Below are 56,417 nucleotides of genomic sequence, written 5' to 3' on the forward strand. Positions count from 1 at the left end.
CAAGGCCGCCGAGCCGGCCGCTCCGGCCGCCGGCCCGGAGTACGTCACGCTGCGCGGCCTGGCCGCCGCCGTCGCGAAGAACATGAACGCCAGCCTCGAGCTGCCGACGGCCACCTCCGTGCGCGCCGTCCCGGTCAAGCTGCTGTTCGACAACCGCATCGTCATCAACAACCACCTCAAGCGCGCCCGCGGCGGCAAGGTGTCCTTCACGCACCTGATCGGCTACGCCATGGTGCAGGCGCTGAAGGCGATGCCCTCGATGAACTACTCGTTCACCGAGAAGGACGGCAAGCCGACCCTGGTCAAGCCCGAGCACGTCAACCTCGGCCTCGCCATCGACCTGGTCAAGCCCAACGGCGACCGCCAGCTCGTCGTCGCGGCGATCAAGAAGGCCGAGACGCTCAACTTCTTCGAGTTCTGGCAGGCGTACGAGGACATCGTCCGCCGCGCCCGCGCGAACAAGCTGACGATGGAGGACTTCACCGGCGTCACGGCCTCGCTGACCAACCCGGGCGGCATCGGCACCGTGCACTCCGTGCCGCGCCTGATGCCCGGGCAGGGCCTGATCATCGGCGTCGGCGCCATGGAGTACCCGGCCGAGTTCCAGGGCACGTCTCAGGACACCCTGAACAAGCTGGGCATCTCCAAGATCATGACGCTGACCAGCACCTATGACCACCGGGTGATCCAGGGCGCCGCCTCCGGCGAGTTCCTGCGGATCATGAGCCAGCTGCTGCTCGGCGAGAACGACTTCTACGACGAGATCTTCAAGGCGCTGCGGATCCCCTACGAGCCGGTCCGCTGGCTGCGCGACATCGACGTCTCGCACGACGACGACGTCACCAAGGCCGCGCGCGTCTTCGACCTGATCCACTCCTACCGGGTCCGCGGCCACGTCATGGCCGACACCGACCCGCTGGAGTACCGCCAGCGCAAGCACCCCGACCTGGACATCGTCGAGCACGGCCTCACCCTGTGGGACCTGGAGCGCGAGTTCGCGGTCGGCGGCTTCGCCGGCAAGACGATGATGAACCTGCGCGACATCCTGGGCGTGCTGCGCGACTCGTACTGCCGCACCACCGGCATCGAGTTCATGCACATCCAGGACCCGAAGCAGCGCAAGTGGATCCAGGACCGCGTGGAGCGTCCGCACTCCAAGCCGGAGCGCGACGAGCAGCTGCGGATCCTGCGCCGGCTCAACGCGGCCGAGGCGTTCGAGACCTTCCTGCAGACGAAGTACGTCGGCCAGAAGCGCTTCTCGCTGGAGGGCGGCGAGTCCGTCATCCCGCTGCTGGACGCGGTGCTGGACGCGGCCGCCGAGTCGCGCCTGGACGAGGTCGTCATCGGCATGGCCCACCGCGGCCGCCTCAACGTCCTGGCGAACATCGTCGGCAAGTCGTACGCGCAGATCTTCCGCGAGTTCGAGGGCAACCTCGACCCGAAGTCGATGCACGGCTCCGGCGACGTGAAGTACCACCTGGGCGCCGAGGGTACCTTCACCGGCCTGGACGGCGAGCAGATCAAGGTCTCGCTGACCGCCAACCCCTCCCACCTGGAGGCGGTGGACCCGGTCCTGGAGGGCGTCGTCCGCGCCAAGCAGGACATCATCGGCAAGGCCGGCACCGACTTCACCGTCCTGCCCGTCGCCCTGCACGGCGACGCCGCCTTCGCGGGCCAGGGCGTGGTCGCCGAGACCCTCAACATGTCGCAGCTGCGCGGCTACCGCACCGGCGGCACCGTGCACATCGTCATCAACAACCAGGTCGGCTTCACCGCCGCCCCGGCCGCGTCCCGCTCCTCCATGTACGCCACCGACGTGGCGCGCATGATCGAGGCGCCGATCTTCCACGTCAACGGCGACGACCCGGAGGCCGTGGTGCGCGTCGCGCGGCTCGCCTTCGAGTTCCGCCAGGCGTTCAACAAGGACGTGGTCATCGACCTCATCTGCTACCGCCGCCGCGGTCACAACGAGACCGACAACCCCGGCTTCACCCAGCCGCTGATGTACGACCTGATCGACAAGAAGCGCTCGGTGCGCAAGCTCTACACCGAGTCGCTCATCGGCCGCGGCGACATCACCCTGGAAGAGGCCGAGCAGGCGCTGCAGGACTTCCAGGGCCAGCTGGAGAAGGTCTTCACCGAGGTCCGCGACGCCACCTCGAACCCGGCCCCGACCGAGCTGGCCGAGCCCCAGCCGGAGTTCCCGGTGGCGGTCTCCACGGCCGTCAACCAGGAGGTCATCAAGCGGGTCGCCGAGTCCCAGGTCAACATCCCCGACCGGATCACCGTCCACCCGCGGCTGCTCCCGCAGCTCCAGCGGCGCGCGGCGATGATCGAGGACGACACGATCGACTGGGGCATGGGCGAGACCCTCGCCATCGGCTCGCTGCTGATGGAGGGCACCCCCGTCCGCCTGGCCGGCCAGGACTCCCGCCGTGGCACCTTCGGCCAGCGCCACGCGGTGCTGGTGGACCGGGAGACCGGCGAGGACTACACCCCGCTGCTCTACCTCTCCGACGAGCAGGCCCGCTACAACGTCTACGACTCGCTGCTCAGCGAGTACGCGGCGATGGGCTTCGAGTACGGCTACTCGCTGGCCCGGCCGGACGCGCTGGTCATGTGGGAGGCGCAGTTCGGTGACTTCGTCAACGGCGCGCAGACGATCGTCGACGAGTTCATCTCCTCGGCCGAGCAGAAGTGGGGCCAGACCTCCGGCGTCACCCTGCTGCTGCCGCACGGCTACGAGGGCCAGGGCCCGGACCACTCCTCGGCCCGCATCGAGCGCTTCCTCCAGCTGTGCGCGCAGAACAACATGACGGTCGCCATGCCGACGCTGCCGTCGAACTACTTCCACCTGCTGCGCTGGCAGGTCCACAACCCGCACCACAAGCCGCTGGTCGTCTTCACCCCGAAGTCGATGCTGCGTCTGAAGGCGGCGGCCTCCAAGACCGAGGAGTTCACCACCGGCTCGTTCCGCCCGGTCATCGGCGACGAGAAGGTCGACCCGGCCGCGGTCCGCAAGGTCGTCTTCTGCTCCGGCAAGGTCTACTACGACCTGGCCGCCGAGCGGGACAAGCGCGGCGTGACGGACACCGCCCTCATCCGGGTGGAGCGGCTCTACCCGCTGCCGGGCGCGGAGCTGCAGGCCGAGATCGCCAAGTACTCCGGCGTCCAGAAGTACGTCTGGGCGCAGGAGGAGCCGGCGAACCAGGGTGCGTGGCCGTTCATCGCGCTGAACCTGATCGACCACCTGGAGCTCTCGGTGGGCGCCGACCTGCCGGCCTCCGAGCGACTCGTCCGGGTCTCCCGGCCGCACTCCTCGTCCCCGGCGGTGGGGTCGAACAAGCGGCACCAGGTGGAGCAGCAGGCGCTGGTCAACGAGGTCTTCGAGATCTGACGCCGGTAGCTGTTCGGCTGTAGCCGTACGGAAGGCCCGGCTCCCGTGTGACGCGGACGCGGGGGCCGGGCCTTCCGGCGTACGGCGCGCTCCCGTGCGGTCGGACGTCGGTCAGACGGGCAGCGGCTCGAAGTTCCACAGCAGGCGTTTCTCCTGCCACGCCGCCGTCACCGTGGGGTGGTTCGGCCCCAACTGGGCTTCGAGCGCGTCGATGGCCGCCTCCCTGATCGTCCGCGCCTCGTCCCTCCCGCCCTTGATCTCCCGTAGATCCATGGCCAGCGCGAACCGCGCCGTCAAGGTCAGCGGATGCCGCCGGCCCAGCGCCTTTTCGGCCCGCAGGGCGGCCTCCCTGCTGAGCGCGCAGGCGTCCGTCCGATCACCCATGACCTGGCAGGCGGCGGAGGTGTTGACCGCGATCCCCAGCGTCCAGGGGTGCTTCTCCCCCACTGCCCTGGTCATGTCCGCCAGGGCCTTCTCCAGCATCGACCGCGCCGCATCGGCCTCGCCCCGCTTCAGCCGCAGGACCCCGTGATTGGCCGAGGCGCCGATCGTGTGCGGGTGGAGAGCGCCCAGGCTCCTCTCGTAGGCGTCCCGGACGCGCTCTCCGAGGTCGGCCGCCGCGTCGAGGTGTCCGGCCTCGCACAGCTCACAGGCGTAGCTGCAGGCGATCATCAGGGACAGCGAAGCGTCCTCGCCCAGCAGCCGCCGCGCGCGATCCAGGGTCCCGGCGAGCAGGGCCGTGCCGGCTTCCGTCTCACCGCAGTTGAGCCGGCACAGCGCCAGGACGTACTCGGCCGTCAGGGTGTGCGGGTAGTCCCTCCCCAGGCCCGCGTGGTGCGACTCGACGGTGCGGACCTGGTGGTCCAGTGCCTCGGCATAACGGCCCACCAGCAGCAGGTCCCATGCGTAGACCGTCTCGGAGGCCAGCGTGTCGAGATGGCCGCTACCCAAGGTCTCCCTCCGCTGCCGCAGGGCCCGCTCGTCCTGCTCCAGCGCCTCCCCGTAACGGCCGAGCGCCCGTAGCGAGGCCGCGAGATCGGCCTCGGCGCGCATGTAGTCCTCGTTGTCCTCGAACGGCAGGCAGGCGCCGAACTGCCGTATGCCGAGCGCGTACGCCTCCTCGTAGCGCCCCAGGCCCCGCAGATCGGCGGAGAGCGCGCTCAGCGCGCCGAGCGAGTCGGGGTCGTGCAGCCGCTCCAGAAGCGCCCGGTCCAGGCGCTCGGCCAGGGCGTAGTCCCCCGTCGCCCGCAGCAGGGCGGTACGGCGCAGGACCAGCTCCCAGTCGGGCGCGTCGGCACCGGCCTGCAGGTCCACCATCTGTCCGACCATGTGCGAGGCCGTCGCGTAATCGCCCTTCAGCGTGAGGTAGGTCAGACAGTTGCGGCGCAGGCGCCCCAGCCGGCCCGTATCGTCGCCGGCCTCCCGGGGCCCCAGCGCGCCCGACGGTTCCAGGTACGGCACGAGTTCGGCGTAGCGCGGCCACGCGGCGGGGTCTTCGGGGTGGCCCGGGTCCGCCGCGACCAGGGCGCGGCGGATGACCCGGGCGTCCTTGTCCCGGCGGTCCTCCGGCCTCGTTCTGCGCACCGCGTCACAGACGAAGCGGTGCAGCCTCAACGTCTCAGCCTCCCTGCGGACCGCGGAGTACTGCACCAGCTTCCCGACGGTGGTCTCCACGTGCGTGGGGTCCTCCAGCAGCGCGGCCAGCGCCGGGGAGACCTCCTCGACCGGGACGGCCCGCAGCAGCGCGAGCGGGACGGGGCCGGGCCCGAAGACCGCGCAGAGCTGGAGCAGATCGGCCGCGAGCTGCGAGTTGTTCCGCAACCGCCGGGTCAGCTCCTCGAAAGCGGAGGGGTAGGGCACCGGATACGCCACCCCGGACTTCACGGGCACCGGCTCGCCCTCGCGCAGCCTGCGGATGTACTCCTCGGCCGGCATCGTCGAGCCGTCCAGCCAGCCCGCCGTCTGGTCGAGCGGCAGCGGCAGGTCCTCCACGGCGGCGGCGAGCGCGTCGGCCTCCTCGCCGCTGAGCCGGGGGGCGCGGGCCCGTACGAACGCCACGCTCTCCCTCCGGCTGAAGGGCGGGACGTCCAGCAGCTCGGCGTAGTGGTCGGCCCAGTCGCGGCTCTGCGAGGTGATCAGCACATGGCCGCGCCCGCCCGGCAGCAGGGCGGCGATGTCCTCCGGGTCGTCGGCTCCGTCGAGGACGAGCAACCAGCGGTCGGACGGCACGCCCCGGCGCAGATTGTCCAGCGCGGCCCCGACCCGGGCCTGCGTGGAATACCCCTGCACATCGTTGCCGAGATGGGCCAGATGCCCGGAAAGCCTCTCCTTCAGCACTCCGCGGTTATCCGCCGCGGCCCACCACACCACGTCGTACTCGGCGGCGAAACGATAGGCGTACTCGGCGGCGAGCTGGGTCTTGCCGATGCCCGGCGGGCCCACCAGTGCGCAGACGGCGGCCTCGGCGGGGGCGTTCCGCAGGTAGTCGTTGATCCGCTCCAGGAGGACATCGCGGCCGGTGAAACGGGGGTTGCGGCGCGGCACCCCGTCCCACAGCTCGGGCGGGTTCCCGGGCAGCCCGGATCGCTGCCGGGGGCCGTCGGCGCCGGTGGGGGCCACGCCGAGCGCGCGCAGCAGCCGGCGCTCGCACTCCTCCTCGTCGGCCCCCAACAGCCCCACGGCCCCCAGCCGGGCGACGACGACTGGCATCGGGTGACCACTGACGACGAAGGCAGCCATCCGCTCCGCGCGTCTGCGTACGCCCGCGCTCCCCAGCGCCGCCTCCCACTCCTCCTCCGTACGAGCCGAGTCGAGGGCGAAGAAGTGCTCGCTCAACAACAGCACATGGAAGGCGTCGTCGCCGAGCAGATCGGCCATCGCTCGGTCGAGGTCCACGGACGGCTCGGCCGCGGGGTCCCAGCGCCGGAGGGTGATCTCCTCGCGCGCGACCCCCGCGGCCTCCAGGCGCCGGGCGACCCAGGCCGCCCAGGGGCGGTTGGGCCCGGCGTACGTCACGGTGACGGGCAGATGGGCGGGCAGCCCGCCGGGCGGGCTCGGGGGCGACGGCGGGTGCAGATACGCCCCGGCGATCAACCTGCCCCCTGGGGAGGGGGCAGGAGCGCCCCGCCCGCCCTCCTCGCCCCGCAACCGCGCCAGCTCCCGCTCCAGCCGCCGGGCCCGCTCCTCCGCGGCGACGGCCTGCTCCTCCGCGAGCCAGAGCCGGTGCGCCACCGGGTCCTCGGCCTCGGCCTGTTCGGCCGCCGCCTCCTCCCCGGCCTGGAGCTGGTGTTCCAGCTCCTCGCAGCGCCGCTCAGCCTCCAGCGCCTGCCGCCGCGCCTGGTCCAGCTCGCTCTGGAGGCGGGCGACTTCCTCCGTCAGCCGGTCGCGCTCACCGCGTAACCGCTCCCGCTCGTCCCGCAGCAGCTCCACCTCGGCGCCGTGTCCGTCGCGCTCGACCGACATCGCCACGGCGAGCTGCCGCTGCTCGACCTCCATCTCCGCGATCCGCTGTTTCCGCGCCTGCAACGCCTCGGTCAGCGCCTCCGCCCGCACCTCGGCCTGCTGGCGCCTGCGGTCGGCGTCGGCGAGCTGGTCACGCAGGTTCTGCAGCTCCCAGGCGGACCTGTTGGTGGCCTGCAACGCCCGCCGTTGCAGGCCGTGCACATGGGCGACGACCTCGGAGGAGGCCGGGCGCCCGGTGGCCTTGGCGGCGTGGGTCAGCAGCGTGTCCACGAACTCGGCGGGGGCGACCACGGTCCCGTTGAGATAGCGCGAGACGGCGCCCGGGTTGCGGTGCACCCGCAGCGCGAACACCCGCAGGGACACCCCGACCGCCCCGAACAGCCCCCGCAGCCCGGCCGCCAGCTCGGCGCACGCCGGGGCCACGTGGTCGGGTATCGGCTTGAGGTCTCCGACCCGCCCGCCGTCGCCGGTCCGCGGCACCAGCTCCCCGCTCAGTTCCTCGTCGTCGTCCACGCGCGCCCCTCCCCCGTTGCGGCGACCGGCAACGCGTGACACCTGCCGCAACACCCGGCGCCCCGCGCAGGGTGAACGTACCCGGCAAACCGACCGGCCGCACCGAAAGGACCCGCCACCGTGCCTCCCGCGAACCGCCCCACCCCCCGCCCGCTCCTCGCCCTCGCCGCCGCCGCGGTCTCCGGCGCCGTACGCGCTCTGGTGGGCTGGCTGCTGGACCGTACGGGGGGCTGAGCGGGCTGAGCGCGCGCGGTCACGTCAGGCGGCTCGCTGTCTCCTGCCCTTGCGGATCAGCAGCACGCCACCGGCCACCAGCAGGAGGCCGCCGCCGGCCGCGCCGAGGCCGGTCGCGAGCATCCCCGTCTCCATCGCCGGATGGGAGGTCCTGCTGGTCCCGGTCGGTGAGGCGAAGTGCTTGACGGCCCCCTTGTACGGTTTCGGCGCGGTGTCGACCTTCGGCGGGTGTGCCGCCGCGCGCACCGCGGCCGCCGCGTCGATCTGGCCGGCGCCGACGAACGCGTTGTGCCCGCCCGCCGGGTGGTCGGCCGTGCGCATCAGGATCGCGCGGGTCTGGGCGGGGGTGAGGTCCGGGTTCTTCGCCAGCATCAGCGCGGTGACACCGGCGGCCAGCGCGGTGGCCGGGGAGGTGCCGTCGACCGGGCGGTAGCCGCCGTCCTTGTCGGCACTGGTGATGTTCACACCGGGCGCGGCGATGGTGTTGTGGGTGCGCACCGTGGAGAAGTCGGCGCGCTGTCCGCCGGGCTTGGTCGCGGCGACGGAGATCACTTCCGCGTATCCGGCGGGGAAGTTGCCGTCGTTGAGCTCATCGCCGCTGTTGCCCGCGGCGGCGAGCACCGTGACGCCCTGTTGGACGGCGCGCGCTATGGCCGCCACTTCGGTGCCGTCCAGGTCGCCGAAGAGGCCTCCACCGAGGGACATCGAGATGACGTCGGCGTGGTTCTCCACTGCGAAGTCGATGCCCTTGGCGAGCGGACTGACGCCGTCCTTGGTGCGCTCGAACTTCTCTTCATGGCTGTCGTTGATCACCCGAGCGGTGATGATCTTGGCCTTGGGCGCGACCTTGAGGACGTCGGAGACCATGGCGGTGCCGTGCTCGCCGTAGCCGGCGTCGCCGGGCTTCAGGCCGTCGGAGTCGTAGAAGTCGGGGCCGACCTTGGCCACCCGGCCCTTGAGCGCCGGGTGGTCGGGGTTGATGCCGCTGTCCAGCACCGCCACGGTCACCCCCTCGCCCTGGGTGACCTCGTGGGCCGCGGGCAGGCCGAGCGCGGCCGACTCCCAGCCGGCCGGGGCGTTCTCGGCGGCCGCGGCGGGGGCCGCGCCCCAGGAGAGAGCCGCGCCCATCAGGACCGTCAGGGCGGCACCACCGACCGCGGTGTTGCGTATGGACCGGGTGATCACCGCGGGTCTCCCGTCTGCAGGCGGTCGATGTGGGCACGGAAGAGATCGACGAGGTCCTCGGCGTTGGCGTGCCAGGACTCCAGGTCGGTGTCGTTGCCGCCGTAGTCGCCCCACTCGCCGGGCAGCACCCCCGCGACGTGGCCGTCCACGGAACCGATACTGGCGCCCAGGACGTACGGCAGGTTCTCGCCGTACGCAGCGCTGACGTAGGCGCCGTTGCGGTCCTTCCACTGGGCGGCCAGGGTGCCGGGCACCGCGTACGGAGCGACCGCTCCCTCGGTGTCGCGCTTGTCCTCGTAGGCCGCGACCACCTTCTCCTTCGGCCCGCCCCCGTCCGGGCCCCCGGGCAGCACCACGAGCGCGACCGTCGCCACCATGTTGCCGGTGGTGTCGACGTACGTGGCGCGCAGCACCGCCTTGCAGCCGTTGTCCTCGGCGGCCTTCAGCGTGTGGCGGGTGAGGCCCTTGCCGCAGTCGGTCTGCGGGGAGATCCCCACGCGGTTCCACAGGACTTGCTTACGGTCGTAGAGACCGCCGTTGTAGCCGCCACGGCCGCCCAGCGTGGCCGGGAACACCTTGTCCACCGGCTCGTCGCGCCACATCACCTGGCCGTACTCGTAGTTCGGCACGACCTGTTGGGCATTGCTGTACGCGTGCGCGGTGAGCGCGCCACCGCCGATCGCCAGCAGCGCCCCGACGACGGCGAGCAGCGAGCCCAGCGCCTTCCGGCCGCCGCCACCTCCCCCGGAAGCCCCGGCCGGCGGGGCCTGGGGCGGCCAGGGCGCCGGTACGGGTGGCGGGACGGCCGCACCGGGCGGTGGGGTGGCCGGCATCGGCGGTTGCGGAGGGTACGGATTCGGGCTGCTCGGATTGCCGGGTGGCGGCGGGTAGGACATCTGGTCTCCCACTCCCCCCAAAAGGACTTTCTGGTGCCAACGGCCGCCCCCCTGGCTGCGGAAACGCCCAGCTCGCCGGCCCGGCCGCGTCGTTCCCGGCGAGGATACGGCAGGCGGTGGCGACCGGGTCCGCTGCCCCTGGCCCGCCCCCTCGCCCCGGTCCGCGCCGACGCTCCGTCACCATGAGCGGCGGACCGGACGAAGTCACCGGAAGGTAGCCTCACCAGGACATCCGGCAAGGGGGAACACCGCGTGAACACCATCCACTTCGAACTCGTCCACCAGGGCTCGACCCCCGGCCGTCTCCTGAAGAGGCCCCGCCACACCTGGGCCGGGACGGTGCCCGGCTTCGGGCCGGTCGAGCTGACGTGTCCGGCGGAGGAGGACCTCGCCCGGGACACTCTCGTCTCCTGGGTGTCGGGGCAGGGCATTCCCCCCATGTCCTTCTCCGGCATCGACTTCCGCGACCGCCCCCGCCTGGCCTGGATGACGCTGACCGCCGACGGCTGGACCGCGGATCTGAAGCGCCGCCACCTGGCGGTGACGGCGCACCGCCGTGCGCTGCGGATCGCCGTCGCCGGACGCTCCTACCGCTACCGGGTGCTCGGCGACAAACTCCGCCACGAACTGTGGCGCGAGGGGGCCGTCGTCACGATGTCCCGCTCGACGTGGCGGCACCCGCGCACCGTCACGGGTGCCGCGCAGGGCGGCTTCGACGGGCTGGACATCGGGCTGGCGATCCTGATGGAGGGGGTCTACACCCGCAACCTCTCGTTCGGCGGCGCGCTGTACTCCTGGCCGGGCCGCTTCCTGAGCCGCCTGGACGACATCCCTGATCTCTTCTGAGCCTTCCTCCCTTCTGGCCCTCTCGGCCCGGGCCCCGCGTGGGGTTACCCGCCCAGCACCGCCCGCACCTCGTCGACCAGCCCGCCCGCCAGGGCCACCCGGGCCACCAGTTCGGGCGGGCCACCGCCGAGCGCCCCCAGCAGCGCCCCGGCCCGGTCGCCGAACCCGGGGGGCGTGTCCGGCATCGTGGCCACCGCCGCCAGCGCGCCCTTCTCGTTGAGGCACCAGCGGCGGTGGTGGGCGAAGAGGGCCTGGACGAGGACGCCGACGGCCCGGGAGAGGCTCAGCGAGACGTGCAGGACATCGCCGCGCCGGGCCGACTTGGCGGCGTTCGAGACCAGGAAACCCGCCTCCCACGCCGCCCCGGTCAGCGCTTCCCGCAGCGGCTCGGGATACGTCCCGGCCTCGGCGCGCAGCGTGCCCAACTCCCCCGAGGGGTCGGCCAGCACCCGCCCCAGGGCCACCTCGCCCGCGTAGCAGGGCGACCAGAACCCCAGCGGGTGCCCGGCCTGCACGCCCACCTCGTACCGTCCGGCGCGGCAGTCCTGCCACACCGCGCGCACCCGGTCCGCGTCCCGCAGGATCCAGTCCACCGCCTGCCCGCGCACGTCCAGCCACGCCCCGCCGTTCACCCACGGCCCCCATTCCCCCGGGCCCGCGACCTCCACCGGCCCGCCGGCCACCTCGGCGGCCAGCGCCCGCAGTGCCGCCACGTCGAGCGGGCCCCGGTAGTACACGCCGAGGTCCCAGTCGGAGTCCGGCGCGTGTTCGTCCCGCGCCCGGCTGCCGCCGAGCATCACCCCGACCACGCCGTCCACCTCCACCAGGCGGGCGGCCATCTCCTGGATCTCGTTCATCGGCCCATCATCGCGGTCGTAGCATGGCAGCCGTGACCCGAACCGCGAATCTCGCGCTGATCAGCGGCAGTACGCGCCATGGCTCCACCAACACGGCGGTGGTGCTGTCGCTGGTCGAGCTCCTGGGCGACACGACGCGCCCCGTGTCCTATCTGGACCTGGCGAAGCTGCCGCACTTCAACCCGGACGACGATGTCGAGCCGCTGCCCGCGGAAGTCGTCAGGCTGCGGGGCATCATCGCGGAGGCCGACGCGGTGCTGTTCTGCACCCCGGAGTACGCGGGGGACCTGCCCGGCTCGTTCAAGAACCTGCTGGACTGGACCGTCGGCGGGATGGAGATCGTCGACAAGCCCGTGGGCTGGATCAACGCGTCGTCGTCCCCGACCGGAGCCGAGGGGGCCCACCGGGCCCTGCGCACGGTCCTCGGGTACACCGGCGCGGAGATCGTCGAGGCGGCCTGTGTCCGGGTGCCGGTGCCGCGGGCCGCCGTGGACCCGGAGTCGGGGCGGATCACCGACCCGGCCGTGCGCGAGGGCATCGGCGAGGCCGCCCGGACGCTGATCGACGCCGGGCTGAAACGCCGGGACTCAGTCCGCGACGGCGAGGACGGCGGCGAGGGCCAGTAGGCCGAGCCCGGCGAGCATGCAGTCGACCGCGATCCGGATGAGACGGAACTTCCGCACGGCGAGTTCGGCCATGAACCTCACGTGTTCCACCTGGTAGCCGGAGGCCAGCCGCTCGCGCAACCGGTCGTGGCTCATCCGGCTCCAGCTCGTCCAGCCGTCGCCGCTGAGGTTCGGGCGCACCGCGAGCAGCAGGAGGACGGTCGCGGCCAGCAGCGCGGCGGCGCCGAGGGAGCCGGCCACGGCGGTCGGCACGCCCGGGTGGAGGCCCGGGGCGGTGGAGCCCAGCGCCACCAGCGCGGCCCCGGCCAGGGCCAGTAACAGGCTCGCCTTGGACTCGGAGCGGGCGAGGTCGGCCTGGAGAGACGCCACGGTCGCGCTGATGCTTTCCCGCGCGGCGTCCGGTCGCGGGTCGGGGGCGGTGGTGGCCATGGGGTGCGTCCTCCCGTGCGCTTCAGCAGGCCCTTCGCGGCCTGTCGGGAGTTAGGACGCCCCGTCCCGCCGCTCCGTTTCGGGCTCGGACCCGGGCTCTTCGGGCTCGGACTCTCCGGGCTCGGACCCGGACTCCGGCTCGGGGCCGGGCACCTCGGCCACCACGACGTAGAGCGTCACCGCCGCGAGGAACGGCCCGGTGGCGAGGTGGTCGAGGAACCGCCGCGCCGCCTCCTCGCTGAAGTATCCGGCCGCGGCCGCGCGTTCCGCGTTGCGCTGGAAGCCGAGGATCCGGTCGGCCGCGCGGACGTCCCGGAAGACGGAGGTGACCGGGACGACGGAGGGGACGGTGAATCCGGCCCCGGCCGCGAGCCGGGGCAGTTGGCGGCCGATGACGCCGTTGCGGACGATCCGGTCGGCGATGTGGCGGGTGTAGGCGCGGGACAGCTCGGGCTCGGGGTGGTCGATGGCGAGCGAGTCCCAGTCGGGCTCGCCCATGACCAGCCGTCCGCCGGGGCGCAGCACGCGCCGCGCCTCGGCGAGGACCCGGGCGGGGTCCGCCACGTGCTGCAGGACGCGGTCGGTGCGGGCGCGGTCGACGCTCGCGTCCGCGAGGGGGAGGGCGTGGGCGTCCGCGAGCCGTACGTCCACCGCGGGGAGGTCCGCCGTACGCTCGCGGGCCCGGTCCACCGCCTCGGGGTCGGTGTCGACGCCGATCACCGTGCCGGAGGGGGTGACCGCCTCGGCGAGGGCGGCCAGGTCGGTGCCGGGGCCGCAGCCCAGGTCGAGGGCGGTGTGGTCGGGGCGGGCCGCCAGCGCGTCCCGCATGACCTGCTTGTACGAGCGGGCGGCGGCGGTCCCGGCGAGCCGGTCCAGATAGCCGATCCGGTCGGGCACGGCGGCCTCGAACATCCGCTCCGTGACCTCGGCCAGGGACCGCAGCTCCCGCTCCAGCGCCGCGCGCCCCTTGGCCGTGAGGCGCACCGGGCGCTGGCGGCCCTCCCCGGGCAGGGGCTCGACCAGTTCCTTGGCCTCCAGGCGCGCCAGGGCGCCGTAGAGGCTGCCGGGGCCGAGGCGTTCGCCCGACAGCTTCTCGACGGCCGCGTTGATGGCGTAGCCGTGGAGGGGGCCGTCGGCCAGGGCGCTGAGCACCAGCATCTGGGCGTCGTGGGTGCGCATGGGGCCGTCCTCGTCTCCGGGGGAACAGGCAGGGCTTCGCCCTCCATGCTACGCGGCGCGTAGTACGCGAGGCGTAGTATTCGCGGAACAGGCCGCGGGCCGCTCTATCCTGGGCCCGTACGCACCCGTACGCACCCGTCCGGCCACCGACCCGACGCGACCCGACCCGAACCGAACCGACCCGGAGCACCCCCTTGTACTTCACCGACCGCGGCATCGAGGAGCTGGAGAAGCGGCGCGGCGAGGAGGAGATCACCTTTGAGTGGCTCGCCGAGCAGCTGCGCACCTTCGTGGACCTGAACCCGGACTTCGAGGTCCCGGTGGAACGGCTCGCGACCTGGCTGGCCCGGCTCGACGACGAGGACGAGGACGAGTAGCCGGGCAGCCGGGCAGTGATCCGGAACGCGTAACCGCCGTCGACGCCGACCGGCGCGCCCTCGCCCCACTCGGCGGGGACGCGCCGGGCCCGCGGCTCAGCCTTTCAGGTAAATGTCGAGCGCCTCACGCCGCCCTCTGTCGTATTCCTCCTGGCCGGAGCCGACAAGATGCCTGGACAGCCCGGTTTCCAGGCCGTATCCGTTCTCCTTGGCCCACCCCGCGACCATATGGTTCACGTTGTGCTGGCCGACGATGAACTGGCCCTCGGTGATTTTGGCGGCCTCGGCGTTCGCCGCGGCGATCTCGTCCTCCTTCCAGCCGTAGAAGCCCCCGTAAAGAATTCGGTAGACGACGTCCGCGGAAAATCCGTAAACAGAGGACTTTCCGGCCAGGGACGCAGCGGCGCTGACACCGGCCTGCATGCCTCCGGTGGCGACGAATTCCCCCGTCTGGAAGTGGTTGGCCCAGGAAACCCTGTCGTCCTTCTTGTCACTCACGATGTCCGCGCCGACACCGTCGTAGACACCGAAGACATGCGATGCTTCCTCGATGACCGCAGCACGGTCGTCAGGCTTCTGGAAGTCCGTCGTGGAAAGCGTCCCCGCGGCGTAGAACTTCTCGGCGTCGTACACCTGGCGAAATGCGTCGCCGTCCTCCGCCACACCGCGCAGGAGGCGGGCCAGGCTGTCCTTCCCGACGGCCATATGGGCGCCCTTGGGGTCACCCGTGTCGTTCCACACGCCGTCCCTGTCCATGTACACACCCCGGCCTTTCAATGTCTCATGGACATCGGGCGTGTAGTCGACGAGCATATGGGCCAGAGGCTTCCGCAGCTGGTCGGGGATATGGGATCCGTTCCGGCCGTCGTCGAGGACCTTGATGGTTTCGCGCATCACCCGCGCCTCGGCATCGGTGTGGTAGCCGAGAACGTGGTCGGTGCCCGGCGCATTACCCGTGGCGGCCACCTCCAGCGCCCGGCCGAACCCGCTGCGCACGTCCGCGTCGGGAGCGTCGTTGCCCGGGATCTCGACCTTACCGGTTGAGTTCACGGTGTTCCTGACGTCCCAGTCGCGTTCCCGCAGCAGGTACTTCAGCCGGTCGTTGCCGCCGTCCGACGTCGGGTCGAGATACGAGGTGGCGATCTTGGGATCACGGCTCATGATGTCGAGGGCGCCGTCGACGGGGTCGTTGGCGAACCAGCCGTCGTTCTTGCCGCTGAACTCTCCGTAGAGGTCCCAGATGTTCTTGTCCTTCCGCTCCGCCGCGATCATGTCGTCGGTCACATCGGAGAGGAACTGCCTGGAATAACCCCCGCCCTGCTTCATGAGGGTGACCAGGCTCTGGTAGCCACGGGCCCCCTGACCGTGCCCGTAGCCCACGCTGATCTTGTCGTCCACCACGTCCAGGTCGTACTTCTCGACGCCGGCCTTCTTGAGGCCGTCCCGCCACTTCTTGTAGAAGGGGTCGGAGGGAGACTGGGTGGCGGTGGCCAGAGTGGTGGCCAAGCCCTTCTCGAGGTCGCGGAAGCTGTCCTTGTCGTCGCCCTTGGCGAGATCGAAGTACTTGTTGGCCAGCTCGATGGTGCCCTTGGGGCCCATGCCCGCCAGGAAGGTCTGGCTGAACGTCTTGTCGTGCTGGTTGTCCCGGAACAGCCGCTGGTACTCGGCCATCTCCTTGGCGCTGAGCTTCTCGCCGGAGTTGAGCTTGGTCGAGAGGTCCTTGGCCTCCTCGGCCTCGACCTTCTCGATATCGCCTTCGGCCTTCCCGTTGAACCCGTTGACGACACCATCGAAGATGTCAGGATCCTGTGCCGCGGCCTTGAGCGCGAGCTTCACGCCCTGGTCGGCGTCATCGACCGCCTTCACCGCGGCAGCGATGTGTTCCGTCCATGAACGCTCGGTGGCGTGCAGGTCCGGGTCGTGCTTGAGGGAGAAGGCCTCCTCCTCGCTGACCTTGGAGAAGTCGTAACTCGCCCTGCCCTCCTCCGAGACCTTCATCCCGGCCTTCACCGCGTCCGAGACCGCGGACTTCACCTTCCCGCGCAGCTCCACGAACTGCGTATGCGCGTCCCGCAGTAGCGAGGCGATCGCACGCGCCTCCTTCGGCGCGGCGCCGAACTGCTCTCCGGTCTTCTGCATGTCGGGGCGCGCCACCAAGAGCGCCTGACCGTTCCAGGACCCGTCGAGCCCGACCGACTTGACCTGGCTGTCGTAGGTCTTCCGCACCGCCTCGAACTTCTTGGCCGCCTCGTCCCACTGCTTGGCGGCGGTCTCGAGGACGGACAGATCGATCGTCATGACCTGGTGGTACGTGAGCACGATTCCCCCTTCGGCGATATGTCGAGACGCGAGCCCGGAGCGATATGTCTTAGGGATAGGGAATGAACGGGACGAGCAGGCATGAATTCCCCCGTGGCACAGTTACCAAGTGGCAGATCACATAAAGCGATTGCCGGTGAAGCTAGCACGCCCACGATGGGCGGCCGCAGTTAGGTAAGGGGCGGCCAGGGGGCTCGGGTCGCGACTGTCTCGGCGACCTCTTCCACGGTGCGCCCGTCGGTGTCGACGCGGATGCCCAGGGCCGCCCGCTCCAAGGCGGCGTCGTCGGCCACCGCCGCGTCGGCCGCTTGGAGCAGCCGCTCGGCGGGCCGCCCCCGCAACAGGTCGCCCGGCTGCGGCCAGCTGCCGCCCCGCCCACGGCCGAGGATCCGCCGCGTCAACTCCTCACGCCCGGCGTGCAGTCGGCAGAGGGTCACGGTGGCCGGGGTGAGCGCGTCGGTGTACGCCTGGAGTACGGACTCGTCCTCGACATGGCCGACCACGGTGAGGCACCGGGCCCCCACCGCGCGGTACGCCCGCCACAGGGCGGCCAGGTTGCGGGACTTCACCCGGTGGTTGCGGGGGTCGTCGGCCGGGGTGGGGCCGCAGAAGCCGATCTGGTCGAGGTCGAGGTACGCCGCCGTACGGCCGTCGCCCAGGGCCTTCCGGAAGACCTGGAAGCCGACCGTCGACTTCCCCACGCCGGTCGCCCCGCACAGCCACAGGACCGAGCCGTCGGCGGCGCTCGCCGAGCCCGCGTCCGGCGTCGGCACCGGCGCCGGCGCCGGGGAGGTCAGCGGAGACGGGTCCGGGGAGAGGTCCGGAGACGGGCCCGGGGAGAGGTCCGGAGACGGGGCCGGGGAGAGGCCCGGGAACGAGGCCGGGGAGAGGCCCGGGAACGAGGCCCGGGAGGGCTCTTCGGTGGTCGGGAGGGCGGGCCACCCGCCGGTCTGCTCCCGCACCCGCTCCACCACCTCGGCCACCGAAAGGCCGCTGGTGTCCACGCACCCGTCCGCGAGATCGCCCGCGTCCATGGCCTCGGCGTTCCGCAGCGCGTCCGCCAGGGCCACCGTCGATCCCGCGCGCCCGAGGAACCGCCGTGTCAGCTCGTCGTGTCCGGCGCGCAGTCGGCACACGGTCAGCGCGGCGTCCGGGATCAGGCCGGCGTGGACGCCGTGCGCGGGGTCCACGACACCGGACACCACGACGCACCGCGCGCCCGCCGCCCGGAAGCCGGCCAGTACGGCGCCGACGTTCCGCGCCTGCAGCAGGTGCCGGCCCGGGTCCGCCGCCGGTTCGGGGTAGCAGATGCCCAACTGGTCGACGTCCACGTAACCGGCCTCGACCCCGGCCCGCCTGAGCCGGGCGAACAGCTCCCAGCCGACCTCGGTCTTCCCCACGCCCGGCGGCCCGCACAGCCACAGCAGGGGGATCGGCTCCCCGCCGGGCCCCCGGCCACCCGGCCCGGGGCCGCCCGATCCGGCACCGCCCGGCCCGGGGCCGCCCGGCCCGGGGCCGCCCGGCCCGGGGCCGCCCGGCCCTCCGCCACGCGGCCTGGCGCCCTGGTGCCTCACGCCACCACCGGCCCCCGCCCCGGCGCGCCCGCCTCGTAGTCCAGCCGGGGGTCGGAGGCCAGCACGGCCTGCTGCAGGCGCTGCAGCTTGGCGGACGGTTCGAGCCCCAGCTCCTCCGTCATGGCGAGCCGCAGCCGCTGGTAGACCGCGAGCGCGCGGGTGCGCTGGCCGGAGCGGTGGAGGGCGAGCATGTACTGGCCGTGCATGCCCTCGTGGAAGCGGTGCTCGACGACGAGGGAGGCCAGGTCGCTCAGCGCCTCCTGGTGGCCGCCGAGCCGCAGCCGGGTCTCGATGCTGCGCTCGGTGACCGTCAGGCGGGACTGTTCGAGGCGCGCGACCTCGGCCTGAAGGGGACGCCCGTGCGGCGTGACGTCGACCAGGGCCGGCCCCTGCCAGATCGACAGCGCCCGCCGGAACGCCGCCTCCGCGGCCCGCTCGTCGCCGACCTCCAGGGCGTGTTCCCCGGCGGCGACGAGGTCGCGGTAGCGGTGCACGTCGAGCTGGCCGTAGCGCAGCACCAGTGCGTAGCCGCCGGGCCTGGTCTGGAGGACGTCCCGGGCGACCGCGGCCGGGGGGACGCCGAGCGCCTGGGCGAGCAGCTTGCGCAGGTGCAGGACGTAGGTCTGGAGCGTGGTCAGCCCGGTCCGCGGCGGCCCCTCCCCCCACAGCTCGGCCATCAGGGACTGTACGGGCACCATCCGGCCGTCGTGGAGCAGCAGCAGGGACAGGACCTTGCGCGGCTTCATCGCGCTGGGCACCGCCGACTGGTCGCCCTGGCGCAGGGTCAGCGGTCCGAGGACGCTCACGTCCATGGGTGGTGCACCTCCTCACACTTCACCTGCGGTACGCGCGTACGAACAGGTCGGCGGCCTTCTCGCAGATGGCCGCGGCTTCGTGCCCGGGGAGCGGGCGGGTGCCGTACATCGACTGGTGCAGGCCCTGCTGGACGAGCAGGGCGACGAACTGGCGGGCCACGGTGGCCGGGTCGTCGACGTCCAGCTCGCCGCGCTCGGTGTGGCGGGTGAGCAGGGCGACGAGGTGGGACACGAGCTGCTGGGGTTCGCCGTCCGCGCAGGCGGGGCGCAGCGAGGGGTGGCGGGCCACCTCGGAGATGACCAGCCGGCGCAGGGCGGAGGCGCGCTCGTCGAGCAGCACCCGGAGCACCCGGTGGCCGAAGGCGACGAGGGCGGCCCGGACATCCCCCGCTCCCCCGGCCCCGCCTTCGGGGCCGGAGCCGTGACCGGGGTCGGAGCCAGGGTCGAGATCGGGGTCGGCGTCGGCGTCGGGGTCGAGATCGGGTTCGAGGTCGGGGGTGAAGTCGGCGGCGACCCGATCCCGTTCGCCCTCGACGGCCGCGAGGAACAGCCGCTGCTTGTCGCCGAAGTGGTTGTAGACGGTCTGTTTGGACACGCGGGCCTCGTCGGCTATGACGTCCACGCTCGCCCGGGTGTATCCCTCGCGCAGGAAGACGGCGACGGCCGCCTCCAATATGGCCTGGCGCTTGGCGGGCTGAGGGCCCGCCGGCCGGCCCACCGCGCCGCGCCGCGGCACGCTGTCCGTCCGCAAGGCTGCGACCTCCTGACTGCGATGCGCTCTTGCCCCCAATGGACTTGCGAGTCTAGCCTTCCTTCACCGCACTGGACTAGTCGGTCCAGTCCAATTAATTAAGGCCCCCAAGGCCCACCCCCGAGGAGAGAGCTCCATGAGCGCACCGGAGAACAGCGACGTCCTGCGCCACCTCACCCTGGCGCCGGAGGCGCAGAACCAGCTGTTCCTGGAGGCCCGTACGGCCAACACGTTCACCGACGAGCCGGTCACGGACGAGCAGGTCCGCGCCATCTACGAACTGGTCAAGTACGCGCCCACCTCGATGAACCAGCAGCCGCTGCGCGTGGTCCTGGTGCGCTCGGAGGAGGCCCGCGCCCGGCTGGTGTCGCACATGACGGGGCGCAACCAGGAGAAGACGGCGAAGGCGCCGCTGGTGGCGGTCCTCGCGGCGGACCTGGACTTCCACGAGGAGCTGCCCCGGCTGGTCCCGTTCATGGAGAACCCGCAGGACATCTTCGCCGACCCGGGCGTCCGCGAGGGGTCCGCGCGGTTCAACACGGCGCTGCAGGTGGGCTACTTCATCCTGGGCGTGCGGGCGGCGGGGCTGGCCGCCGGGCCGATGATCGGCTTCGACCACGAGGCGGTGTCGAAGGAGTTCTTCAAGGACGGCCGGCACCAGGCGCTGTGCGTCGTCAACATCGGCAAGCCGGGCCCCGACGCCTGGATGGGCCGGCTGCCGCGCCTGGAGTACGACGAGGTCGTCACCACGGTCTGACCCGGCCCGGCACCCCATGCGGAGCGCCTGTGCCCCGACGGCGGGGCACAGGCGCTCCTCGTGGCCGCGGCTCAGCTCTCGATCAGTTCATGGAACGCGACGGTGTCGAAGATGTCCTCCATCCTCGTCGCCTTGCCGTCCCGCATCGTCCAGGAGTGGACGAAGTCCAGGGTCGCGGTGGTGCCGGTGCGGGAGGTCACCTCGCGGGTGCCGAAGACCACGACCCGGTCGCCCTGCTCGATGAACTCCCGGGGGTTGAGCCTCATCCCGCCGAGCACGCTCGGGACGTGCGCGAGGAACTCCTTGATCCCCGCGTGGCCCAGCTTGGTGCCGCCGAGGCCGTACTTGGCCATCCCGTCCGGGTGCACCCACTCCACGTCGGGGTGCATCCCGGAGAGGATCCCTTCGACGTCCCGGTCGCGGAAGCCCGCGTAGCACGCCCGGATGGCCTCGATGTTCTGTGACGCCACGGTTGTCGTATCTCCTCGCATCAGGCGGCGGATCAGGCAGGGGGGCAAGCAGGGGGTCAGGCGACGGGCGCGGCGGGCCCGGCCGGGCGCGGCTTGACGTGCTCGGGGTACAGCGCCTCGAGGGTCTGCCGCACCCCCTCGCGCCATGGCACCCGGCAGGGGCCGGTGATCTCCAGCCGCCGCGCGGGGTCGAACTGGTAGGTCTCCCGGGTGACCTCGCTGGGCACCAGCTTGGCCTCGACACCGCTGAGCTCCTCCAGGTGGCGCACGCAGTCGGTCATGCCGACCGGCTCGTCGCCGCCCCAGTTGACCAGCGTGGCGGGCACCGACGCGGCCGCCCACAGCTTGGGCACCTGGTCGACCAGGTCGTCGGTGTGCAGCAGGGAGCACCAGTTCTGGCCCTCCAGCGGCACCGGTATCGGCTCACCGGCCAGCATCCGCTTGAAGTAGAGCATCGGCACCCCGCCGTAGCCGCCGGGCCCGTACGCGATGTTGAGCCTGGCGATGGTGGTCGGCAGGTTCAGCACGCTCGCGAAGGCCCGTACGGTGCCCTCGGCGGCGATCTTGCCCACGGGGTAGGGCGGCAGCCAGTCGGCGACCCCGTCGACCGGGTCGTCCTCGGCGTACGCGTGGTCCAGGGTCTGCCGCTTGTAGAGCGCGCCCGTGGAGACGTACAGGAACGCCTCCGCGCCGCGGCAGTGGCTCATCAGCCGGCCGGAGGCGACGGAGTTGACCTCGATCGCGGCGTTGAAGTCACCGTCCTCGCCGCGCCGCACCGCCGAGTGGATGACGTGGGTGAAGTCGTCGGGGAGCCCCTCGTACGCGGCCCCGCCGAGGTCGTTCATGTCCCAGCGGTACGTCCTGATCCCGCGGGCGGTCAGCTCCTCCTCGACGCCCGGGGTGCCGAACCGGCCCAGGCACCACACCTCGTTGTGCTCGGCCAGGGCCTCGGCGACCGGGCGGCCGACCTGTCCGCTGCCGCCGGTGACCAGGATCTTCTTGCCTTCCACCCTGCTCTTCTCCTCTTGCTCGCCTTGCACGCCTTGCTCGCCTTGCTCGCCTTGCACACACGCTTACTTGCCGTCGCCCAGCGCGCGGTCGAGTTCCCGGCGCAGGATGGCCTGGAAGGCCGCGACGTGCTGGGGCCCCATCAGGGTGTAGTGCTCGCCCGGCACGTCGATGTAGCGGTTGGCCTCGGTGGTGTGCTCGTCCCACCTGCGCAGCTCGTTGTTCAGCCAGTCCTCCTTGGTGCCGCGCAGGGGGATGGCGTAGAAGACGGTCATCGAGCGGGTGGTGCCGGTGGGCGTGTAGGTGCGGCCGAGGTCGGTGAGCCCGCCCGCCAGCTCGGCCCAGGCGGTGAACTTGGCCAGGTCCAGGTCCAGTTCGGCCAGCCGGTCGGGCGGGGCGATCTCCAGGAAGTGCGCCAGCTGCTCCTCCTTGGGCAGCCCGCGCAGTTGCCCGGGGAGGTCGAGGGACTGCTTCTTGTTGATCAGGTCGAGGAAGAAGGCCAGGTTGGCCGCGGTCTCGACGAAGTCCAGCTCGTCCATGCGGTACTTGATGTGCGGGGGCAGGTTGAAGCTCCCGACGAAGTCGACGCGCTCGCCCTGAGCCTCCAGCGCCTTGGCGATCTCGAAGGCCACCGCGCCGCCGTACGAATAGCCGGCGACCGCGTAGGGGCCGTGCGGCTGGGTGGCGCGGATGGCCTCGACGTAGGTGCCGACCATCTCCTCGAAGCTCTCGAACGGCTTCTCACCCTCGTTGAACCCCCGGGCGCGCAGGGCGTAGAAGGGCCGGTCGCCGACGAAGTACTTGGCGAGGTTGACGAAGACCAGGACCTCGCCGACGCCCGGGTGGACACAGAACAGCGGCGTCTTGTCGCCGCTGGGCTGCAGCGGGACGACCGGGTCGTACGCCCGGGCGGCGGGCGTGCCGCCCTCGTCGAGCCGGGCGGCGAGCTGCCGCACCGAGGGGGCGGTGAGCACGGTGATGATCGGCAGGTCCGCGACGCCCAGGCGGCGTGCCACCTGGCGTCGCAGCCGCAGGATGTCCAGCGAGGTCCCGCCCAGGTCGAAGAAGCTCGCGGTGACGCTGACCTCGTCCGGGGCCAGCTCGAACATCTCGGCGTAGATCTCGGCGAGCACCCGCTCCCGCTCGCCCTCCGGCGCCGTGTACCCGCCGAGCCTGCGGGTGGTCAGCTCGGCGACGCGCGCGGTGACCTCGTCGAAGCCGCCGGACTCCAGGCGCGTCCGCATCCGCTGGCGCAGCGTCTTGCCCAGGCTGGTCTTGGGGAACGCCTCCTTGGGCAGCGGCAGGATGAGGGAGGGCCGGAACCCCCAGTGCATCACCACGGTGGAGCGCACGGCGGTGAGCAGCCGGTACAGGCCCGCCTCGTCGTCCTCGGCCGTCTCGGGGGCGACCGCGATGACCAGCTGCTCGGTGTCGCTGCCGGGCCGCCGGGTGGGGAAGGCCGCGACATAGCCGCCGGCCACGCCGTCGAGCTGCTCCAGCACGGCCTCCAGCTCATGGCTGAAGTAGTTGACGCCGTTGACGATGATGCTGTCCTTGCTGCGCCCGACGAGGGTGAGCCGGCCGTCGTCGATACGGCCCAGGTCGCCGCTGCGGAACCAGCCGTCGGGGGTGAAGGCCTCCCGGGTGGCCTCCTCGTTGTTGTAGTAGCCCGACGTGATCATCGGGCCGCTGAGCTGCAGCTCCCCCACCTCGCCGGGGGGCAGCGCGCGGTGCTCGTCGTCGGCCACCCGGATGGACAGCGCCTTGATGGGCGTGCCGAGGTTGGCGAACTCCCGGCCGGTGTCGGCGGCGGGGAAGTCGCGGTTGTAGATGCTGCCGGCGCAGGTCTCGGTCATGCCGAAGGCGGGCCACAGCGCGGACGGCTTCAGCCCGTAGGGGGCGTAGTTGGCGAGAAACGCCTCACCGGTGGCGACGACATTGGCCTCGCCGCCGCTGACTATGTGGCGGAGAGCGCTCAGATCCAGCCCTTCGCCGCCCGAGGCGGTTTCCTCGGCGAGCTCGTGCACCGCGGAATTCAGCGGGCCGAGGAGGAAATTCGGGGTGAAGGTCATCGTCACCTTGTGGCGGGAGACGATGCGGAGGAAACGCAGCGGCTCCTCGAGGATGAGCGAGGCCGGGGCGTGCAATTGGTTCGCCCCCACGGACAGCGGCAGCATATGGGCTTCCAGCAGCGCCGCGACATGGTCGTAGGAAATCCAGTTGAAGGTGGTGTCGGCGGCGGTGAGCCGCTGCTTGTCCGCCTTCCCGGCCATGGACGCCAGAAGGTTTCCGTGGGAGAGCATCACGGCTTTGGAATTTCCGGTGGAACCGGAGGTCAGCACCAGCAGGGCGAGGTCCTCCGGGTCGGCCCGGTGGATGTCCGGCGCGGGCTCGCCGCCGCCGAGCCCCTCCACGGGCGCCACCGCGAGCCCCGGCACCTCGGGCAGCTCGGCCCGCATCGCCTCGGTGGTGACCAGCAGCGGACGGTCGAGCAGCCGGTCCACATGGGCGAGCTGCGCGGCCCAGCGGGCGGGGTCACCGGGCAGCGGCACCATGGGGCAGGGGACGAACCCGCCCAGCAGGCAGGCCCAGAAAGCGGTGAGGAACTCCCGCTGGCCGTCCAGCAGCAGAGCGACCTTGTCGCGCGGCTCCAGGCCGCGGGACCGCAGCCCGGTGAGCATTCGGAGGGCGGAATCGAGAAGCTCCGGATACGGCTGGCGCGTCAATTCGCCCTCCGCGCCGTCGGCCAAGTAACCTACCCCCGAATAGGGGTGCTCGACGGCTGCCCCGACCAGCAGCCGGGCCACCGACCGCAGATCCTGGACGTCTTCGGGCGTCGAGTATTTCAACGACTGTGTCGGCATGCCCCAATTGACCCTTCCCCCCCGATTCCAAGGCCCTGAAGGTAACAGCCTCGAACATTCGCACTCCATGACTCTCGACCAGGGCTCTAGCGAAGCTCTAGCCGGTTTCCTCGGCTGACATCTTTCAGCCGGAACGGGATTTTCCGTTACGAAGAAGCCATGGGCGCGCCACGCGGGGGACACAAACCCGCGCCGGGGGCAACAGGCGGACCGGCCACTCCGCCCCCGCTCGCCTCCCCGCACCTCCCCACGCCGCCCCGCTTGACTCCCGCTTGACTCCGCCGAGCCGCGATATATCGTGTATCCACAGAGACGCGATATGTTGCGTCGAGCCAACCCAGGGGAGGCCAGGGATGTCAGCCCGGTCGCAGTGGTCGTTGACCGAACCACAGAAGCTCGCCTTCGGGGACCCCGTATCCAACGTCCAGGTGCGCGTCGTGGGCGGCACCGTCAATGTCGTGGGGACCGCCACCGGCCCCGCCCGGCTGGAGCTCGCGGAGATCGACGGCCCGCCGCTGACCGTCACCCACGAGGGAGACACGCTGACGGTCGGATACGAGGACGTCCCCTGGAAGGGCTGGCTCAAGTGGCTCGACCGCAAGGGCTGGAACCGTACGGTCCACCTCACCCTCGCGGTGCCCGCCGGCGTCGAGGCATCGATCGGCGGGGTCGGTGTCGGGGTCGTCGTCTCCGGGCTCACCGGCAGCACCGACGTGCACGGCGTCTCCGGCGACATCACCCTGGTCCGGCTGACCGGCCCGGTCAGCGCCGAGACCGTCTCGGGGCGGGTCGAGGCCCAGGCCGTCACCGGCCGGCTGCGCTTCAACTCCGTGTCCGGCGACCTCACCGTCATCGAGGGCTCGGGCGAGTCCGTGCGCGCCGACACCGTCAGCGGCGACATCCTGCTCGACCTCGCCCCCGCCGCCGCCCCGGGCCGCGCGGACATCGCCCTCACCACCGTGTCCGGCGAGATCGCGATCCGGCTGCCGCACCCCGCCGACGCGCAGGTCCACGCCAACACCGCCAGCGGTGCCGTCTCCAACGCCTTCGAGGACCTGCGGGTCACCGGCCAGTGGGGGGCCAAGCGGATCTTCGGCCGGCTCGGCGAGGGCAACGGCAGGCTCAAGGCCACCACCGTCTCGGGCGCGATAGCGCTGCTGCGCCGCCCGCCGACCGAAGACGACACGCCGACCGAGGACACGCCGACGGACGACGCGCGGACGGACGGCGCACGGACCGAGGACACGCCGACGGACGGCGCGCCGACCGGCGGGGACACGCCGTCGGCCGACGTGCCCGCCGACCCGGCCCAAGGCCCTGACCGCCCCGAAGGAAAGGTCCTCTGATGCCCCCCGTATTCGCCCACGGCCGGCTGCGGCTGTACCTCCTCAAGCTGCTCGACGAGGCGCCGCGCCACGGCTACGAGGTCATCCGCCTACTGGAGGAGCGCTTCCAGGGCCTGTACGCCCCCTCCGCCGGCACCGTGTACCCGCGCCTGGCCAAGCTGGAGGCCGAGGGCCTGGTCACCCACGCCACCGAGGGCGGCCGCAAGGTCTACTCCATCACCGACGCCGGCCGCGCCGAACTGGCCGACCGGAGCGGCGAGCTGGCCGACCTCGAGGTCGAGATCCGCGAGTCCGTCGCCGAGCTGGCGGCCGAGATCCGCGAGGACGTCCGTGGCTCCGCCAGCGACCTGCGGCGCGAGATGCGGGAGGCGGCGCAGCAGGCCCGCGCCTCCGGCGGCACCGGCGACGCCGGCGGCAAGCCGGGGTCGTGGGACGGCCCGTGGGGGGACAGGGAGGGGTGGCGGCTGGCGAAGGAGGAGATGCGGCGCGCCAAGGAGGAGTGGAAGGAGCAGGCGCGCCGGGCGAAGGAGGAGAGCCGCCGCGCCCGGCAGGACGCCCAGCGCGCCCGGCAGCAGGCGAAGGACGCCCAGGACTTCGCGCGCGAGGAGGTCCAGCGGCTGGCCCGGCGGCTGCAGGAGCAGACGCAGGACCACCTCCGGGCGGGCGACTGGCAGCGCGCCGTGCGCGAGGGGCTGGCCGAGGTGTCGCGCGGCATGAGCCGTATCTCCCGGCAGGGCGCGGGGGCGGCGGAGCGGGCCGAGCCGGAGTTCCACGTCGAGCGCGCGGACGCGCCGGAGGGGGCCGGGTACGGGTCGAAGGGGGCGGGGCCGGAGCCGGCCGGGACGGAGGGGGGCGCGCCGGAGTCGGCCGGCCCAGCGGGGACCGCGCCGCAGGGGGCCGCGCCGGAGCCGGAGTGGGCCCGGGAGTTCACCCCGTCCGGTGACCCCGCCCGCGACCTCGACCGGCTGCTCGACCGCTTCCGCGACGACATCCGCGACACGGCCCGCGACCACGGCGTCAGCGCCGCCCACGCGGACGAGGCCCGGCGGCGGCTCGCGGCGACGGCGGCGCAGCTCACCGCGCTGCTGCGGGGCCGGACGAAAGGATAGGCCCCGCAGCGCGACCTTGACCTCAACTTCGGTTGAGGTATCAGGATCGTGGGTGGAGACGAACCCGCCTCCGCCCGCGATCCCTAAGGAGCCCGCCATGTCCGGCGCCGCCAGCCCCCTCCCCGACCTCGCCCGTCCCGACGTCGGTGCCGCCCTGTTCTCCACCTGGAGCGTCGGCACCCCCGAGCGGCAGCGGGCGACCGTGGAGGCCTTCGCCGCCACCTGGGACAGCCGCCCCTGGCCGACCCCCGAGCTGCTGTCGCAGAACCTCTACCTGGGGACGGACGGCGACACGCTGATGCACCACGCGCAGTGGACGAGCGAGGAGGCGTACCACGAGTTCGTCCGGACCCAGCGTCGGCAGCGGGTGGACGAGATCGACGCCGCCGTGCCGGGCATCCAGCGCAACGGCATCGCCCGCTACCAGCGCTACCGCGGCTTCGACACCCGGACTGAGGGCGATCCGCGGGTGCCCGGGTGCATCGCCGTCATCGAGATCGACTTCGACGACCCGGACCCCGACCTGCGGCGGGCGTGGATCGACCTGGTCATCGAGGCCCTGGAGACCGACCCCGACCCGAGCCCCGGCCTCATCTCCGCCGACTTCCACCTGATCGTCGACGGCGACCGCCACCTGGCCACCGACCGCGCCCGGGCGCTCAACTACGCCCAGTGGACCAGCGAGGAGGCGTACGACGCGGCCCTCGCCTCCTCCGCGCCGGGCGTCGGCTCGGTGACCCCGCAGTGGGAGCGGATCCGCCGGTTCCAGGGCTTCAAGGGCAGCACGATCAAGCGCTACCGGTTCGAGCGCGCCTTCGTACCGCGCTGAGCGGCCATACGAGGAGCCCGCCCCGGGAGCCCTCAGACCGTCAGCACGACCTTGCCGAAGAGGTCTCCGCCCGCCATCTTCTCGAACCCCTCGCGCGCCCGGTCCAGCGGCAGCACCGAGTCGATGACCGGCCGCACCCCGCGCGCCGCGCAGAAGCTCAGCAGGTCCTCCAGCTCCTCCTTGCTGCCCATCGTGGAGCCGACGACCTTCAGCTCCAGGAAGAAGATGCGGTTCAGCTCGGTGGACCTGGGGTTGGGTCCGCTGGTGGCACCCGAGATGACGAGCGTGCCGCCGGGCTTGAGCGACTTGACCGAGTGGGACCAGGTCGCCGCGCCCACCGTCTCGATCACCGCGTCCACGCGCCGGGGCAGCCGCTCCCCCGGCTCGTACGCGCCCTCGGCCCCCAGGTCGATCGCCCGCTTGCGCTTGGCCTCGTCCCGGCTGGTGGCCAGGACCCGCAGCCCGGCCGCCGCGCCCAGCACGATGGCGGCGGTGGCCACGCCGCCGCCCGCGCCCTGGACCAGGACGCTGTCGCCGGGGCGCACCCCCGCGTTGGTGAACAGCATCCGGTAGGCGGTCAGCCAGGCCGTCGGCAGGCAGGCGGCCTCCTCGAAGGACAGCTCCCGGGGCTTGGGCAGCAGGTTCCAGGTGGGGACGGCGACCTTCTCGGCGAAGGTGCCCTGGTAGCGCTCGGTGAGGATGGAGCGGGGCTCGCGCGGGCCGACGCCGTGGCCGCTCTGCCCGATGACCGAGTGGATGACGACCTCGTTGCCGTCCTCGTCGATCCCGGCCGCGTCGCAGCCGAGGATCATGGGGAGCGCCTCCTCGCCGAGGCCGACGCCGCGCAGCGACCACAGGTCGTGGTGGTTGAGCGAGGCGGCCTTGACGGTGACGGTCGTCCAGCCGGGCCGGGCCTCGGGCTCGGGGCGCTCGCCCAGTTCGAGGCCGTTCAGCGGCTGGTCGCGGTCGATACGTGCGGCGTAGGCAGCGAACATGATCCCGACGATAGGGGCGGCGGCCTGGCGGCGGAACCACGCCGGGGTGTGACACGCGCCGCGCGCCCGCGCGCCGGAGGCGGCCGTACGGCGACGGGCCGCCGCCTCACGGGGAGGCGGCGGCCCGGTTCGTACGGCACGAGATCCTGGCAGGACGTCAGGACGCACGGACGTCAGGACGCGCGACGTCAGGACGCACGGACGTCAGCGGCGCACGACGCCAGGACGCGCGGGACGTCAGGACGCAGGACGCACAGGACGTCAGCGGCGCGCCACGCCCTCCGCGCGCGCCGCCGCCGCGACGGCCGCGGTCACGGCCGGGGCGACCCGCTCGTCGAACGGCGAGGGGATGACCTTGTCGGCGCTCAGCTCGTCGGCCACCACGGCGGCCAGCGCCTCGGCGGCGGCGAGCTTCATGCCCTCGGTGATCCGGGAGGCGCGGACCTGCAGCGCGCCGGCGAAGATGCCCGGGAAGGCCAGCACGTTGTTGATCTGGTTGGGGAAGTCGCTGCGGCCGGTGGCGACGACGGCGGCGTGCTTGTGGGCGACGTCCGGGTGGATCTCCGGGTTGGGGTTGGCCATCGCGAAGATGAAGCAGCCGGGGGCCATCTTGGCGACCGTCTGCTCGGGCACCGTGCCGCCGCTGACGCCGATGAAGACGTCCGCGCCGTCCAGGGCGGCCTCCATGGGGCCGGTCAGACCGGCCTTGTTGGTGAAGCCGGCCAGCTCCCGCTTGACGTCGGTGAGGTCCTCGCGGTCCGGGGAGACGATGCCCTTGCGGTCGCAGACCGCGACATCGCCGATGCCCGCCTCGACGAGGATCCGGGCGATGGCGACCCCGGCGGCGCCGGCGCCGGAGATGACGGCGCGCAGCTGGCCCAGGGACCGGTCGGTCAGCTTGGCCGCGTTGCGCAGGGCGGCGAGGGTGACGACCGCCGTGCCGTGCTGGTCGTCGTGGAAGATCGGGATGTCGACGCGCTCCTGGAGCTTGCGCTCGATCTCGAAGCAGCGGGGGGCGGAGATGTCCTCCAGGTTCACGCCGCCGAAGGAGGGGGCGAGCCGGACGACGGTGTCCACGATCTCGTCCACCCCGCGGCAGTCGAGGGCGATCGGCACCGCGTCGACCCCGCCGAACTGCTTGAAGAGGATGGCCTTGCCCTCCATCACCGGCAGGGAGGCCTCCGGGCCGATGTCGCCGAGCCCGAGCACCGCGCTGCCGTCCGTGACCACGGCGACGACCTGCGACTTCCAGGTGTACTCGTGGACCAGCTCGGGCTTTTCCGCGATGGCGGTGCAGACCCTGGCGACGCCCGGCGTGTAGGCGAGGGACAGGTCGTCCTTGTTGCGCACCGGCACGGTGGCCTCGATGGCCATCTTGCCGCCCCGGTGAAGGGCGAAGGCCGGATCGAAGGGCTCTCCGTCCCCGGCGCCTTCGGCGCTGCCGGCGCCGGTCGCGCCCTCGGCGCTCTCGTTTTTGCTGTCGCTGCGAGGATTCGCGATCTCCGCTGCCACTGTTGACCCCTTTGTCGTATTTCCGTTGAGGGTAGCCGCCCCTGGTTGAGGAGCGGACGGGCACCGCGTCCGGGGTCCCACGGAGTGGATATCCGCCGCGTGGGACCAGATACGAACGCCGGGCGCGCCGCACACGCGCCCTGAGCCCCGGGTGAGGGGGGTAACCGCCTGTTCTACCGGAAGGGCTCTTCCGAGAACGAGCGATTTCTTATCGCGGTCGTGTGTGTGGTGTTCGGATACGGTCGCGTAACCCGCGAAAGCGATTGAATCACTCCTGAACGTCCAACACTCGAGACGTTTCCGACGTGATGAAACGTGATGAACGTCTCGTTCCGCTTCTTGGCCGCGGTCTTCCGGCCCGGCGTTTCCGCCCCTGTGCACCACGGGGGTCACCCGTTATCCGATTTTGACATGGCCGGACGTCCCATCGAGCCACCGCGGTGGCAAGATGCCCCAATCACACAGGGTCGCGACACCCACAAACGTGTTCCGACCCGGTCGGACACCCTCTCACCCCGCAGGAGGAACGAGCATGACCGCCAGCATCACGCGCCGCCGGAACGGCATGAAGTCCAAGGCGGCCGCCGCCGGTGCTATCGCGGTCACCGGCGCCCTGCTCCTGACGGGCTGCGGCGACCAGCGGGACAAGACGGACACCATCAGAGGCAGCGGCACGGCCCCGCTCTTCAGCCTGCTGCCGAAGAAGATCCAGAGCGCCGGCGTGATCAAGGTTGGTTCGGACATCAACTACCCGCCGGTCGAGTTCAAGAAGGACGGCCGGGTCATAGGGCTTGACCCGGACCTCGCCGAGGCGATGGGCAAGGTCCTCGGCGTGAAGTTCGAGTTCAACAACGCCGGCTTCGACACCCTGCTGACCGGCCTGCGCGCCAAGCGCTACGACATCGCCATGTCGGCCATGACCGACAACAAGGGCCGCCAGGAGGGCGTGAACCCCGACACCGGCAAGAAGGTCGGCGAGGGCGTCGACTTCGTCGACTACCTGACCGCGGGTGTGTCCATCTACACCAGGAAGGGCGACGACCAGGGGATCAAGACCTGGGACGACCTGTGCGGCAAGCAGATCGTCGTCCAGCGCGCCACCGTCTCCCACGACCTGGCCAAGGCCCAGTCCAAGACCTGTCAGAAGAACCACAAGGGCAAGATCTCGATCGAGGCCTTCGGCAACGACACCGAGGCCCAGACCCGGCTGCGCGGCGGCGGCGGGGACGCCGGCGCCAGCGACTTCCCGGTCGCCGCCTACGCCGTGAAGACCTCGGGCGGCGGCAACGACTTCCAGATCGTCGGCGAGCAGGTGGAGGCGGCCCCGTACGGCATCGCCATCTCCAAGAGCAACCCCCAGCTGCGCGACGCGCTCCGGCAGGCTCTCGCCTTCATCATCGCGAACGGCGAATACGACAAGATCATCGCCAAGTGGGGCGTCAAGGACGGCGCGGTCCTCAAGGCCGTCGTCAACGGCGGCAAGTGACCCGGCCCTCCCCTCGCTGACGCGCTCCCACTGAAAGGCCTTTTCCGTGACTGTTGAGATCGACAAGGCGGGCCCGAAGGACGCCCCGCCACCCCGCGCGCCGGAGACCATCAAGGCCATCCCGGTGCGCCACTACGGGCGCTGGGTCGCCGCGGTCGTCGTCATCGCCTTCCTGGCGTCGATCGTGTACGCCTTCTCCCAGGGGAAGGTGAACTGGGGCGCCATCCCGGACAACTTCTTCGACAGCCAGATCCTCACCGGTGTCGGCAAGACCGCCTGGATCACCATCGCCGCCATGGCGCTCGGCGTGGTCCTCGGCATCATCCTGGCGGTGATGCGGCTGTCCAAGAACCCGGTGACCGCGGCCATCGCCTGGGGCTACATCTGGTTCTTCCGCGGCACCCCGGTCTATGTGCAGCTGCTCCTCTGGTTCAACCTGGGGCTGATCTTCGACTACATCAACCTCGGGCCGATCTACCAGGACGAGTGGTCCGACTTCATGACCCCGTTCCTGGCCGCCCTCCTCGGGCTCGGCCTGAACGAGGCCGCGTACATGGCGGAGATCTGCCGCGCCGGCATCCAGGCCGTCGACGAGGGCCAGACCGAGGCCGCGCACGCGCTGGGCATGAGCCACGCCAGGACGCTGCGCCGCATCGTGCTGCCGCAGGCCATGCGGGTGATCGTGCCGCCGACCGGCAACGAGTTCATCAACATGCTCAAGACCACCTCGCTGGTCATCGCGGTGCAGTACTTCGACCTGCTGCAGGCCGCGCAGGAGATCGGCCAGACGTCCGGCGCCGCGGCCGAGATGTTGTTCCTGGCGGCCGCCTGGTACCTCATCCTCACCTCCGTCCTGAGCGTGGGCCAGTACTACCTGGAGCGGTACTACGCCCGCGGCTCGAGCCGGAGCCTGCCCATGACCCCGCTGCAGCGGATCCGGGCCAATCTGTTCTCCTTCTCCAACCGCTCCGCCGGAGGTGTGGGCTCGTCATGACCGCCATGGTGAAGGCCGAGGGCGTCCACAAGTCCTTCGGCGCCGTGCAGGTCCTCAAGGGCATCGACCTGGAGGTCGCCCCCCGCGAGGTCTTCTGCCTGATCGGCCCGTCCGGCTCCGGCAAGTCCACCTTCCTGCGCTGCATCAACCACCTGGAGAAGATCAACTCCGGGCGGCTGTACGTGGACGGCGAGCTGGTCGGCTACCGGCAGAAGGGCGACAAGCTCTACGAGCTCAAGGACCGCGAGGTCGCCGCGAAGCGCCGCGACATCGGCATGGTCTTCCAGCGCTTCAACCTCTTCCCGCACATGACGGCGGTGGAGAACGTCATGGAGGCGCCGGTCCAGGTCAAGGGCGAGACCAAGGCCGTCGCGCGGGAGCGCGCGCTGAGGCTGCTGGACCGGGTGGGCCTGTCCGACAAGGCGGGCAACTACCCCTCGCAGCTCTCCGGCGGCCAGCAGCAGCGCGTGGCCATCGCGCGGGCGCTGGCCATGGAGCCCAAGCTGATGCTCTTCGACGAGCCCACCTCGGCGCTCGACCCGGAGCTGGTCGGCGATGTGCTGGACGTGATGCGCGGGCTCGCCGAGGACGGCATGACGATGGTCGTGGTCACCCACGAGATGGGCTTCGCCCGGGAGGTCGGCGACTCGGTCGTCTTCATGGACGACGGGGTGGTCGTGGAGTCCGGGCACCCTCGTGAGGTGCTCACCAACCCCCGGCACGAGCGGACGAAGTCGTTCCTGTCCAAGGTGCTCTGAGGCGGTCCGACGGGCGGGCGGTACGGGCCGGATCAGGCCCGTACCGCCCTGTCGTCGCTCATGCGCGCACTATGTGGGTGAGCGGCTACTTGAGCCCGAGCACCATCGCGTCCGACGGGGAGCACCACACGGGCCGCGCCTCGGCGAAACCCGCCTCGCGCAGCGTGGCGGCGTGCCAGGTGACCGACTGGAACTCCTCGGCCACGCCGCTCGCGTGGTCCGGGCCGTCGGCCGGGTTGCCGAAGATGGCGAACCGCTCGGCGGTGGGCGCGCCGAGCACCGGATCGGCGGCCGCCGTCTGCCACCACGCCACCCAGTCCTGCGCCCCCTCGGCCTTGGCCCGCTCCTGCCGCGCGTGCTCGAAGGCCCGCACGGCGGCGTCGATCCGGGGCGTGCCCTCCCACGGCATGTGGTCGGCGTTGAGGAACACCCCGCCGTCCCGCACCACCCCGGCCAGCCGCCCGTACAGCGCCCGCAGCGCGTCCCCGTCCAGCCAGTGCAGCGCGGTGGCGGTGAGGACGGCGTCGTACGAGCGGTGGGGCAGCTTCTCGGTCCACCGCGGATCGCGCAGGTCCGCCGAGACGAACCGGACCCGGTCGTCCGCCGCGAAGTGCCCGCGCGCGATGGTCAGCAGCGCCGGGTCCAGGTCCACGCCCGTGCTGGTGGCGCGGGGGAACCGGCGCAGCACCCGGTCGGTGATGCTGCCCGTGCCGCAGGCCAGGTCCAGGATGGCGGGCTCCGGGCCGACCAGCGCCTCGACCGCGTCGAGCATCACCCGGAACCGCTCCTCGCGGTCGGGCATGTACCACTCCTGCTGCCGGTCCCAGCTCTTCTGCCACGCCCGCCAGTCCGAGGCGGCAACGGTGTCCACCATGGCACGTCTCCCCACTCGTAATACCCTCGTACCCAGATCAGCCATTACGGACCATAGACCCGCGCTCGTAAGGACCACAAGTGGAACTGGCTTATTACTCAGATCTCGCCGTGCGCCTGGTCAACAGCGAGGAGCCCGCACGCGGCACCGACAGCCTCACCTCGGTGGAGGCCGTGCGCGCGCTCTTCGGGGAGAGCCAGTCGGCCGCGCGGCGCGCCACCGACGCCGACGTCACCCGCCTGAGGTCGGTGCGCGCCCGGCTGCGCGCCGTCTTCGAGGCGGCGGCGAGCGGGGACGAGGTCCTGGCCGTGGACCTGCTGAACGCGCTGCTCATCGAGTTCCCGGTCAGCCCGCAGATCTCCGGGCACGAGTTCCGGGACGAGGACGGCCGCCCCAAATGGCACATGCACATCGCCGACTACGCGGCCAACGCGGGCGCCGGCTACGCCGCGACCGCCTCCATGGGCCTGGCCTTCCACCTCACCGAGCTGGGCGCCGACCGCCTCGGCATCTGCGAGGCACCGCCTTGCCGCAACGCCTATCTCGACACATCGACAAATCGATCCCGCCGCTACTGCTCCGACCGCTGCGCCACCCGCGCCAACGTCGCCGCCTACCGCGCCCGCAAACGCCTGGACGCCGAGCGCTCCGCCAGCCCCCCGCGCCGCCCCAGCAGCGACCGCCCGGACCGCGGCGCCCGCACCGGCCGCACCGCCGACACCACCCACGACAGCATCCCGGCCACCGACCGCTGACCCGCCCCCGCGGCCGGCCGCGGCCGCAGCCGCACCCAGACCCTGGCCACCACCAGCTCGTCCGGCACGACGCCGAACTCCCGGCTGTCGTTCTCCACGTACGGGTTGTCCCCCATCACCCACCAGCCGCCGTCGCGCCGCTCCACCGCGCGCTTGACGATCAGCAGATCCTGACGGAACGGATGCCGCAGCAGCACCACATCCCCCGCCCGCACGGCCGCCCCGTACCGGACGACGAGCTGGTCCCCGGGGTTCAGCGTCGGCACCATCGACGGGTTGTACACCTCGGCCAGCCCGATCCGCAGCAGCCCCCGCCCCTCGCGGTCCTGCTCCTGCCCGCGATCGTGCAGCTGCTCCCGCATCACGGCACCTCCGGTCACGTCCCCATTCAGCATCCCAGGCATCCCAGACTGCCACCGGACTTTTGACCTAAGCCCCCCGGGGCACCCGAGAAAAGCCTTCCCGCACGGAGTAATCTCGCACCTGAGAAGACGATCACTAAGGAAGGACGGCTCTATGCTCTCCCGCCTGTTCGCCCCCAAGGTCCGGGTCAGCGCCCACTGCGACCTGCCCTGCGGCGTGTACGACCCGGCCCAGGCCCGCATCGAGGCCGAGTCCGTCAAGGCCATCCAGGAGAAGTACCAGGCCAACGAGGACCCGCACTTCCGGGCTCGCGCCACCGTCATCAAGGAGCAGCGCGCGGAGCTCGCCAAGCACCACGTCTCGGTGCTGTGGAGCGACTACTTCAAGCCGCCGCACTTCGAGAAGTACCCGGAGCTGCACCAGCTGGTCAACGACACCCTCAAGGCCCTGAGCGCCGCCAAGGGCTCCACGGACCCGGCCACGGGCCAGAAGGCGCTGGACTACATCGCCCAGATCGACAAGATCTTCTGGGAGACCAAGAAGGCCTGATCTTGCATCACCCTCTCTGACCTGCGGTGTCCTTCATCGCCTGGTCTTTCTGTCCGCACCCGGTCCGCAGGCCGCCGCCCATGGCGGCCCTGAGGGGCCGGGTGCGGTCCACGACGTCTCCAGGACCTCGACCACCGCGATGTCGACGGCCGACACGGCCAGACCCAGGTCCTGTACGGCCGAGTGGAGAACCGCTCGGCGCACCTCATGGACGCGGTCGCGCAGCGGGCGGTCGAGAACGGCGGCCAAGGTCATGATCACCCGAACCTCGGTGCCCTCATCCTCGGGTACGAGCCGGCAGGTCGCGGCCCTCGCGCCGTGGACCGTGTCCGCCGCCCGCCGCAGCACTTTCGCCGCGGCGTTCTCGGCGATCCGCAGGTCCCGCTCCGGGTCGGCCAGGGGCAGCAGCCGTCCGGGCCGTACCTCTGCCCTGACGATGCTCATGACGCGGTCGGCGAGTGCGTGGAGGCCGCGCGTGTCCTCGGTGCGCAGCGCCCGGGTGGCCGCGTTCACCGGGGCCAGCCCCTCGACGGCCTCGCGGCAGTGAGGACAGGAGGCGTCGTGCGGGTCGGCAGCCGGCGCCGCGTCGCGCGCCTGTTCCCAGACCCGGCTGAGCAGTCGGCCGCAGGGCAGCACCTCGTCACCTGCGAACGGGGGGACATCCTCGGCGGCTGGGCCGACAGGGAGCCCGTCGGCTCCGTGGGGCTCGGAAGGCCGTGGGTGCGGGTCGTCTAGCGCCATGGGCCCATCGCCTCCTGCAGGGATCGGCGCGCCCTGAACAATCTGCCGCGCACCGTCGGCTCACTGGTCCGCGTCACGTGGGCAATCTCCTTGTACGGAAGACCCTCCACTTCCCTCAGGATCCAGCAGATCCGCTGTCCGACATCCAGCTCGGCGAGCGCGCGGGACAGGGCGGCGGTGGCCGCGTCCTGCTCGGCGGACCGGGCGGGCTGGCTCCGGGCGTCTCCGGCCGCGGGCTCGACGACGCCGTCCAGTGGGAGGGGCGGCGGCCGGCGCCGGCGCAGGGTCAGGCAGCGGTTGACGGTGATCCGGTACATCCAGGTACGGAACTCCGCGCTGTGGCGGTATTCCGGCAGTCGCCGCCAGGCGCTGACGAAGGCGTCCTGCACGGCCTCCTCGGCGTCCTGGGGATTGCCGAGGATGCGGCGGGCCAGGGCAAGGAGGGACGAGCCGTGCCGCCGGACGAGAACGGCGAAGGAATCCTCGTCCCCCTCGGCCGCCCTGACGGCCAGCAGTCCGTCCGGCAGGTCACGTCCCAGCAGGTCGCCTTCCGGCGATGGGGGAACAGTGCGTTCGGTCATGGCATCCCCGTACAAGACTCGGACCCTCCGGGTAACCAGGAGATCGCCTGTGATGCACGTCACATCTGATGCATGTGAGATACGCGGCCCCGTGTGTGTCCAACCTTTCGACGGGGTGCCGGTCAGGTGCCCGACCGACCGATCCGATCCGATCGAGGCGACCGCCATGACGGAGAACACCACCAGCGTCGGCGGGGGCAGCGGGGCCGATGCGGGCGTGAGCGCGCTGCAGGGCCGTACGGGGGCCGGGGCTCCGGCCGAGACACGGGGGAAGACCACCATCGCGGACGGCGTGGTGGCGAAGATCGCAGGCATGGCCGCCCGCGAGGTGCCGGGCATCCACGGCCTGGGCGCGGGGATGGCCCGGGCCTTCGGCGCCATGCGGGAACGCGTCCCCGGCGGGGGCGGAGGCGTCACGCGAGGAGTGAAGGTCGAGGTCGGCGAGCGTCAGGCCGCGGTGGACCTGGACGTCGTCGTCGAGTACGGCGTCTCCATCGTCGAAGTCGCCGGCGGCGCACGCACCAACGTGATCAGCGCCGTGGAACGGATGACAGGACTGGAGGTCGTCGAAGTGAACATCGCCGTCGACGACGTCCACCTCCCCGACGAGGAGGAAGGCGCCGAACCGGCCGAGGGCCGCGTGAGGTGATCCACCGCCAGGCCCTCCCGCACGGGCGCGGGAGATCGCGCGCACGGTGACGTACGTGCGCGAGACGGGTGAGTGCATGATGAACACGGCAACGACAGGCCTCGCGGCCGGCATGGCCCTGGGCTTCGCCGGTTACTTCGGCGGCTTCTGGGCGTTTCTGCTGGTTCTGGTCCTGGGCGCGGCGGGGCTGATCGTCGGCCTCGTCGTGCAGGGTGACCTCGACCTCCGGACACGGAAGCAGCGGCGGTGAAGACCCGGCCGGGTTCCCCCGGCGAGGCGTCGGGCCCACCGGCGCCGGCCGCCGGCTTGCCACCCCCAGCCGAACGGGGCGCCACCGTCATCCCGGACAGGGTGGTCGCCCGTATCGCCGCGCAGGCCGCACGCACGGCCCAGTCCCGGCGCGCCGCCGGACCGCCGGGCCGGGGCGGGCCGACGGCACCCAGCGCCTCCGCCGCCGTCCGTACCGGATCGGTGCGCCTGCGTGTGGCCATGGACCTGCCCTACCCCACCGACATCGCCCGCGTCTGTGAGCGGATCCAGCAGGACGTCGCCGAACGGGTGGCTGAGCTGACCGGTCTGCGGGTGAGAGAGGTCATCCTCACCGTCCGGCGTCTGGTGATCGCCACCGAAGCAGGCCGGGGGCGGGTCCGGTGAGCGGCCACCTGGTCCGGGGCACCGGGCACGCCGGACCCGCCGCGCAGGAAGGAGGATGGCGATGACACCCGATCCCGGTCCGCCCGGCCGCGGCTCCGCGTCGTCCGCGCACCGTGCCCCGGTGCCGCCGGCGAAGGAGTTCGAGCCACCCGAACGCGACGTGTCCGGCTCTGACCCCAGGGCCGGTGAGCGCGACAGCGGGCACCGAACCCACCGGCCGTGGTCGGCACGCCGTCTCCCGGCGGCGCTGGTCGCCTCGGTGATCCTCGTGGCGGCGATCGCGGCGCTGGTCGACGTCCTCGCCGTACGGGCTGGACGCCCGGCGGCGGCCTGGCGACGGCACCTGGCCGACGAACTGGCCACCCGCTCCGTGGACGACGTGTGGATGCTCACAGGAGCGGCCGTGGCCGCCGCCCTCGGTGTCTGGCTGATCGTCCTGGCCCTCACCCCCGGTCATCGCCACTGGCTGCCCATGCGTTCACCCGCCGACTGCCCCCGGCTGCGTGCCTCGCTGGACCGTGACGGCGCCGCCCGCCTGCTGCGTGACGCCGCGTTGCGGGTCCCCGGAGTCGGCGCGGCGCACGTCCGGGTACGCCGCCACCGCGTCAGAGCGCGCGCGGACGTCCGCTTCCGTGACCCCCGGGAGGTGAAGGATGACCTCACCGCCGTCCTCGCCGAGGAACGCGACCAACTGGCCCTCGCCCGCCCTCCCCGCATCGTCGTACGCGTGCGGCGACGCGCCGACTGACCGAAAAGCCGCAGCACCGGAGCCGCACCATGACACCGCGATCCGTACTCAACCGCAGTCTGCTGGCGGTCGCCGGACTCGTCCTGCTCGGCGGCGGACTGCTGGTCCTCTTCGCCGGATTCGACGTCTACCGGCGGCACGATCTGGTCCCGCCCGTGGGCTGGCCCCTGACCACCCCGAACGATGTCCTGCTCGGCTCCGCCGACCGGGCCCGCTGGAGCAGCCAGGGCTGGTGGTGGTGGCCCGCGGTCATCGCCGCCCTCGTACTCGCCGCTGTGCTCGCCCTGTGGTGGCTGCTCGCCCAGGTGAGCCGACGCCGCCCCGGCTCACTGCCCGTGGGTGGCACACCCCCGCAGGAGGGCGTCGAACTACGCGACCACGCACTCAGCGACGCGATCGCGGCCGAAGCCGGTGCCCTGCCGGGGGTCGAGCACGCTGCCGTACACATCACCGGCCGGCCTGCCCACCACCGCACCCACGTCAGGCTCACCCTCACCCCCGAGGGCGCGCCCGGCGCCGCTCTCGCCGATCTCTGCGAAGGCCCGCTCCGCACCGCTCGTCAATCCACCGGCTCCCCGCACCTGCCCACCGATGTCCGCCTGCACGTCAGCCACCACAAGCCCCACCGTGCGGAGTAAGGGAGAGACCAACCGTTTCCATGGACAACGCCCCCGCGGCCTTTCGCGGTTCGCGGGGGAACCGGCACTACTCCCCAAGGGAGAGATCATGATCGTCCTGGGCATCATTCTGCTCGTCATCGGCTTCGTCACCGGGATATCCATCCTGTGGACCATCGGGATCATCCTGGCGGTCATAGGAGCCGTCCTGTGGGTCCTCGGCGCCATGGGACACGCCGTCGCCGGTCGACGCCACTACTGGTGATCGGGGCGGCGGGAGTCCGCCGGCAGATCGAGAGGTTCACCCCCGGGCGAGGTCGATGAGGATCTGTCCGGCCTCGCTGACGTTGTCGGCCCGGACGGCCCTGGCCATCGCGGCGCGTGCCGCGTCGGGCGCCGTGTCCGGCGGAACCAGCAGCAGGGAGAAGTGGTCCCGCTCGCCGCGGGTGACGAGGACGGTGTCGTCACCGACCGGGAACGAGTCGATGTGCACGACCCGGCCGTCCACCGTCAGCCGTGTCGGCAGTTCGTCCCAGGCACTGCTGTCCAGACCGACGCGGGCGACGGGTCCGAGGTGCTCGGTCAGCGCGGAGATCAGCGGGGGCAGCTCGACACCGATGTCCCGCGACCGCGGCCACCAGGCACCGTCCAGGATTCCCTCGCGTGCGTGTGTCGTCTCCAGCCTCAGCAGGGCCGTCCCGGGTCCCACCGCCTTGTGGACGGCATCGGGCAGCAGCCTGGGAGGGCCGGGGCTCTCGGAGTCGGTCATGGTGCCGCCCGTCCTTCGCTGGGGGCAACGCCTTCCTCTTCCGTCTCCATCCGCCGGATCCCCTGATGCGTCAGCGTGATCATCTCGGGCGTGTTGCCCCTCCCCCAGTCGACGACGACCCAGCCTTCGTCCGCCAGATACGTACAGGCAGCGGCCAGGTCCTCTTCGGGGATGCCGAGGTCGCCCCGGAGCTTCGCCCCGTCGACCCCCAGGAGGCGATTACCCTCGGCGGCTTGGTACAGAGCCCGCATGATCTTCTCGCGGTACCCCTTCCGCTCGCGCAATACGGCCATGATGTGCCCTCCTCCACCCCCCTCGGCCGGGCCGAAGCGACGTCCTCCGCCATCGCTGTCGCGGTGGGGCGGGTCGCGGCGGTCGGGTCCACCACCGCCCGGCGGTGCCTCCGGGTCCGGTGACCGGGGTGACGGCGGACCCGCTCCCCCCTCGGTCTCCCACGCCTCTTCCCTGCTTCGGGCGTCCATCCCGTCGGCTGATTCCTCCTGGCCGGGGGCATCGCCGCCGTCGCCGGCCATCAGAGGTGACCACCTGCCGTCCAGCCCGCCCGGCGCGGGTGTCAGGGACAGCCGGGTCGGCGGCGACGGCGCGCGCCTGATCGATGTCGTACGGCCAATGGTCCCGGGCATGGCACGGACCCGTCCCCGGGCTCGCGGGGGCGGCCCGGCGTTGTCGATCACCGGAAACGGCACCCGCGGCGGAGCTGGTGCACGAGGAACTCCCGGCCTCTTCACACTACTCCGCTCACCGGCCCGAGAAGCCGGGAATGACCAGGCATTTCCCGCCTTGGCGACCTGGTCGCCGGTGCCCCACGCCGGGCGGGTCAGAGCCAGTCCTTGCGCTTGAACGTCAGATACAGCACGGCGGACAGGACCACGATGACGGCGGCGGAGGTGATGAATCCCGACTCGCGGCCGAACCCGGGATAGGGGAGGTTCTGGCCGTAGTAGCCGGTGATCGCGGTGGGTACGGCGATGATCGCGGCCCAGCTCGTCACCTTCTTCATGACCAGGTTCATGCGATTGGCCTGGACCGAGAGGTTCGTCTCCATGACCGAGACCACCAGGTCCCGGAGTGATTCGGTCCATTCGGTGACGCGCAGCACATGGTCGTAGACGTCTTGGTAGTACGGGACGAGAGGGTCGGTGATCACGTGCAGGCCCGGCCGCATGAGCGCGTTCACCACCTCACGCATCGGAAGGACGACGCGCCGCAGACGGACGAGCGATTTGCGCAGTGCGAAAACCCGGCGCTGCACTGCTTCGATCTGACGACGCCCGGCCGCGAAGAGCAGCCCTTCCAGTTCCTCGACGCTGTCGTCCAGTTGCTGGACCGCGGCGAAGTGGCCGTCCACGAGATGGTCGAGCAGGCCGTGCAGCAGGAATCCGACGCCGTGGCCGGCCAGGTCCGGGCTCTCGTCCCAGCGGGCGACGACGTTCTCGATGTCGAAACCCTCGTCGTTGCGGACGGTGATCATGGCCTGCCTGGTGAGGAACACGGCGATCTCGCTGTATGTGAGCCCGGCCCCGTCCGGGCTGACGGTCACGGCGTAGGCGCTGAGGAACTCATGGGTGCGATAGCGGTCGAGTTTCGGCCGCTGCCCGCGCTGCGCGGCATCCTCCAGAGCGAGTTCGTGGATGCCGAACTCCTGGCCGAGCATGGTGAATTCGGCGGCTCCGGGCCGGTACAGGTCCAGCCACAGGACCGCCGCCGGATCGGCGAGATGCGCGGAGACGTCCCTGGCGGGAAAGTCCTCCAGGAGCAGAGTGCCGTCGTGGTACAGCCGGGTGCGCGTCACCATGGCCCGAGGCTAGTCTTCCGCGCCTCGATGATCCCGCTTCGTCCCGATCGCCAGCGCGGCAGGCCGCGTAGCTCACCAGGGGTCGGCTTGTCCGGGCGAAGACGCCGGCTCCCGCCCCATCGACCTGGCCCTTCCGGTCGGCGGCACGCTCTGACCCAGCGCGCGGTGCGAGGCGTCGGCGGACCCGCGGAGGCGGCCGGGCGGGATGGCCGGCCGCCTCGGCGGGGGTGCGGTCAGCCGGCCTCGGCGGTCGGCACGGCCGCCGCCGGTGCCGCTGGAGCCGCCGGCGCGGCCGGGGCCGGCGGGGGGAAGGGGATCTCCGCCAGCGCGGGGAGCAGCCACTTCTCCTCGTCGTCGAGGTGTCGCGTCAACTCCTCGGTCATCCGGTCCAGCTCGGCCCGGAAGCGTACGGGGTCGGCGGTGGTGATGTCGGCCAGCAGGGCGAGGAGCCGCTCCTTGAGGCCTGCGAGCGTTTGGTGTTGCTCGCTGAGCCGGTCGAGGGACTCGCGCAGGTGGGGGTGGTGGGCCGCGAGGGCGGGGAAAACGGCCTTGTCCTCGCCGCCGTGGTGGTGGGTCAGGCCCTCGCAGAAGGCCAGGCAGTGCTGCCGGATCTGCAGGCCGAGCCCCGGCGGCGGCGGTTCGCCCGGGCCCTGGTGGGCGGCGCGGGCGGCGAGGTGGGCGGCGGCCTCCTCGCGTATGTGGCGGAGCTGGCCGCGCAGCCAGGTGTGGATCTCCAGGACCTTGTCGGCGAGCGTCCTGATCTCGCGGGGCGCCCCCGCCGTGTGGTCGGGCCGCTCCAGCGCCACGACCGGCAGGGTGCGCTCCGTACGGCTCTGGTAGTCGCCGTACCCGGGCGCCACCCGCACCACCCGCGCGAACAGCTCGTCCCGCCGCTCCCCCTCGGCGGGGACCGCGATCGCCTCGTACGCCTCGGTGCCGATCTCCACGCGCACCACGGGGTGGGCGAGGAGGTTGTGGTACCAGGCGGGGTGGCGGGGCGCGCCGAGGTTGGACGCGACGACGAGCAGCAGGTCGCCGTCGCGGACGTAGCCGAGGGGGGTGGTGTGCGGCCTCCCCGACCTGGCGCCGGTGGTGGTGAGCAGCAGCAGGTCGCCACCCTCGAAGGGACCACCGACCTTTCCGCCGGCTGCTCGGAACTCCTCGATGATCTGCTGGTTGAAGGATGTGGGCATGCGGTGTCGCATCTCCGGAAGAGGTGTGTGTGCGCCGCGAGCGAGGCCGCGGCGATGATCGACGACGGTGAGGCGCGCGACCCTCGTCCGGAGGTGCGGAAGAAACCAATGGCCCGAGGCTTGAGGTCCTGAGGCGGTGGGACAAGGGACGGCGCGCGAAGGCGCCCAGGTCAGACGCGGGGCGCGGAGTACGTACTCATGGCGTGGTCCCTTGTGAAGGGTGCTCACCCGGCTGCCGGCCTGCCCACTGCTCTCTGGCCGACGCCACGTGGCACCGCGCGCCATTACAGCCGGATGGTCATCCCCCTGTCAACGCGGGAGACCGGCCCGGGCGGCCGCCCCGAGGCGTTCGGCGATGCGGCGCACGTCCTCCCCGGTGGTGCGCCAGTTGCTGAAGGCGGCCCGCAGCGCCGGGACCCCGGCGTAGACGGTCGGGGTGAGGAAGACCTCGTCGGCCAGTGCCCCGGCGAAGGCGGCGAGCCGTTCGGGGGTCGGGTCCTCGGCCAGGGTGAAGCAGACGACGTTCAGCCGGACCGGCGCGAGGAGCCGCAGCCCCGGGGTGGCGTCCACGGCCTCGCCCAGGGCGTGCGCGCAGTCCGCGCAGCGTTCGACGATGTCGCGGTGCCCCTCCCGGCCGTACGCGCGCAGCGTGAACCAGGCGGCGAGCGCGCGCAGGCGGCGGGAGTTCTCGGGGGTGAGGTGGACGAGGTCGGGCGTGTCGCCGAGCGGGCCGAGGTAGGCGGCCGCGTTCTGGAAGACGCGGGCCTGGAGGTCGCGGCGGCGGGTGAACTGGACGGCGCTGTCGTACGGCACGTTCAGCCACTTGTGGAGGTCCACACAGACCGAGTCGGCCGCGTCCATCCCGGCCACGAGGTGCGCGTGGCGCGGGGAGAGCGCGGCGAATGCGCCGAAGGCGGCGTCGACGTGCAGCCAGAAGTCGTGGCGTTCCTTCAGCGCGGCGACGGCGCGCAGGTCGTCGAAGTCGACGGTGTTGACCGTGCCCGCGTTCGCGACGACCACGCAGGGGCCGCCCGCCTGGGCCAGCGCCTCGTCCAGCGCGGCCGGGTCGACCGCCTCCCGCCCGGGCAGGGTCCGCACCGGGACGAGGGCGGCGCGGCCGAGGCCGAGCACGGACAGGGCCTTGGCGACGCTGGAGTGCGGGGCGCCGGACACCACCCGCACCGGCCCCAGGGCCGCGGCCCCCGCCTCGGCGACCGAGACGCCCCGGCGCTCCCCCAGCCACTCGCGGGCGATCGCCAGGCCGACCGTGTTGGACATGGTGGCGCCGCTGACGAACGCGCCCTCGTGTGCCGCGCCGAGGCCGAACAGCTCGCGCAGCCAGCCGACGGTCTGGCGCTCCAGGTGCTGCCCGGCGCCGTCGAGCGACGAGTTCGAGTTCTGGTCCACGGTCGCGGTCAGCCAGTCCCCGGCCAGCGCGGCCGGGGTGCTGCCGCCGGTGACGAACCCCAGGTAGCGCGGCCCGGCGCTGGCCCCGAAGGCCGGCTCCCAGCGTTCGGCGAACTCCTCCAGCGCGGCCCGCAGTCCGACTCCCTCGCCAGGGAGCGGTTCGGGCTCGGGCGGCCGTACGGAGGGGATGACCGGCCGCTCCGCCAGCTCGTCGAGCAGGCCCGTGGCGAGCAGCCGGGTGGCGTCGAGGGCGTCGGGCAGGTCGGCCAGGTCGTGGGCGAGTCGAGAGTGCATGTGGGTTCCGTTCCCGGTCTGGGTGGGGGCTCGGGCCGAGAGTAGGCGCGCGGGCGATCAAGAAGCGCGGGCCAATCCCGAAAAACTGGACCCGTCCCGTGGGCGACACGGGTCTGCCGCGCACCCCGGTTGATGTGGTGCGGGATGTGCACGACGCTGGTTCTGCGGGCCCTTGCGACCGGCCACCCCCCGGAAGCCGGGGCCAGGCGGTGGTGAAGGTGGGACAGACGACGATGACAGGCCACGACAGCGCCCCTCCCTTCGGCGGCGGGCCCGGCGGCGGGCCCGGCGGCGGGTCCGGCGGCGGGCCAGGAGGACCCGGCGGCGGATTCGGCGGCGGGCCAGGAGGACCCGGCGGCGGGTTCGGCGGCCGAGGACACGACCCGTTCGACGAGGCCGCCACGGCCAGGGCCACGATCAACGCTGACGCCGTCGTGACCAGCTGGAACGAGGGCGCCCGGCGGCTGCTCGGCCACCTTCCCGCGGAGGTGGTGGGCCGGGACGCCGCCACGCTGCTCGCCGAGGAGGTCTCCCCCGACGCCGTACGGGCCGCCGTGGCCCTCCCCCGCTGGAACGGCACGCTGACCCTGCGCCACCGCGACGGCCACCCCGTACGCGTCCGGCTGCTGGCCCACCGCGGCGCACCGAGCACGGACGGGCCGGGCGACTGGCTGCTGGTCTCCCCGCTCCCGGGCCCTGACGAGCCCACCGGGGACGCCGGGAGCGCCGGGGGCACCGGGAACGCCGGGACCACCGGGACCACCGGGACCCCCGGGAACCCCAAGCCCACCGGGGCCGCCGAGCCGCCCAGCAACATCCAGGACGTCATCGAGCAGACGGAGGACGAGGCCCTGCAGGCACTGGCGTCCCAGCAGTCCCCCTGCCCGGTGGCGATCTACGACGACCTGCTGCGGCTGCGCAAGATCAACGACCAGATGGCCCAGATCATCGGCCTGCCCGAGAAGGAGATCCGCGGCCTGCGGCTGTCGGAGATCGGCGGGCGGCTGGAGAGCGAGGAGCTGGAACGCCACATGGCCGAGGTGCTGCGCACCGGCGAGCGGCGCGTGGTGGAGACACACCGCCGCGTCGGCCGCGAGGCCCACGCCCACGCCTGGTCCGCCCGCCTCGCCCCGCTCAAGACCCCCGACGGCGAGGTGCACGGCGTCTGCCTGGCCGCCCACGACATCACCGAGCAGTACCTGGCCCGGCAGCGGCTGCTGCTGCTCAGCGAGGCCAGCGTCCGTATCGGCACCACGCTCGACGTCACGCGCACCGCCCAGGAGCTGGCCGACGTGGGCATCCCGGGCCTGGCCGACTTCGTCAGCGTCGACCTGCTGGAGCGCCTGGACCAGGACGAGCCGTTCGGCGAGCCGCCGCCCGGCCCGCTCACCGGCCCGGTGGTGCTGCGCCGCGCCGCCCATCAGTCCGTCCTCCCGGGCGCCCCGGAGGCTGTGGTCAAGCTGGGGCAGGTGGACACGTATCCGTCGGACTCCCCGCAGACCGTGTCGCTGACGGCGGGCCACCCCGTCATCATCCCGACGACGGACCCCGCCATGAGGCGCTGGGCGTCCGAGAACGCCGCCCGCGCCACCACACTGCGCGTCCACGGCTTCCACTCGGTCATGTCCGTGCCCATCCGGGCCCGCGGGGTCACCCTGGGCGTGGCCGTCTTCTCCCGCCACACCCGGCCCGACCCGTTCACCCAGGACGACATCCTGCTCGCGGAGGAGATCACCACCAGGGCGGCCGTCTGCCTGGACAACGCGCGCCGCTTCACCCGGGAGCGCGACACCGCCCTGGCCCTCCAGCGCAGCCTGCTGCCCCAGGCGCTGGCCGGGCCCACCGCGGTGGAGGTCGCCTTCCGCTACCAGCCCGCCGGGCCGTACGCGGGGGTGGGCGGCGACTGGTTCGACGTCATCCCGCTCTCCGGGGCGCGGATCGCGCTGGTCGTCGGGGATGTGGTCGGCCACGGCATCCATGCCTCGGCCACGATGGGCCGGCTGCGTACGGCGGTACGCACGCTCGCCGACGTCGACCTGCCGCCCGACGAGCTGCTCACCCACCTCGACGACCTCGTCATCCACCTCTCCGCCGAGGGCGGCGCGGGCGCGCCCACCGGGGACGTCGGCGCCACCTGCCTGTACGCGGTCTACGACCCGGTCGCCCACCGCTGCTCCGTGGCGCGGGCGGGCCATCCGCCGCCGGTCCTGCTGGACCCCGACGGCACGGTGAGCCCCGTCCATGTGCCGGCCGGCCCGCCGCTCGGCGTCGGGGGGCTCCCCTTCGAGGCGATCGAGCTGGACCTGCCCGAGGACACGGTGCTCGCCCTCTACACCGACGGCCTGATCGGCGGCCGGGGCCGCGACCTGGACGCCGGGCTCAGCACCCTCACCGAGGCGCTGGCCCGGCCCGCCCCCTCGCTGGACGCGCGGTGCGAATGCGTGCTGCGGGCGCTGCTCCCCGAGCACGGCGCACCCGACGACGTGGCCCTCCTCCTGGCCCGCACCCGCGGCCTCGACTCCTCGCGCGTGGCGACCTGGGACATCCCCGACGACCCCGCCCTCGTCGCCCGCGCCCGCAGGGACGTCACGGAGCGGCTGCTCGCCTGGGGGCTCGACGAGGCCGTCTTCACCACCGAACTGATCGTCAGCGAGCTGGTCACCAACGCCATGCGGCACGCCACCGCGCCCATCCAGCTACGCCTGATCCACGACCGGACGCTCATCTGCGAGGTCTCCGACGGCAGCAACACCGCGCCCCACCTGCGCCGCGCCCGCGTCTTCGACGAGGGCGGCCGCGGACTGCTCCTGGTCGCCCAGCTCAGCCGCCGCTGGGGCAGCCGCCACTCGGCCACCGGCAAGACGATCTGGGCGGAACAGGCCCTCCCGCCATCCCCTGCCTGACCGCCACCGCAAGGTTTCGGCAAGGGGCCACCAAGGCTTTCGCCCGCGCGGCCGGGCATGCCCCTCCCGTAGCGGACCGCTCCCGTAGCGGACCGCGAGACATACGACCGCGAGAGACGGGGGGGGACGACATGTCCGTGATGGAAAGCCCGGCCGGCGGGTTCGGGGCGCCCGGGCCGAAGTCCGTACACGCAACGGGCTGGGTTGGCGGCGGCGCGGCGGTGGTCGTCGTACGGTCCGCTCTGGGCCCGTACCTGGCGCTGATCACCGAGTGCACAGCGGATGCCTCTCTGTCCGACGGCCATCTACGGGCCGACCTCGGCGGCGCCGCGGACGCGACAACGCTGACGTGCGCCGATGTGCTGTACGGCAGCGTCGGCGACCCCGGGCACGCGGCCCGCGTCCTGCGCCGCTATCCCGGGTGCCTGCTCACCACGGTCCGGGACGCGGACGGCGCGGACGGCGGCGGCCGGTGTGTCGCCCTGGCGCGCGGGGGCGGCGTGCCGGTCGCGGTGACGGCGGCCGGCGGGCCCCCGATCTCCGGGCGGGAGCACGCGCTGATCGCCTCGGTGCTGCACGCGTGGCTGGAGGCGGGCCTGCCGCTCTCGGCGCTGGCCTCGGCGGAGTGGAGCTTCCCATGGCCCGGCCGCGAGCCGGCGGACGAGGCGCCCGGCGCACAGGGCACGCGTTGGGCCGGCGTCGTGCTGTCCCCCTTGTCCCCTCTGCCCCTCCCGCCCCTCCTGCCCCCGCTCGCCGCGAAGGCCATCTGGTGACCAGAGTTGTCCCGATGTCATGCTTCCCTCACGGAGCGTTGCGGACCGGCGGTAAAGGGGAGCGCTGGTGGACTTCGAGATCTCGATCCTGGGACCCGTAGAACTGCGTACGGAGGGCCGCCCCGACCCGCTCGGATCCGCCAAGATCGCACTGATGCTCGCCGCCCTGGCCCTCGACGTGGGCAAACCGGTCGCCCTGGACACCCTGATCGAGCAGCTGTGGGACGGCGATCCGCCCGGCAAGCCACGGGCCAGCCTGCACTCCTGCGCGGCCAAGATCCGCCGGCGGCTGCCGCAGGCCGACGCGCCGGGCAGCCCGTCGCCGCTGATGCAGCGGGCCCACACGTACACCCTGGCCGTGGACCCGGAGGCCGTCGACTGGCACCGCTTCAACCGGCTGGCCGCCCAGGCCCGGTCGCTGTCCGACAGCGGCGACGACGCCCAGGCCCTGGCGCTGCTGCGGCAGGCGGAGGGCCTGTGGCGGGGCGAGCCGCTGGCCGGACTCGGCGGCCTGTGGGCGGAGAACGTCCGCGCGACCCTGCTGGAGGGGCGACTGGCCGCGACCCTCACCCGGATCGCCATCGAGTTCCGCCGGGGGCGCTTCGCGGAGCTGGTGGGCGAGTTGTCGGCGCTGGTCGCCCGGTACCCCACCGACGAGACCCTGATCCGCCACCTCATGGTGGCGGGTTACGGCAGCGGCCGGCAGGCCGACGCGCTGCGCACGTACGATCTCGCGCGGCGCCGCCTCAAGGAGGAGCTGGGCGCCGACCCGGGCGAGGCCCTGTCCCGCGCGCACCGGCTCATCCTGAACCGGGCCCCGGTGAGCGAGCTGCTCACCGACCACGCCCCGACCACCACTGCCGGCGCCACCACGGCCGCCCCGGCCGCCGCCGCCCCGAACAACCTGCCGGGCCACGCCGAACTCGTCGGCCGCCAGAAGGAGATGCGCGCGCTACAGGCCGTCCTCCAGGCACCCGACGAGGGGAGCGCGGTGATCGCGCTCCAGACCATCACCGGCATGGGCGGCGTCGGCAAGAGCCTGCTGGCCCTGCACGCCGCGCGCCGCCTCGCCAAGCGCTTCCCCGCAGGTCAGCTCTACATCGACCTCCAGGCCCACTCCGCCGGCCGGCACCCGCTGACTCCCGAGGCGGCCCTCACCACCCTGCTGCGCCTCCTCGGCGTGCCCGCCACCGCCGTCCCGCACGACCTGAACGAGCTGACGTCCCTGTGGCGCACCATGCTGGCCTCCCGCCGCGCCGTGATCGTGCTGGACGACGCCGCCGGCCCGGAGCAGGTACGCCCGCTGCTCCCCGGCAGCTCCTCCTCGCTGATCATCATCACCAGCCGCCGTCGTCTGGCCGGCCTCCCCGGCGTCCGCCCGCTCTTCCTCGACGTGCTGCCGACGGACGACGCGACCGCCCTCTTCCGGCGGCTGGTGGGGCCCGAACGCAGCCAGGACGCGAACGACGTGGCGAATATCGCCCGGTTGTGCGGCCATTTGCCACTCGCCATCGAACTCGCCGCGGGCCGCATGGTCTCCCGCCCCTCCTGGACGACCTCCCACCTCATTCAACGCCTGTCCCGGGCCCACGGCCGGCTCAATGAAATCCGCGACGTATACACCGACATCGCCCGCGTGTTCGAGATGTCGTACAACACCCTCACGGCCGGGCAGCAAACCGTCTTCCGCCTCCTCGGCCTCCACCTCGCCCCCGAATTCGGCCCGCACTCCGCCGCCGCGCTCTCCGGCCTCCCCCTGGAAGAGACCGAGCGGATCATCGACACACTCTTGGACGCCCACCTCCTTTCCGAACCCGCGCCCGACCGCTACCGCTTCCACGATCTTCTGGGCGAATACGCCCTCACCCTCACAGTCGCCGAGGACACCGAGGAAGACCGCGAACGCGCGGTCCAGCGGCTCATCGATTTCCACCTCAACGCCGCCGCCCAGGCTGACCGCATGATCTACCCCCGCCGAGCCCGCCTGGACCTCCACCTCGCCCCCTCCCCCTGCCCCCTCCCCACCTGGTCCGACGCCCAGGACGCCAAGCGCTGGCTCACCGCCGAACGCACCGCCCTCGTCGCCGCCGAACGCCACGCCCGCACCCACCACCCCGCCCAGGCCGCCCAGTTCGCCCACGTCCTGGCCGGTTTCCTGGACGCCGAGGGCTACTGGGCCGAAGCCCAGCGCATGCACGACCACGCGGCCACCCACTGGCGCACCACCAACAACCCCCGCGCGGAGGCCCGCGCGCTGATCGACCTCAGCGCCACGCTGACCCACTCCGCGCGCTATCCACAGGCAGTGGACTGCGCCCGTCGGGCGCTGACACTCGCGCAGAACCTCCATGACCCAACAGCGGAGGCCGAAGCGGTCCACCTCCTGGGAGTCCTGCACTGGCATCTGGGCCGACTGGACGAGGCGCTCACCTTTCAGCGGGAGGCTCTGGAAATCCGTTCGCGCTCAGACGATCAGTGGCAAGTTGCTCGGTCGCAGAACAATCTGGGCATCACCCTCTTGCACCTGGGCAGCCACCTGTCCGCCAAGGATTCTTTCGAAGCCGCACTCAAAGGATTCCGGGAGGTCGGTGACCACCGAGAGGAATCGCACGTACTGAACAACATGTCGGATCTGTTCCTGAGCACCGGAGACCGGGAATCAGCTCGCCAGGTATTGGAGAATTCGCTCCGCATCAGCATGGCGACGGGAAGCCGCTCGGATCAGGCAGTTGCTCAATTCAATCTGGCCAATATCCTCAACCTTCCAGAAGACCTTGAAGCGGCTCTGGACCTGTACAGGCAAGCCCTTTTCTCGTTCCGGCAGTTAGGTGACAGACGGAATGAATCCATCGCCCTGAACAGCATCGGTTCCGCATTCCACGCGGCGGGAAGAGAGCATGAAGCGGCAGCACACCACAGAAGCGCGCTCGCTCTGGCGAAGGGCATAGGAGCGGCACTCGAAGAGACTCAGGCGTTGCGCTGCCTCGGATTGGCCGAACGCCGGCTGGGGGACCTGCAATCGGCGTCAGACCACCTCGAAGCAGCCCTCGGCCTCGCCCGGCGACTCCGCTTCCCCGAGGAGCAGCGGCGCGCGCTCGACACCCTGACCGACATCCGCTTGCAGCTCAGCATGCGTGAGCGCGCGACGGCCAGCGGGAAGTAAGCATTTGTGATCTCAAAGGCCAGTGGATCTTACCTCACCACGGCGCTCAACCGCCGCGCCACCAGCAAGTTTCACACCTACGAGTGATCCGTTTTGGCAACTAGACGACCATGGTGTTCACTCCTGCGCATGAAGCAAGCGATCATGAAGACCGCAGCCGCTCTGCTGACCGCGACCGCGGTTGTTTTTGTGGCGGCCATCTGCATACCGTCCGCCCCGCCGTGCGCCGTACAGGCCGCCGTCGTCCACAATTCAATTATTTAACCTGTCAGTTCGTGTGTCCGTCGATGACCCGCCTCGCCTCCCGACCAGGCTTCCCTGCCAGTGCCGGAACGTTTACTCACGTCTCTCGCCCAGCCGTCAGGAATGTCGATGCGGGTCGGTGGGAGCGAAGGAGCAAAAGGCCGCCCCGTCGCGCGACGGCGGGTGCTGCCTCTACTCTTCACCATCCGCCGTGCCGGGATCGAGATCACGCACCCACACCTGCGCCGCAGCGAGATCGGGAGCGGTGCCGACTGGTTCGTACCCGAAACCGGTCCACTCCTCCAGAACCCTCGTTTCGCTGGGGTGGAGGTGGCCGGCGCCACCGTGCAGCGGGCGGTGGCGCCGGTACTGGTCCATGGGCGCACGTCGTCTCTTGACGTAGGCAGCGAGCGGGTCGTCGGGGTCGAGAGGTGCGGTGGTAAGGGATGGCTGGTTCGGTGGCCCGGGTCGGCGGTGCTTACCCATGGTTCCGATGGTCTCAGGCCGCGACGGTCGTCGGCCTGGCGGCGGCGAGGTCCTTCGCACGTCCCCGGACCTCTTCGACCGATGTGGTGCGGTAACGGCGGGTGGCGTCCAGCAGACTGTTGAGCCGGGAGGCCACGAGCGTGGAGTCGACGCGGGCAGCGTCGTCCAGCGCCTGCTGGGCAGCGGCGGCGGCCTGCTCGACCTCGTCCTCGTCGAAGAGAGCAGCGGCCCGCCCGGCGCGGTCCATGACGCGGACCCGTTCGAAGCCGGGGGCTCGCAGTTCCAGCGCATCCTGGAAGTAGACGCTCGCGGGACGGTGGGGACGGCCGAGTACGCCGAGATCGCGGGCGGACACGGCACGGGCGCCGGTGTGTTCGGCAGCGTCGAAGTACGCGAGCCACGCAGGCACTTCGCCCAGGCTGTCAGCCAAAAGATCGTCGGCGGCGCTTAGGTGCATCTCGGCTTCGTCCTCGTCACCGAGCGCCGCGTGCACCCGGCCGGTCTGCGAAGCGACCAAAGCCTTCACCGCAGGCCGGTCAGCCTTCGCGGCGGCCACTTCAAGGAGGCCGATGGCATCGCGCCCCTCTTCGAGCGCGACGACGGTGTCGGTGCCGAATCCCTGGTGGGCCCGGTTCAGAGGCCGGGCCGTACCGCCCAACATCCGCTCGGCAGCGAGAATCAACGGGGCTCCAACAGCGAGCTTGAGGGTTTCGCGGCGGTCCATGAACAGGTCCATCTGCGTCCATCCGGCCAAGGTCTGGGCGGCTGCTTCGGTCAGCAGCGGGACCTGGATCGTATCCAGAACTGCTCCGGCGGCCGTGAGGCCGAGATCACCGGGTGTGAGCGGCTGGTCGACCGTCTCGGAAAGCACGGCGGCGAGCACGCTGGGCACCGGCGTGCGGGGACGTTCGCCGTCGATCCAGCGGCGGACGCGGGCGGCGTCCGGGGTGATCTGGCGGTGACCTCGACGAACCGCTTCGGCGGCGACCCGGCGGGCGATCTCGCAGTGGGACAGACCGGTCGCTGCGATCCACAGGGCGAGGTGCGGGTTGTTGGTCCTGCTAGCCATCGATGCTCGCCCTTCCAACACCGAGTCACGGAGCATAACTTTTACGCCACGTTTCGCGACACCTACGCTACTGGTCAGACCCTGTGCGGTGGGCAGATTCTGATCAGGCGGGGCCGTCTGGCTACCCGCCTGATGTGAGGGAAGGGGATTCCGTATGGAGACGCTTGCACCCGAGGCTCCGTGGGCTATGCGGCTGGTCACCGACCGGCTGCCGGCGGCCCCGCCGGCGTACGCGACAGTGACGCTGGACGAGGCCACGCAGACCGCCCGCTACACCGACGCCGCCGGCCAGGTGGTGGAGATGGGCAAGCATGGCACCAACAAGACCAAGGGCACTGCCTCGGTGTCCGGCGGCGGTGACGGACAGACCCCGCAGCCGCAGACCCAGGACGACAACACCACCGACTACGAGTCGGACTGATCAGTGGCTCCCCTCGTTCTGGTCGTCACGTCCCTGGAGGACGTCACCGCCGACCTCGTCATCACCGCGCTGAACGAGCGCGAGGTGCCCGTCGCCCGCATCGATCCGGCCGATATCGGACCCGACCTGACCTTCGGTGCCCACATCGGCGCCGGAGCACCGGTATGGGGTGGGCGGCTGCGTACGGCAAGCCGCGAGGTGGAGCTGGGGGATGTGGCGGCGGTGTACTACCGCCGCCCCACCCCGTACTCCGCCCGCTTCGCCCACCTTCCAGCCCAGCAACGCGAATTCGCCACCGCCGAGGCCCGGCACGGCCTCGGCGGCATCCTGCACAACCTGCGCAGCGCCCGGTACGTGAACCATCCAGCCGCTGTCAGCCGTGCGGACTTCAAGCCCGCCCAACTGCAACGCTTCACCGAACTCGGGCTCACCATCCCGGCGACGCTCATCACCAACGACGCTGAGCAGGCCCGAAAGTTCGCCGCTGAGCACGACCTCATCATCTACAAGCCGTTCCGCGGGCTGCCCGCAAGTGAGGACGGGCACGCTGGAGCGATCTGGGCCCAGCGCGTCGATCCCGGCACCTTCGACGACTCGCTCACCGTAATGCCACACTTGTTCCAGGCCGAGATCCCCAAGAGCGGCGACGCGCGGATCACCGTGGTCGGGCGGCAGGTGTTCGCCAGCCGCGTCGAGGCGCCGGACGGCGCCCTGGACTGGCGTCGAGGCGACTGGAACGACCTCATCCACACACCCATCGGCGTCCCAGCCCCGGTCGAGGCTGCGCTGCACAGCTACCTGGCCTCGTTTGGCCTCGCCTTCGGTTGTTTCGACTTCGCCCTTACCGGGGACGAACACCTGCCTGAATCCTGGACAGCCCTTGAGTGCAATCCGAACGGGCAATGGGGATGGCTGCCCGAAGCCCCAGCCATCACCGAGGCGTTCGCCGACATCCTGAGCGGAAAGGAGGCGACGGCCCATGACCATGCCCGCCAACATTGAGACCGACGCGGCCCGCCTGCGCGAGGCCATGACCAAGTCTCTCACCGCGGATGGCGTGCTCGCCGATCCAGCGTGGTATCACGCGACCGCGACGGTGCCCCGCCACCGGTTCGTGCCCGGCTTCTACCTGCCCGCCGACGAGCGCGACGGGCAGGGGATGACGATGTGGGAGCCGGTTACCGCCGAGCTCGACTACGGCCGGTGGCTGGCCGCCGCATACTCCGACACCACACTGATCACGCAGCTCGACGGCGCCGAAGTGGACTGGAAGCAACCGACCGTCCGGCGCGGCGGGGCCCCGACCTCGTCGTCCACCCTGCCGTCGCTCGTGCTGCGAATGTGGGCGGACGCGGATGTCTCCGAGGATCACACGGTGCTGGAGATCGGCACCGGGACCGGCTACTCCACCGCGCTCGCGTGCGAACGCCTTGGTTCCGCCAACCTCACCAGCATCGAGGTGGACCCGCACCGCCTGGAAGCGGCGGCGAACGCACTGTTCGGCCTGGGCTATACCCCCACACTCGCGGTCGCCGACGGGCTTTACGGCTACTGGCCCGAGGCACCCTTCGACCGGATCGTGGCCGCATGCTCTTTCCGCGCCGTCCCTCCGGCCCTCATCTCCCAGACCCGGCCGGGAGGGAAGATCCTGCTCACCCTCAGCGGCTGGCTCTACGGATACGCCCGTGTCCTGCTGACCGTCGGGGACGACCACACCGCCGAGGGCCAGTTGCTCAGCGGCACCGTCTCCTTCATGTCCGC

Annotated in this window: 50 protein-coding genes and 1 pseudogene (1 of these 51 running past the window's edge); 25 read left to right on the forward strand and 26 right to left on the reverse strand. The window is 71.8% G+C overall.

Features of this window, described 5'->3' with window-relative positions:
• On the forward strand, nt 1-3,397 hold a 3,397-nt coding region (locus ABFY07_RS23390; RefSeq protein WP_346176372.1), incomplete at its 5' end, for a multifunctional oxoglutarate decarboxylase/oxoglutarate dehydrogenase thiamine pyrophosphate-binding subunit/dihydrolipoyllysine-residue succinyltransferase subunit.
• Between the two features lie 111 nt (nt 3,398-3,508).
• On the opposite strand, the gene fxsT is transcribed toward ABFY07_RS23390, so the two are convergent.
• From fxsT to ABFY07_RS23405, 3 genes are all read right to left on the reverse strand, one after another.
• Complete coding sequence (fxsT, locus tag ABFY07_RS23395) at nt 3,509-7,372, reverse strand: FxSxx-COOH system tetratricopeptide repeat protein (RefSeq protein ID WP_346176373.1); 3,864 nt, start codon at nt 7,370-7,372, stop codon at nt 3,509-3,511.
• Nucleotides 7,373-7,630: 258 nt separating this feature from the next.
• Nucleotides 7,631-8,791, reverse strand: a complete 1,161-nt coding sequence (locus ABFY07_RS23400; RefSeq protein WP_346176374.1) for a S8 family peptidase — start codon at nt 8,789-8,791, stop codon at nt 7,631-7,633.
• The gene (locus ABFY07_RS23405; protein WP_346176375.1) at nt 8,788-9,624 is read right to left on the reverse strand and encodes a hypothetical protein; all 837 of its coding nucleotides are present in this window, start codon (nt 9,622-9,624) and stop codon (nt 8,788-8,790) included. Before ABFY07_RS23405 ends, ABFY07_RS23400 begins: the two co-directional genes overlap by 4 nt.
• Before the next feature lie 315 nt (nt 9,625-9,939).
• Here ABFY07_RS23405 and ABFY07_RS23410 point away from each other — a divergent pair, with 315 nt between their 5' ends.
• Nucleotides 9,940-10,533 (forward strand): hypothetical protein, encoded by a 594-nt coding sequence (locus ABFY07_RS23410; RefSeq protein ID WP_346176376.1) that lies wholly within the window; start codon nt 9,940-9,942, stop codon nt 10,531-10,533.
• 44 nt (nt 10,534-10,577) lie between these two features.
• Here ABFY07_RS23410 and ABFY07_RS23415 read toward each other — a convergent pair whose 3' ends face one another.
• On the reverse strand, nt 10,578-11,390 hold the full coding sequence (locus tag ABFY07_RS23415; RefSeq protein ID WP_346176377.1) for a DUF4037 domain-containing protein: 813 nt from the start codon (nt 11,388-11,390) through the stop codon (nt 10,578-10,580).
• A gap of 32 nt (nt 11,391-11,422) precedes the next feature.
• Here ABFY07_RS23415 and ABFY07_RS23420 point away from each other — a divergent pair, with 32 nt between their 5' ends.
• On the forward strand, nt 11,423-12,016 hold the full coding sequence (locus tag ABFY07_RS23420; RefSeq protein WP_346176378.1) for an NADPH-dependent FMN reductase: 594 nt from the start codon (nt 11,423-11,425) through the stop codon (nt 12,014-12,016).
• On the opposite strand, the gene ABFY07_RS23425 is transcribed toward ABFY07_RS23420, so the two are convergent.
• Nucleotides 11,978-12,445: a Pycsar system effector family protein gene (locus ABFY07_RS23425; protein ID WP_346176379.1), complete on the reverse strand. Its 468-nt coding sequence runs from the start codon at nt 12,443-12,445 to the stop codon at nt 11,978-11,980. The two genes, ABFY07_RS23420 and ABFY07_RS23425, sit on opposite strands and share 39 nt — an antisense overlap.
• A gap of 51 nt (nt 12,446-12,496) precedes the next feature.
• Nucleotides 12,497-13,624: a methyltransferase domain-containing protein gene (locus ABFY07_RS23430; protein WP_346176380.1), complete on the reverse strand. Its 1,128-nt coding sequence runs from the start codon at nt 13,622-13,624 to the stop codon at nt 12,497-12,499.
• 194 nt (nt 13,625-13,818) lie between these two features.
• Here ABFY07_RS23430 and ABFY07_RS23435 point away from each other — a divergent pair, with 194 nt between their 5' ends.
• Nucleotides 13,819-14,001 (forward strand): DUF6104 family protein, encoded by a 183-nt coding sequence (locus ABFY07_RS23435; RefSeq protein ID WP_014176503.1) that lies wholly within the window; start codon nt 13,819-13,821, stop codon nt 13,999-14,001.
• Between the two features lie 96 nt (nt 14,002-14,097).
• On the opposite strand, the gene ABFY07_RS23440 is transcribed toward ABFY07_RS23435, so the two are convergent.
• The 4 genes from ABFY07_RS23440 to ABFY07_RS23455 all read right to left on the reverse strand — a co-directional run bounded on the left by ABFY07_RS23440 (nt 14,098) and on the right by ABFY07_RS23455 (nt 19,460).
• Complete coding sequence (locus ABFY07_RS23440; protein ID WP_346176381.1) at nt 14,098-16,320, reverse strand: DUF6571 family protein; 2,223 nt, start codon at nt 16,318-16,320, stop codon at nt 14,098-14,100.
• Between the two features lie 170 nt (nt 16,321-16,490).
• Entirely contained in the window at nt 16,491-17,720 is a 1,230-nt protein-coding gene (locus ABFY07_RS23445) for a hypothetical protein (RefSeq protein ID WP_346176382.1), read from the reverse strand.
• A gap of 170 nt (nt 17,721-17,890) precedes the next feature.
• The gene (locus ABFY07_RS23450) at nt 17,891-18,706 is read right to left on the reverse strand and encodes an AfsR/SARP family transcriptional regulator (RefSeq protein WP_346176383.1); all 816 of its coding nucleotides are present in this window, start codon (nt 18,704-18,706) and stop codon (nt 17,891-17,893) included.
• Nucleotides 18,707-18,728: 22 nt separating this feature from the next.
• On the reverse strand, nt 18,729-19,460 hold the full coding sequence (locus tag ABFY07_RS23455) for a TetR/AcrR family transcriptional regulator (protein WP_346176384.1): 732 nt from the start codon (nt 19,458-19,460) through the stop codon (nt 18,729-18,731).
• 136 nt (nt 19,461-19,596) lie between these two features.
• Between ABFY07_RS23455 and ABFY07_RS23460 the strand changes: the two genes are divergently transcribed.
• Complete coding sequence (locus ABFY07_RS23460; protein WP_065964436.1) at nt 19,597-20,217, forward strand: malonic semialdehyde reductase; 621 nt, start codon at nt 19,597-19,599, stop codon at nt 20,215-20,217.
• A gap of 71 nt (nt 20,218-20,288) precedes the next feature.
• Here ABFY07_RS23460 and ABFY07_RS23465 read toward each other — a convergent pair whose 3' ends face one another.
• From ABFY07_RS23465 to ABFY07_RS23475, 3 genes are all read right to left on the reverse strand, one after another.
• Nucleotides 20,289-20,687 (reverse strand): nuclear transport factor 2 family protein, encoded by a 399-nt coding sequence (locus tag ABFY07_RS23465; RefSeq protein ID WP_065964434.1) that lies wholly within the window; start codon nt 20,685-20,687, stop codon nt 20,289-20,291.
• Between the two features lie 56 nt (nt 20,688-20,743).
• A complete protein-coding gene (locus ABFY07_RS23470; RefSeq protein ID WP_346176466.1) occupies nt 20,744-21,697 on the reverse strand; it encodes an NAD-dependent epimerase/dehydratase family protein in 954 nt (317 codons plus the stop codon).
• A 63-nt stretch (nt 21,698-21,760) separates the two neighbouring features.
• A complete protein-coding gene (locus ABFY07_RS23475) occupies nt 21,761-24,559 on the reverse strand; it encodes an AMP-binding protein (RefSeq protein ID WP_346176385.1) in 2,799 nt (932 codons plus the stop codon).
• A 353-nt stretch (nt 24,560-24,912) separates the two neighbouring features.
• On the opposite strand from ABFY07_RS23475, the gene ABFY07_RS23480 reads away from it, so the two are divergent.
• From ABFY07_RS23480 to ABFY07_RS23490, 3 genes are all read left to right on the forward strand, one after another.
• On the forward strand, nt 24,913-25,905 hold the full coding sequence (locus ABFY07_RS23480) for a DUF4097 family beta strand repeat-containing protein (protein WP_346176386.1): 993 nt from the start codon (nt 24,913-24,915) through the stop codon (nt 25,903-25,905).
• Entirely contained in the window at nt 25,905-27,014 is a 1,110-nt protein-coding gene (locus tag ABFY07_RS23485) for a PadR family transcriptional regulator (protein ID WP_346176387.1), read from the forward strand. Before ABFY07_RS23480 ends, ABFY07_RS23485 begins: the two co-directional genes overlap by 1 nt.
• 97 nt (nt 27,015-27,111) lie before the next feature.
• Nucleotides 27,112-27,843: an antibiotic biosynthesis monooxygenase gene (locus tag ABFY07_RS23490; protein ID WP_346176388.1), complete on the forward strand. Its 732-nt coding sequence runs from the start codon at nt 27,112-27,114 to the stop codon at nt 27,841-27,843.
• Nucleotides 27,844-27,875: 32 nt separating this feature from the next.
• Here the strand turns inward: ABFY07_RS23490 and ABFY07_RS23495 are convergent, their stop codons facing one another.
• Both ABFY07_RS23495 and ABFY07_RS23500 read right to left on the reverse strand, forming a co-directional pair.
• Nucleotides 27,876-28,838 (reverse strand): zinc-binding dehydrogenase, encoded by a 963-nt coding sequence (locus ABFY07_RS23495; RefSeq protein WP_346176389.1) that lies wholly within the window; start codon nt 28,836-28,838, stop codon nt 27,876-27,878.
• Between the two features lie 261 nt (nt 28,839-29,099).
• Entirely contained in the window at nt 29,100-30,350 is a 1,251-nt protein-coding gene (locus tag ABFY07_RS23500) for an NAD(P)-dependent malic enzyme (RefSeq protein ID WP_346176390.1), read from the reverse strand.
• A gap of 532 nt (nt 30,351-30,882) precedes the next feature.
• Here ABFY07_RS23500 and ABFY07_RS23505 point away from each other — a divergent pair.
• From ABFY07_RS23505 to ABFY07_RS23515, 3 genes are read left to right on the forward strand one after another with little or no spacing between them, the layout of a single operon-like run.
• Nucleotides 30,883-31,836: an ABC transporter substrate-binding protein gene (locus ABFY07_RS23505; RefSeq protein ID WP_346176391.1), complete on the forward strand. Its 954-nt coding sequence runs from the start codon at nt 30,883-30,885 to the stop codon at nt 31,834-31,836.
• A 46-nt stretch (nt 31,837-31,882) separates the two neighbouring features.
• The gene (locus ABFY07_RS23510) at nt 31,883-32,830 is read left to right on the forward strand and encodes an amino acid ABC transporter permease (RefSeq protein ID WP_346176392.1); all 948 of its coding nucleotides are present in this window, start codon (nt 31,883-31,885) and stop codon (nt 32,828-32,830) included.
• On the forward strand, nt 32,827-33,588 hold the full coding sequence (locus tag ABFY07_RS23515; protein ID WP_346176393.1) for an amino acid ABC transporter ATP-binding protein: 762 nt from the start codon (nt 32,827-32,829) through the stop codon (nt 33,586-33,588). The genes ABFY07_RS23510 and ABFY07_RS23515 overlap by 4 nt, the downstream gene beginning before the upstream one ends.
• Before the next feature lie 85 nt (nt 33,589-33,673).
• Here ABFY07_RS23515 and ABFY07_RS23520 read toward each other — a convergent pair whose 3' ends face one another.
• Nucleotides 33,674-34,462, reverse strand: a complete 789-nt coding sequence (locus ABFY07_RS23520; protein ID WP_346176394.1) for a class I SAM-dependent methyltransferase — start codon at nt 34,460-34,462, stop codon at nt 33,674-33,676.
• A gap of 80 nt (nt 34,463-34,542) precedes the next feature.
• On the opposite strand from ABFY07_RS23520, the gene ABFY07_RS23525 reads away from it, so the two are divergent.
• Complete coding sequence (locus ABFY07_RS23525; protein WP_346176395.1) at nt 34,543-35,217, forward strand: CGNR zinc finger domain-containing protein; 675 nt, start codon at nt 34,543-34,545, stop codon at nt 35,215-35,217.
• A 50-nt stretch (nt 35,218-35,267) separates the two neighbouring features.
• Here ABFY07_RS23525 and sodX read toward each other — a convergent pair.
• Nucleotides 35,268-35,846: pseudogene (gene sodX / locus ABFY07_RS43205) on the reverse strand (nickel-type superoxide dismutase maturation protease); the annotation flags it as partial.
• On the opposite strand from sodX, the gene sodN reads away from it, so the two are divergent.
• Nucleotides 35,734-36,129 (forward strand): superoxide dismutase, Ni, encoded by a 396-nt coding sequence (gene sodN, locus ABFY07_RS23535; protein WP_065964366.1) that lies wholly within the window; start codon nt 35,734-35,736, stop codon nt 36,127-36,129. The pseudogene sodX and the gene sodN sit on opposite strands and share 113 nt — an antisense overlap.
• A gap of 33 nt (nt 36,130-36,162) precedes the next feature.
• On the opposite strand, the gene ABFY07_RS23540 is transcribed toward sodN, so the two are convergent.
• Both ABFY07_RS23540 and ABFY07_RS23545 read right to left on the reverse strand, forming a co-directional pair.
• The gene (locus tag ABFY07_RS23540) at nt 36,163-36,870 is read right to left on the reverse strand and encodes a hypothetical protein (RefSeq protein ID WP_346176396.1); all 708 of its coding nucleotides are present in this window, start codon (nt 36,868-36,870) and stop codon (nt 36,163-36,165) included.
• The gene (locus ABFY07_RS23545; protein WP_346176397.1) at nt 36,861-37,451 is read right to left on the reverse strand and encodes an RNA polymerase sigma factor; all 591 of its coding nucleotides are present in this window, start codon (nt 37,449-37,451) and stop codon (nt 36,861-36,863) included. Before ABFY07_RS23545 ends, ABFY07_RS23540 begins: the two co-directional genes overlap by 10 nt.
• A gap of 166 nt (nt 37,452-37,617) precedes the next feature.
• Here ABFY07_RS23545 and ABFY07_RS23550 point away from each other — a divergent pair, with 166 nt between their 5' ends.
• The 6 genes from ABFY07_RS23550 (at nt 37,618) to ABFY07_RS23575 (ending at nt 40,384) form a co-directional block, all read left to right on the forward strand.
• Complete coding sequence (locus tag ABFY07_RS23550) at nt 37,618-38,100, forward strand: Asp23/Gls24 family envelope stress response protein (RefSeq protein ID WP_346176398.1); 483 nt, start codon at nt 37,618-37,620, stop codon at nt 38,098-38,100.
• A 55-nt stretch (nt 38,101-38,155) separates the two neighbouring features.
• Complete coding sequence (locus tag ABFY07_RS23555; RefSeq protein ID WP_346176477.1) at nt 38,156-38,350, forward strand: hypothetical protein; 195 nt, start codon at nt 38,156-38,158, stop codon at nt 38,348-38,350.
• A gap of 101 nt (nt 38,351-38,451) precedes the next feature.
• Entirely contained in the window at nt 38,452-38,754 is a 303-nt protein-coding gene (locus tag ABFY07_RS23560) for an Asp23/Gls24 family envelope stress response protein (RefSeq protein WP_346176399.1), read from the forward strand.
• Between the two features lie 61 nt (nt 38,755-38,815).
• Entirely contained in the window at nt 38,816-39,502 is a 687-nt protein-coding gene (locus tag ABFY07_RS23565) for a DUF6286 domain-containing protein (protein ID WP_346176400.1), read from the forward strand.
• Nucleotides 39,503-39,531: 29 nt separating this feature from the next.
• Nucleotides 39,532-40,140 carry an alkaline shock response membrane anchor protein AmaP gene (locus ABFY07_RS23570; RefSeq protein ID WP_346176401.1) on the forward strand — a complete coding sequence of 203 codons (609 nt, stop codon included), beginning with the start codon at nt 39,532-39,534 and terminating at the stop codon, nt 40,138-40,140.
• An 88-nt stretch (nt 40,141-40,228) separates the two neighbouring features.
• A complete protein-coding gene (locus ABFY07_RS23575) occupies nt 40,229-40,384 on the forward strand; it encodes a DUF6131 family protein (RefSeq protein WP_346176402.1) in 156 nt (51 codons plus the stop codon).
• A gap of 36 nt (nt 40,385-40,420) precedes the next feature.
• Here ABFY07_RS23575 and ABFY07_RS23580 read toward each other — a convergent pair whose 3' ends face one another.
• The 5 genes from ABFY07_RS23580 to ABFY07_RS23600 form a co-directional block, all read right to left on the reverse strand.
• Nucleotides 40,421-40,888 carry a DUF5994 family protein gene (locus tag ABFY07_RS23580; RefSeq protein WP_346176403.1) on the reverse strand — a complete coding sequence of 156 codons (468 nt, stop codon included), beginning with the start codon at nt 40,886-40,888 and terminating at the stop codon, nt 40,421-40,423.
• Entirely contained in the window at nt 40,885-41,181 is a 297-nt protein-coding gene (locus tag ABFY07_RS23585) for a hypothetical protein (protein WP_346176404.1), read from the reverse strand. The genes ABFY07_RS23580 and ABFY07_RS23585 overlap by 4 nt, the downstream gene beginning before the upstream one ends.
• A gap of 545 nt (nt 41,182-41,726) precedes the next feature.
• On the reverse strand, nt 41,727-42,704 hold the full coding sequence (locus ABFY07_RS23590) for a magnesium transporter CorA family protein (RefSeq protein ID WP_346176405.1): 978 nt from the start codon (nt 42,702-42,704) through the stop codon (nt 41,727-41,729).
• A gap of 233 nt (nt 42,705-42,937) precedes the next feature.
• Entirely contained in the window at nt 42,938-43,897 is a 960-nt protein-coding gene (locus tag ABFY07_RS23595) for a nitroreductase/quinone reductase family protein (protein ID WP_346176406.1), read from the reverse strand.
• A gap of 309 nt (nt 43,898-44,206) precedes the next feature.
• A complete protein-coding gene (locus ABFY07_RS23600) occupies nt 44,207-45,598 on the reverse strand; it encodes a pyridoxal phosphate-dependent decarboxylase family protein (protein ID WP_346176407.1) in 1,392 nt (463 codons plus the stop codon).
• A 233-nt stretch (nt 45,599-45,831) separates the two neighbouring features.
• Between ABFY07_RS23600 and ABFY07_RS23605 the strand changes: the two genes are divergently transcribed.
• From ABFY07_RS23605 to ABFY07_RS23615, 3 genes are all read left to right on the forward strand, one after another.
• Complete coding sequence (locus ABFY07_RS23605) at nt 45,832-48,501, forward strand: SpoIIE family protein phosphatase (RefSeq protein ID WP_346176408.1); 2,670 nt, start codon at nt 45,832-45,834, stop codon at nt 48,499-48,501.
• A gap of 131 nt (nt 48,502-48,632) precedes the next feature.
• On the forward strand, nt 48,633-49,274 hold the full coding sequence (locus ABFY07_RS23610) for a hypothetical protein (protein ID WP_346176409.1): 642 nt from the start codon (nt 48,633-48,635) through the stop codon (nt 49,272-49,274).
• 67 nt (nt 49,275-49,341) lie between these two features.
• Nucleotides 49,342-52,437: an AfsR/SARP family transcriptional regulator gene (locus ABFY07_RS23615; protein WP_346176410.1), complete on the forward strand. Its 3,096-nt coding sequence runs from the start codon at nt 49,342-49,344 to the stop codon at nt 52,435-52,437.
• 435 nt (nt 52,438-52,872) lie between these two features.
• On the opposite strand, the gene ABFY07_RS23620 is transcribed toward ABFY07_RS23615, so the two are convergent.
• Entirely contained in the window at nt 52,873-53,166 is a 294-nt protein-coding gene (locus tag ABFY07_RS23620; RefSeq protein WP_346176411.1) for a DUF6087 family protein, read from the reverse strand.
• A gap of 13 nt (nt 53,167-53,179) precedes the next feature.
• Complete coding sequence (locus tag ABFY07_RS23625) at nt 53,180-54,235, reverse strand: NsdA family TPR-like regulatory protein (RefSeq protein ID WP_346176412.1); 1,056 nt, start codon at nt 54,233-54,235, stop codon at nt 53,180-53,182.
• A gap of 154 nt (nt 54,236-54,389) precedes the next feature.
• Between ABFY07_RS23625 and ABFY07_RS23630 the strand changes: the two genes are divergently transcribed.
• The 3 genes in view from ABFY07_RS23630 to tgmC are tightly spaced (at most 3 nt apart) and all read left to right on the forward strand, a layout consistent with a single transcriptional unit that may run on beyond the window.
• Nucleotides 54,390-54,656 (forward strand): putative ATP-grasp-modified RiPP, encoded by a 267-nt coding sequence (locus ABFY07_RS23630; RefSeq protein WP_245738129.1) that lies wholly within the window; start codon nt 54,390-54,392, stop codon nt 54,654-54,656.
• 3 nt (nt 54,657-54,659) lie between these two features.
• Entirely contained in the window at nt 54,660-55,658 is a 999-nt protein-coding gene (gene tgmB / locus ABFY07_RS23635) for an ATP-grasp ribosomal peptide maturase (RefSeq protein ID WP_346176413.1), read from the forward strand.
• A protein-coding gene (gene tgmC / locus ABFY07_RS23640) for an ATP-grasp peptide maturase system methyltransferase (protein WP_346176414.1) crosses the window boundary here: on the forward strand, nt 55,636-56,417 show its 5' portion. Its footprint extends 418 nt past the window's final position; 782 of the gene's 1,200 nt are visible here — the first part of the coding sequence; its start codon is at nt 55,636-55,638; its stop codon lies off the right edge, out of view. The genes tgmB and tgmC overlap by 23 nt, the downstream gene beginning before the upstream one ends.

The organism is Streptomyces sparsogenes subsp. cuspidosporus (assembly GCF_039532705.1).
Lineage (GTDB): Bacteria > Actinomycetota > Actinomycetes > Streptomycetales > Streptomycetaceae > Streptomyces > Streptomyces sparsogenes.

Bases quoted from the DNA above. Each gene is read 5' to 3' on its own strand.
- ABFY07_RS23405 (WP_346176375.1), bottom strand. From the start codon at position 9,624: ATGCCGGCCACCCCACCGCCCGGTGCGGCCGTCCCGCCACCCGTACCG.
- ABFY07_RS23415 (WP_346176377.1), bottom strand. From the start codon at position 11,390: ATGAACGAGATCCAGGAGATGGCCGCCCGCCTGGTGGAGGTGGACGGC.
- ABFY07_RS23425 (WP_346176379.1), bottom strand. From the start codon at position 12,445: ATGGCCACCACCGCCCCCGACCCGCGACCGGACGCCGCGCGGGAAAGC.
- ABFY07_RS23430 (WP_346176380.1), bottom strand. From the start codon at position 13,624: ATGCGCACCCACGACGCCCAGATGCTGGTGCTCAGCGCCCTGGCCGAC.
- ABFY07_RS23450 (WP_346176383.1), bottom strand. From the start codon at position 18,706: ATGGACGTGAGCGTCCTCGGACCGCTGACCCTGCGCCAGGGCGACCAG.
- ABFY07_RS23460 (WP_065964436.1), top strand. From the start codon at position 19,597: ATGAGCGCACCGGAGAACAGCGACGTCCTGCGCCACCTCACCCTGGCG.
- ABFY07_RS23475 (WP_346176385.1), bottom strand. From the start codon at position 24,559: ATGCCGACACAGTCGTTGAAATACTCGACGCCCGAAGACGTCCAGGAT.
- ABFY07_RS23480 (WP_346176386.1), top strand. From the start codon at position 24,913: ATGTCAGCCCGGTCGCAGTGGTCGTTGACCGAACCACAGAAGCTCGCC.
- ABFY07_RS23485 (WP_346176387.1), top strand. From the start codon at position 25,905: ATGCCCCCCGTATTCGCCCACGGCCGGCTGCGGCTGTACCTCCTCAAG.
- ABFY07_RS23490 (WP_346176388.1), top strand. From the start codon at position 27,112: ATGTCCGGCGCCGCCAGCCCCCTCCCCGACCTCGCCCGTCCCGACGTC.
- ABFY07_RS23495 (WP_346176389.1), bottom strand. From the start codon at position 28,838: ATGTTCGCTGCCTACGCCGCACGTATCGACCGCGACCAGCCGCTGAAC.
- ABFY07_RS23505 (WP_346176391.1), top strand. From the start codon at position 30,883: ATGACCGCCAGCATCACGCGCCGCCGGAACGGCATGAAGTCCAAGGCG.
- ABFY07_RS23515 (WP_346176393.1), top strand. From the start codon at position 32,827: ATGACCGCCATGGTGAAGGCCGAGGGCGTCCACAAGTCCTTCGGCGCC.
- ABFY07_RS23520 (WP_346176394.1), bottom strand. From the start codon at position 34,462: ATGGTGGACACCGTTGCCGCCTCGGACTGGCGGGCGTGGCAGAAGAGC.
- sodN (WP_065964366.1), top strand. From the start codon at position 35,734: ATGCTCTCCCGCCTGTTCGCCCCCAAGGTCCGGGTCAGCGCCCACTGC.
- ABFY07_RS23540 (WP_346176396.1), bottom strand. From the start codon at position 36,870: ATGGCGCTAGACGACCCGCACCCACGGCCTTCCGAGCCCCACGGAGCC.
- ABFY07_RS23545 (WP_346176397.1), bottom strand. From the start codon at position 37,451: ATGACCGAACGCACTGTTCCCCCATCGCCGGAAGGCGACCTGCTGGGA.
- ABFY07_RS23550 (WP_346176398.1), top strand. From the start codon at position 37,618: ATGACGGAGAACACCACCAGCGTCGGCGGGGGCAGCGGGGCCGATGCG.
- ABFY07_RS23565 (WP_346176400.1), top strand. From the start codon at position 38,816: ATGACACCCGATCCCGGTCCGCCCGGCCGCGGCTCCGCGTCGTCCGCG.
- ABFY07_RS23570 (WP_346176401.1), top strand. From the start codon at position 39,532: ATGACACCGCGATCCGTACTCAACCGCAGTCTGCTGGCGGTCGCCGGA.
- ABFY07_RS23575 (WP_346176402.1), top strand. From the start codon at position 40,229: ATGATCGTCCTGGGCATCATTCTGCTCGTCATCGGCTTCGTCACCGGG.
- ABFY07_RS23580 (WP_346176403.1), bottom strand. From the start codon at position 40,888: ATGACCGACTCCGAGAGCCCCGGCCCTCCCAGGCTGCTGCCCGATGCC.
- ABFY07_RS23585 (WP_346176404.1), bottom strand. From the start codon at position 41,181: ATGGCCGTATTGCGCGAGCGGAAGGGGTACCGCGAGAAGATCATGCGG.
- ABFY07_RS23590 (WP_346176405.1), bottom strand. From the start codon at position 42,704: ATGGTGACGCGCACCCGGCTGTACCACGACGGCACTCTGCTCCTGGAG.
- ABFY07_RS23595 (WP_346176406.1), bottom strand. From the start codon at position 43,897: ATGCCCACATCCTTCAACCAGCAGATCATCGAGGAGTTCCGAGCAGCC.
- ABFY07_RS23600 (WP_346176407.1), bottom strand. From the start codon at position 45,598: ATGCACTCTCGACTCGCCCACGACCTGGCCGACCTGCCCGACGCCCTC.
- ABFY07_RS23605 (WP_346176408.1), top strand. From the start codon at position 45,832: ATGACAGGCCACGACAGCGCCCCTCCCTTCGGCGGCGGGCCCGGCGGC.
- ABFY07_RS23610 (WP_346176409.1), top strand. From the start codon at position 48,633: ATGTCCGTGATGGAAAGCCCGGCCGGCGGGTTCGGGGCGCCCGGGCCG.
- ABFY07_RS23620 (WP_346176411.1), bottom strand. From the start codon at position 53,166: ATGGGTAAGCACCGCCGACCCGGGCCACCGAACCAGCCATCCCTTACC.
- ABFY07_RS23625 (WP_346176412.1), bottom strand. From the start codon at position 54,235: ATGGCTAGCAGGACCAACAACCCGCACCTCGCCCTGTGGATCGCAGCG.
- ABFY07_RS23630 (WP_245738129.1), top strand. From the start codon at position 54,390: ATGGAGACGCTTGCACCCGAGGCTCCGTGGGCTATGCGGCTGGTCACC.